At 62.0% G+C, this 56,399-nt stretch carries 54 protein-coding genes and 2 pseudogenes (1 of these 56 running past the window's edge); 25 read left to right on the top strand and 31 right to left on the bottom strand.

What is annotated here, in order from left to right:
• The 3 genes in view from VR71_RS07720 to VR71_RS07710 are tightly spaced (each overlapping or abutting the next) and all read left to right on the top strand, a layout consistent with a single transcriptional unit that may run on beyond the window.
• Positions 1-648, top strand: the final stretch of a protein-coding gene (locus tag VR71_RS07720) for a hypothetical protein (RefSeq protein WP_045682658.1). The gene continues 1,176 nt to the left of window position 1, outside the view; the window shows 648 of its 1,824 coding nt (coding positions 1,177-1,824); the start codon falls outside the window, past its left edge; it ends in the stop codon at positions 646-648.
• Positions 645-2,792 (top strand): hypothetical protein, encoded by a 2,148-nt coding sequence (locus tag VR71_RS07715; protein ID WP_296430064.1) that lies wholly within the window; start codon positions 645-647, stop codon positions 2,790-2,792. Before VR71_RS07720 ends, VR71_RS07715 begins: the two co-directional genes overlap by 4 nt.
• Entirely contained in the window at positions 2,789-3,226 is a 438-nt protein-coding gene (locus tag VR71_RS07710; protein WP_045682656.1) for a hypothetical protein, read from the top strand. Before VR71_RS07715 ends, VR71_RS07710 begins: the two co-directional genes overlap by 4 nt.
• A gap of 295 nt (positions 3,227-3,521) precedes the next feature.
• Here VR71_RS07710 and VR71_RS24790 read toward each other — a convergent pair whose 3' ends face one another.
• On the bottom strand, positions 3,522-5,564 hold the full coding sequence (locus tag VR71_RS24790) for a tyrosine-type recombinase/integrase (RefSeq protein WP_296430062.1): 2,043 nt from the start codon (positions 5,562-5,564) through the stop codon (positions 3,522-3,524).
• Entirely contained in the window at positions 5,564-6,706 is a 1,143-nt protein-coding gene (locus tag VR71_RS07700; RefSeq protein WP_045682654.1) for a tyrosine-type recombinase/integrase, read from the bottom strand. The genes VR71_RS24790 and VR71_RS07700 overlap by 1 nt, the downstream gene beginning before the upstream one ends.
• A 75-nt stretch (positions 6,707-6,781) precedes the next feature.
• On the opposite strand from VR71_RS07700, the pseudogene VR71_RS07695 reads away from it, so the two are divergent.
• The 5 genes and pseudogenes from VR71_RS07695 to VR71_RS07675 all read left to right on the top strand — a co-directional run.
• Positions 6,782-7,003: pseudogene (locus VR71_RS07695) on the top strand (hypothetical protein); the annotation flags it as partial.
• A gap of 1 nt (position 7,004) precedes the next feature.
• Complete coding sequence (locus VR71_RS07690; RefSeq protein WP_045682652.1) at positions 7,005-7,202, top strand: hypothetical protein; 198 nt, start codon at positions 7,005-7,007, stop codon at positions 7,200-7,202.
• Positions 7,203-7,276: 74 nt separating this feature from the next.
• Positions 7,277-7,696: a hypothetical protein gene (locus VR71_RS07685; RefSeq protein ID WP_045682649.1), complete on the top strand. Its 420-nt coding sequence runs from the start codon at positions 7,277-7,279 to the stop codon at positions 7,694-7,696.
• Positions 7,689-8,333, top strand: a complete 645-nt coding sequence (locus VR71_RS07680) for a hypothetical protein (RefSeq protein ID WP_045682647.1) — start codon at positions 7,689-7,691, stop codon at positions 8,331-8,333. Before VR71_RS07685 ends, VR71_RS07680 begins: the two co-directional genes overlap by 8 nt.
• Before the next feature lie 57 nt (positions 8,334-8,390).
• Positions 8,391-8,984 carry a DUF6088 family protein gene (locus VR71_RS07675; RefSeq protein ID WP_045682645.1) on the top strand — a complete coding sequence of 198 codons (594 nt, stop codon included), beginning with the start codon at positions 8,391-8,393 and terminating at the stop codon, positions 8,982-8,984.
• Positions 8,985-9,068: 84 nt separating this feature from the next.
• On the opposite strand, the gene VR71_RS07670 is transcribed toward VR71_RS07675, so the two are convergent.
• The 4 genes from VR71_RS07670 to VR71_RS07655 form a co-directional block, all read right to left on the bottom strand.
• Positions 9,069-9,746 (bottom strand): nucleotidyl transferase AbiEii/AbiGii toxin family protein, encoded by a 678-nt coding sequence (locus VR71_RS07670; protein ID WP_045682644.1) that lies wholly within the window; start codon positions 9,744-9,746, stop codon positions 9,069-9,071.
• A complete protein-coding gene (locus tag VR71_RS07665) occupies positions 9,747-10,010 on the bottom strand; it encodes a hypothetical protein (protein ID WP_045682642.1) in 264 nt (87 codons plus the stop codon).
• 92 nt (positions 10,011-10,102) lie between these two features.
• Positions 10,103-10,924: a type IV toxin-antitoxin system AbiEi family antitoxin gene (locus VR71_RS07660; RefSeq protein WP_045682640.1), complete on the bottom strand. Its 822-nt coding sequence runs from the start codon at positions 10,922-10,924 to the stop codon at positions 10,103-10,105.
• Between the two features lie 365 nt (positions 10,925-11,289).
• Positions 11,290-11,586, bottom strand: a complete 297-nt coding sequence (locus VR71_RS07655; protein WP_045682638.1) for a hypothetical protein — start codon at positions 11,584-11,586, stop codon at positions 11,290-11,292.
• Between the two features lie 177 nt (positions 11,587-11,763).
• Between VR71_RS07655 and VR71_RS07650 the strand changes: the two genes are divergently transcribed.
• From VR71_RS07650 to VR71_RS07630, 5 genes are all read left to right on the top strand, one after another.
• On the top strand, positions 11,764-16,125 hold the full coding sequence (locus tag VR71_RS07650) for a strawberry notch family protein (RefSeq protein ID WP_045682636.1): 4,362 nt from the start codon (positions 11,764-11,766) through the stop codon (positions 16,123-16,125).
• 3 nt (positions 16,126-16,128) lie between these two features.
• Complete coding sequence (locus VR71_RS07645; RefSeq protein WP_045682634.1) at positions 16,129-17,157, top strand: toprim domain-containing protein; 1,029 nt, start codon at positions 16,129-16,131, stop codon at positions 17,155-17,157.
• Between the two features lie 365 nt (positions 17,158-17,522).
• Positions 17,523-18,455 carry a DUF2493 domain-containing protein gene (locus VR71_RS07640; protein ID WP_045682632.1) on the top strand — a complete coding sequence of 311 codons (933 nt, stop codon included), beginning with the start codon at positions 17,523-17,525 and terminating at the stop codon, positions 18,453-18,455.
• An 84-nt stretch (positions 18,456-18,539) separates the two neighbouring features.
• Complete coding sequence (locus VR71_RS07635) at positions 18,540-18,800, top strand: WGR domain-containing protein (protein ID WP_018065922.1); 261 nt, start codon at positions 18,540-18,542, stop codon at positions 18,798-18,800.
• A gap of 92 nt (positions 18,801-18,892) precedes the next feature.
• Positions 18,893-23,020: a restriction endonuclease gene (locus tag VR71_RS07630; protein ID WP_045682627.1), complete on the top strand. Its 4,128-nt coding sequence runs from the start codon at positions 18,893-18,895 to the stop codon at positions 23,018-23,020.
• A gap of 92 nt (positions 23,021-23,112) precedes the next feature.
• Here the strand turns inward: VR71_RS07630 and VR71_RS25540 are convergent, their stop codons facing one another.
• Genes VR71_RS25540 through VR71_RS24785 form a run of 4 tightly spaced genes read right to left on the bottom strand, consistent with a single transcriptional unit; the run spans position 23,113 to position 25,166 of the window.
• A complete protein-coding gene (locus VR71_RS25540; protein WP_367118643.1) occupies positions 23,113-23,481 on the bottom strand; it encodes a DUF6527 family protein in 369 nt (122 codons plus the stop codon).
• Positions 23,482-23,509: 28 nt separating this feature from the next.
• Positions 23,510-24,700 (bottom strand): ThiF family adenylyltransferase, encoded by a 1,191-nt coding sequence (locus VR71_RS07625; protein WP_045682626.1) that lies wholly within the window; start codon positions 24,698-24,700, stop codon positions 23,510-23,512.
• Positions 24,675-24,935 carry a multiubiquitin domain-containing protein gene (locus tag VR71_RS07620; RefSeq protein WP_045682624.1) on the bottom strand — a complete coding sequence of 87 codons (261 nt, stop codon included), beginning with the start codon at positions 24,933-24,935 and terminating at the stop codon, positions 24,675-24,677. Before VR71_RS07620 ends, VR71_RS07625 begins: the two co-directional genes overlap by 26 nt.
• A 9-nt stretch (positions 24,936-24,944) precedes the next feature.
• On the bottom strand, positions 24,945-25,166 hold the full coding sequence (locus VR71_RS24785; protein WP_296430058.1) for a DUF2188 domain-containing protein: 222 nt from the start codon (positions 25,164-25,166) through the stop codon (positions 24,945-24,947).
• Between the two features lie 127 nt (positions 25,167-25,293).
• Here VR71_RS24785 and VR71_RS07615 point away from each other — a divergent pair, with 127 nt between their 5' ends.
• Positions 25,294-26,235, top strand: a complete 942-nt coding sequence (locus tag VR71_RS07615; protein ID WP_045682622.1) for an ImmA/IrrE family metallo-endopeptidase — start codon at positions 25,294-25,296, stop codon at positions 26,233-26,235.
• 141 nt (positions 26,236-26,376) lie between these two features.
• Here the strand turns inward: VR71_RS07615 and VR71_RS24780 are convergent, their stop codons facing one another.
• The 5 genes from VR71_RS24780 to VR71_RS07595 form a co-directional block, all read right to left on the bottom strand.
• The gene (locus tag VR71_RS24780) at positions 26,377-27,135 is read right to left on the bottom strand and encodes a hypothetical protein (protein ID WP_296430056.1); all 759 of its coding nucleotides are present in this window, start codon (positions 27,133-27,135) and stop codon (positions 26,377-26,379) included.
• Positions 27,132-28,280, bottom strand: coding sequence for a Fic family protein (locus VR71_RS07605; protein WP_045682617.1), 1,149 nt, complete (start codon positions 28,278-28,280; stop codon positions 27,132-27,134). Before VR71_RS07605 ends, VR71_RS24780 begins: the two co-directional genes overlap by 4 nt.
• Positions 28,281-28,394: 114 nt before the next feature.
• Positions 28,395-28,565 (bottom strand): hypothetical protein, encoded by a 171-nt coding sequence (locus tag VR71_RS24775; RefSeq protein WP_018065929.1) that lies wholly within the window; start codon positions 28,563-28,565, stop codon positions 28,395-28,397.
• A gap of 157 nt (positions 28,566-28,722) precedes the next feature.
• A complete protein-coding gene (locus VR71_RS24770; protein ID WP_296430055.1) occupies positions 28,723-29,133 on the bottom strand; it encodes a hypothetical protein in 411 nt (136 codons plus the stop codon).
• A gap of 247 nt (positions 29,134-29,380) precedes the next feature.
• Positions 29,381-30,100, bottom strand: coding sequence for a ParA family protein (locus VR71_RS07595; protein ID WP_045682613.1), 720 nt, complete (start codon positions 30,098-30,100; stop codon positions 29,381-29,383).
• A 561-nt stretch (positions 30,101-30,661) separates the two neighbouring features.
• Here VR71_RS07595 and VR71_RS07585 point away from each other — a divergent pair.
• The 6 genes from VR71_RS07585 to VR71_RS07560 all read left to right on the top strand — a co-directional run bounded on the left by VR71_RS07585 (position 30,662) and on the right by VR71_RS07560 (position 39,169).
• Complete coding sequence (locus VR71_RS07585) at positions 30,662-31,252, top strand: helix-turn-helix domain-containing protein (protein WP_045682610.1); 591 nt, start codon at positions 30,662-30,664, stop codon at positions 31,250-31,252.
• Positions 31,239-33,590, top strand: a complete 2,352-nt coding sequence (locus tag VR71_RS07580) for a relaxase/mobilization nuclease domain-containing protein (protein ID WP_045682608.1) — start codon at positions 31,239-31,241, stop codon at positions 33,588-33,590. The genes VR71_RS07585 and VR71_RS07580 overlap by 14 nt, the downstream gene beginning before the upstream one ends.
• Entirely contained in the window at positions 33,583-35,559 is a 1,977-nt protein-coding gene (locus VR71_RS07575; RefSeq protein WP_045682606.1) for a type IV secretory system conjugative DNA transfer family protein, read from the top strand. The genes VR71_RS07580 and VR71_RS07575 overlap by 8 nt, the downstream gene beginning before the upstream one ends.
• Before the next feature lie 165 nt (positions 35,560-35,724).
• Positions 35,725-36,180, top strand: coding sequence for a MerR family transcriptional regulator (locus VR71_RS07570; RefSeq protein ID WP_045682603.1), 456 nt, complete (start codon positions 35,725-35,727; stop codon positions 36,178-36,180).
• On the top strand, positions 36,177-38,672 hold the full coding sequence (locus VR71_RS07565) for a DNA methyltransferase (protein ID WP_045682600.1): 2,496 nt from the start codon (positions 36,177-36,179) through the stop codon (positions 38,670-38,672). The genes VR71_RS07570 and VR71_RS07565 overlap by 4 nt, the downstream gene beginning before the upstream one ends.
• Positions 38,672-39,169, top strand: coding sequence for a PIN domain-containing protein (locus VR71_RS07560; RefSeq protein ID WP_045682597.1), 498 nt, complete (start codon positions 38,672-38,674; stop codon positions 39,167-39,169). The genes VR71_RS07565 and VR71_RS07560 overlap by 1 nt, the downstream gene beginning before the upstream one ends.
• 33 nt (positions 39,170-39,202) lie before the next feature.
• Here the strand turns inward: VR71_RS07560 and VR71_RS07555 are convergent, their stop codons facing one another.
• Genes VR71_RS07555 through VR71_RS07490 form a run of 14 tightly spaced genes read right to left on the bottom strand, consistent with a single transcriptional unit; the run spans position 39,203 to position 50,610 of the window.
• Positions 39,203-40,228 carry a type IV secretion system protein gene (locus tag VR71_RS07555; protein WP_045682595.1) on the bottom strand — a complete coding sequence of 342 codons (1,026 nt, stop codon included), beginning with the start codon at positions 40,226-40,228 and terminating at the stop codon, positions 39,203-39,205.
• Positions 40,228-40,647, bottom strand: a complete 420-nt coding sequence (locus tag VR71_RS07550; protein WP_045682593.1) for a hypothetical protein — start codon at positions 40,645-40,647, stop codon at positions 40,228-40,230. The genes VR71_RS07555 and VR71_RS07550 overlap by 1 nt, the downstream gene beginning before the upstream one ends.
• 17 nt (positions 40,648-40,664) lie before the next feature.
• Complete coding sequence (locus tag VR71_RS07545) at positions 40,665-41,699, bottom strand: ATPase, T2SS/T4P/T4SS family (protein WP_045682590.1); 1,035 nt, start codon at positions 41,697-41,699, stop codon at positions 40,665-40,667.
• 1 nt (position 41,700) lies between these two features.
• Positions 41,701-43,023: a TrbI/VirB10 family protein gene (locus VR71_RS07540; protein WP_045682588.1), complete on the bottom strand. Its 1,323-nt coding sequence runs from the start codon at positions 43,021-43,023 to the stop codon at positions 41,701-41,703.
• Complete coding sequence (locus VR71_RS07535) at positions 43,020-43,706, bottom strand: TrbG/VirB9 family P-type conjugative transfer protein (protein ID WP_296430086.1); 687 nt, start codon at positions 43,704-43,706, stop codon at positions 43,020-43,022. Before VR71_RS07535 ends, VR71_RS07540 begins: the two co-directional genes overlap by 4 nt.
• 23 nt (positions 43,707-43,729) lie before the next feature.
• Positions 43,730-44,377, bottom strand: coding sequence for a virB8 family protein (locus VR71_RS07530; RefSeq protein ID WP_045682734.1), 648 nt, complete (start codon positions 44,375-44,377; stop codon positions 43,730-43,732).
• A gap of 26 nt (positions 44,378-44,403) precedes the next feature.
• Positions 44,404-45,201, bottom strand: coding sequence for a type IV secretion system protein (locus VR71_RS07525; RefSeq protein WP_045682585.1), 798 nt, complete (start codon positions 45,199-45,201; stop codon positions 44,404-44,406).
• The gene (locus VR71_RS07520; RefSeq protein WP_045682583.1) at positions 45,198-46,364 is read right to left on the bottom strand and encodes a lytic transglycosylase domain-containing protein; all 1,167 of its coding nucleotides are present in this window, start codon (positions 46,362-46,364) and stop codon (positions 45,198-45,200) included. The genes VR71_RS07525 and VR71_RS07520 overlap by 4 nt, the downstream gene beginning before the upstream one ends.
• A 4-nt stretch (positions 46,365-46,368) precedes the next feature.
• Positions 46,369-46,584 carry a hypothetical protein gene (locus VR71_RS07515; RefSeq protein ID WP_045682581.1) on the bottom strand — a complete coding sequence of 72 codons (216 nt, stop codon included), beginning with the start codon at positions 46,582-46,584 and terminating at the stop codon, positions 46,369-46,371.
• Complete coding sequence (locus VR71_RS07510; RefSeq protein ID WP_045682579.1) at positions 46,581-48,977, bottom strand: type IV secretion system protein B4; 2,397 nt, start codon at positions 48,975-48,977, stop codon at positions 46,581-46,583. Before VR71_RS07510 ends, VR71_RS07515 begins: the two co-directional genes overlap by 4 nt.
• Positions 48,967-49,245 carry a VirB3 family type IV secretion system protein gene (locus VR71_RS07505; protein ID WP_045682577.1) on the bottom strand — a complete coding sequence of 93 codons (279 nt, stop codon included), beginning with the start codon at positions 49,243-49,245 and terminating at the stop codon, positions 48,967-48,969. Before VR71_RS07505 ends, VR71_RS07510 begins: the two co-directional genes overlap by 11 nt.
• Positions 49,246-49,254: 9 nt before the next feature.
• Positions 49,255-49,545: a TrbC/VirB2 family protein gene (locus tag VR71_RS07500; RefSeq protein WP_045682572.1), complete on the bottom strand. Its 291-nt coding sequence runs from the start codon at positions 49,543-49,545 to the stop codon at positions 49,255-49,257.
• The gene (locus VR71_RS07495; RefSeq protein ID WP_045682732.1) at positions 49,542-50,303 is read right to left on the bottom strand and encodes a lytic transglycosylase domain-containing protein; all 762 of its coding nucleotides are present in this window, start codon (positions 50,301-50,303) and stop codon (positions 49,542-49,544) included. Before VR71_RS07495 ends, VR71_RS07500 begins: the two co-directional genes overlap by 4 nt.
• On the bottom strand, positions 50,251-50,610 hold the full coding sequence (locus VR71_RS07490) for a hypothetical protein (RefSeq protein ID WP_045682569.1): 360 nt from the start codon (positions 50,608-50,610) through the stop codon (positions 50,251-50,253). Before VR71_RS07490 ends, VR71_RS07495 begins: the two co-directional genes overlap by 53 nt.
• Before the next feature lie 195 nt (positions 50,611-50,805).
• On the opposite strand from VR71_RS07490, the gene VR71_RS07485 reads away from it, so the two are divergent.
• Entirely contained in the window at positions 50,806-51,081 is a 276-nt protein-coding gene (locus VR71_RS07485) for a hypothetical protein (protein WP_045682567.1), read from the top strand.
• A gap of 67 nt (positions 51,082-51,148) precedes the next feature.
• Here VR71_RS07485 and VR71_RS07480 read toward each other — a convergent pair whose 3' ends face one another.
• Entirely contained in the window at positions 51,149-52,345 is a 1,197-nt protein-coding gene (locus VR71_RS07480; RefSeq protein WP_045682564.1) for a Fic family protein, read from the bottom strand.
• Positions 52,346-52,646: 301 nt separating this feature from the next.
• Between VR71_RS07480 and VR71_RS07470 the strand changes: the two genes are divergently transcribed.
• Positions 52,647-53,303, top strand: coding sequence for a hypothetical protein (locus VR71_RS07470; protein WP_045682560.1), 657 nt, complete (start codon positions 52,647-52,649; stop codon positions 53,301-53,303).
• A 237-nt stretch (positions 53,304-53,540) separates the two neighbouring features.
• Positions 53,541-54,383 carry a hypothetical protein gene (locus VR71_RS07465; protein WP_045682730.1) on the top strand — a complete coding sequence of 281 codons (843 nt, stop codon included), beginning with the start codon at positions 53,541-53,543 and terminating at the stop codon, positions 54,381-54,383.
• 180 nt (positions 54,384-54,563) lie between these two features.
• On the opposite strand, the gene VR71_RS24765 is transcribed toward VR71_RS07465, so the two are convergent.
• Positions 54,564-54,740: a potassium-transporting ATPase subunit F gene (locus tag VR71_RS24765; RefSeq protein ID WP_243837639.1), complete on the bottom strand. Its 177-nt coding sequence runs from the start codon at positions 54,738-54,740 to the stop codon at positions 54,564-54,566.
• Positions 54,741-54,855: 115 nt separating this feature from the next.
• On the opposite strand from VR71_RS24765, the gene VR71_RS24760 reads away from it, so the two are divergent.
• Positions 54,856-55,613 (top strand): IS5 family transposase gene (locus tag VR71_RS24760; protein WP_095641552.1). Its coding sequence is split into 2 segments (ribosomal slippage): positions 54,856-55,180 and positions 55,180-55,613, totalling 759 coding nucleotides; the frame shifts between segments, so codons are not numbered across the junction.
• A gap of 189 nt (positions 55,614-55,802) precedes the next feature.
• Positions 55,803-56,399: pseudogene (locus VR71_RS07445) on the top strand (ISKra4 family transposase); the annotation flags it as partial.

The following is a 56,399-nucleotide window of genomic DNA, read 5'->3' as shown; positions in this document are numbered from 1 at the left end:
AAGCTCTGCCTCTCGCGTTTGCGCAAGACGCACAAGGCTGCGTGGTATCGTAAGACCGGCGGTCAACTGCGCCGGTTCGCGGTCGGTCATACTGTCGAGGTCGCGGCGAACCACTATGCGGACATTCCGACCCTGCGACCGATCCACGAGGCGACCATCGCCGAGGCGATGATGGACGCCGTCGAAGATGCGTTGCGGCCCACCGTGCTGACGCCGGAAGCCGAGGCGGCAGTCCTGGCCGCTCCTCCGGCACAGACAGGTTTGCCGGAGAGCATGGCAACCGATGTTCCGGCCTTGCTGTCCGGCAAACAGGACGTGTGGCTGGCAAGCTGTTCCGGCTTCTACAGCAGCCCGTTTGCCGCTGCGGGCGAGGCTTGCCCTGTATCGTTTTGGGGCTGCCTCGAATGCCGCAACGGCGTCATCACCACCCGCAAGCTGCCCGCCCTGATGGCGTTTCTGGATTTCGTTGTGGACCAGCGCAAGGTTCTGTCGAAAGCAGAGTGGCAGTTGAAGTTCGGACGGGCCCACCACAGGATCGCCGCGCAGATATTGCCGCAATTCTCAGAGGCAGATATCGAGACTGCGCGTTCGCTCGTCGCCGGTCAGCCGCCACAGATCTATCTTCCTCCGGAGGCGGGTCTGGCATGAGAGCAAAACCGGTCATCACGACCGCAAGGCCATCGCTGCCATCGGCAATTCATGCCGACGACGCCGACATTCTCGCGGGCAGATCGCTCAGACCCGGAACGGACCGCTCAACGCTGCCCCGCTTCGGGGACGATCTCTGGGACCTCGGTCCAGCGATGTTTCGAACGAATGCGCGCCCCTCCTGTTTTCGGCTGAATTTCGGCACCTTCGAGGATACCGCGCTTCGGCGATTGGCAAAAGAGTATGTGCTCGCCCGCCTTTCCGCCCCGCTTCGGAGCTACCGGGCTCCATGCAGCCCCTCCACCGCCATAGGCACCTTGTCATTCGTACGTCATTTCGGGGAGTTCTTGCGCGAACGCACTGGCTCAGTAGAACTGGGACGCGTCGATCAGCGATTTCTGGACGCTTATTTGGCGCATGTGCGGGCAGACCCGTCGCGCTCATCGCAACAGGTCCGCCTCTATATCGATGTTCCCATTGACCTCCATCATTTCGGGCCCTGGGTGACTGGGGGCGGCATTCCCTTCCTGCCTTGGCGTGGGCGCACGGCAAGCAATGTCAGCGGCCGGAGCCGGACGAGTGCTGAGAATACGACACCCCGTATCCCTGAGCCGGTCATCGGCGCGCTGCTCCATTGGTCGATGCGGTACGTCGATGTCTACGCCCCCGATATTCTTGCGGCGCGAGAAGAGTTGGACAGCCTTGAAGCGCGTTGCGCCCGAATTGTCGCCGACGATGGCAGTCAGGGCCGCCACGAGCGGTATCGCTACCGCCTGCGCGCTTGGCTCGAGGCGCGCAGGGCGAAAGGGCGGGGTGTGCCGCTTTGGGACCGTCGCCCAAACACCACTCGTGGCATTCCCGATACCGCCGAAGGCAAAGCTTATAATTTCAGGCTGATGTGCCTGCAGATCGGCTGCCCTCGAACCGGGAATCTCAGCAGATCCAGCGCGACTGTCGGGATGCTGGAACAGATGGTGGGCGAGTTGGGAACCGAGGTCGGCGGCATGGATACCCCTATCAGCCTCGACCCCGATACCGGTTTGCCGTGGCGGGAGCGTTTTGACACGGACAGCTTGCCGCATGAAGAACAAATGCTGCAGGCGGCTTGCTACATCGTCTGCGCATATCTGACGGGGATGCGCGACAGCGAGTTGCAGGACATGGAGCCGGGCTGCGTTTCGGTTGAACGCAGTGCCGATAACCTGATCGAGCGTTATCGGGTACGCAGCACCGTCTATAAGCACCGCGAGGCGGCGGGTGTTTCCGCCGATTGGATCACTATCGCGCCGGTCGCCCGAGCGGTCGATGCTTTGGAAGTCCTGTCACGGCGCGCACGCGGCGATCGCGACCTGCGATCTCTTTGGGTCTCGTTGAAGCCTTGGGACTGGACGGCGGACTATCTGGCCTCGCAGGCGGCGCCGATCATCAAGATGTTTCGCGACGGTCTGGATACGCGCGTCCCAAACCCGCCTGCCATTCCACATGTCGACGGACACCCCTGGCATTTCACCACCCGACAGTTCCGGCGCACCATCGCATGGTACATCGCGAACCGCCCCTTCGGAGTGATCGCCGGAAAGATCCAGTACAAGCATGCCTCCGTGGCGATGTTCGAGGGCTATGCCGGCGCGCCGCACGGCGATTTTCGCCGGGCGGTCGAGCAGGAACGGGCGCTTGGCCAACTGGACGATGTCGTCGCCTATTATGATGCCTACCTGCAGGGCGACGAGCCCGGTGGGCCAGCATCGTCCCGTCTCAAGCAGGAGTTCGACCACGTCCGGGATACCCTCGGTGATCTGCCCGGGAGCGTCCTCGACCAGAAACGCCTGCGAACGATGCTAGCGCATCTTGGAAAGCCGCTGCATGTCGGATTTCTGAACGATTGCTTCTTTGATCCCGCCAGCGCCCTCTGCCTGCGGCCCGACGACAAGCCGGTGGCTCCGGTAATTTCGCGTTGCAGCCCGGACCGCTGCCCCAATTCCTGTCTGACTACGCGTCATGTTGCACCTTGGCGGGCCTCGATCGACGAGGGGGAGCGCCTGCTTCAGGGCAACACCCTGTCTGCGTTTCAGAAGGTGGCCATCACTCAGGACAATGATCGAAAACGCCGACTGATCGCGCACTTGGAGGACCCAAAGGTATGACACAGCCCGTCAGTCAGAAGACCGAAGACGCTTTGCGCGTCGCTATGAAGCGCCTGCTCGATGGAACCTCCGTCCATACCGACGGGCGCCTCAACGTCGCCAATCTCGCGCGCGAGGCCGGTGTCAGCCGGGCTACGGCCAACCGGGCCACAGCCGTTCTCGCGGAATTCCGTGTGGCTGAGGCAAGGTTTCGGTCGGGTTCGGTCGCGGGATTGAAGTCCCGCATCCGCGAACTCGAAGCTGAGCTGCGGGCCGCACGCGGTGGTGAGTTGGCCGAGTTGCGCGCGACCGTGCGGACATTGGCACAACAAATCCAGATCCTCGCGCTACAGGGCGAAGAGCAACGCCGCCTGATTGCGGTTCTGGAAGAGCAGATCGCGCGGGCTGACCCGAAAGTCCTGCCGTTCAGGCCGCCCTCCCAGGGCGGTGCTTGAGGCGTCGAAACCGAAGAGGAAGAGGAAAGTGAGGTGGGGGTGAAACAGGGATAAGAAGAGAGGGAGCCCCCAATGAACTGTCTCACCGATGCCACTCAAGAAAACCCCAATGACGGCAAGAGGTTTTCCAGAAGAGACGGATTGACTGTCCAGATAACATGCCGAGGGCATCTTCATGGCCGTTACATGGACAGACAAGTGTAAAGGTGCAGGGATCTTAGGTAGGAACAGGCCGACCGCCGCGCTCCCCAAAAAGCTAGCGGTGGTCGGCCTGTTCCGTGTCCGGGACTGTATTTCATTCCAATTCCTCGCCGAGGTCGGTCAGGAGTTGTTCAACTCTTCTTGCGACGGCGCAGTGACGTTCGACTTCGCGCGACCAAGAACGAGCACGCGCGTCGTCAGCCAGAGACAGTTCCAATCGACGTCGTTCGCGCAACCGTGGCGCATAGCACGGCGTCGTTACGAAACGAGAACAGCTCAGGTAAAGGTCGCATTCGCACGGGCCCTCCGAGGGCAACCTCAGACAATGCCCGAGTTCCAGCGCAGTTTTGAGGAAGTTGCTGCGCAGCCAGTCGACCGCGCTTTCGCCAAGATTTCCGGATCGAATTACTTCCGCTCCTGCACCCGCAATCATGACGCCTGGTTCCAGAACGGACTGGTAGTCGCGCAGCACCTCCGCGTCGCTGATCCGTGCATATACCATCGTCATCTGAGGGCTTTCGTGGCCGAGGACGCTCATGATCGTGTGAAGCTTTGCACCGCGTTCTGCGAGTTCGGTTCCGAGCGTGTGGCGGAACCGGTGCATGGTCACGGTTGGCCTGTCTCGGGCGTCGACCAAGCCAGTGGCAGCACACACCCGCTTCAATGGCGCACCAAAGAGATGGCGTCCGCTCATCAGTTTTCCGCGCCAGACGAACACGAACCGGACGAGATCGCCTGTCCGTTCGTCGGGCAGCATTCGGTCTGCGACCTTAGCGCGGAGACCCAGCACAACCCGAAGGGCCTCTGCGGCCTCATCATGCAGTGGGATTTGGCGCTCACGGGCGGTCTTACCGACGGGCAGCCGAAGGCGCGCGGTGCCATCGGCGTATTGGTCGAGGCAGTCCACAGATAGGCGCTGAATTTCGCTGCGGCGCGCACCTGACCACCTAGCGAGGAGCATAGCTGCGCGCTGGAACGGATCGGAAAGCGCCCGGATTTCATCCATCAGCCGTTCGAGCTCAGCACGAGGGATGTATCGGGGAATTCGGTCGGGTACGCGTGGCAGATCGCGCTTTGCCACGAGCGGCCATCGCGGCACTTCAGTCCACGCCCAGTCCTCGGCATCCTTGAAGAATTGCGCCAGCCGGACAACGCGTCCCCTCTGAGAATTCGCAGTGAGTGGCCGCCCGGTCTTTGGCGACAACTCGGTTTTCATCGCGTTCATCCAACTGACGATGTGCTGATGCTTTACCTGCCCAAAGGTGCGCACTTCTGGTGCCGTTTTGGCCAAATGCTGCAGAAATCGGCGGGCAGTAAGCGCGTGATGGTACAGGGTAACCGGTCGCAGAGCTGGAGCACGGCGCACAAGCCATTCATCGATCAATGCGCCCATTTCAGGTTGTGCCGCCTTCAAATCCGCCGATGGCATGATCTTTCGCGGCGGGTCGTCGACTTGCCCGCGGTGATAGAGTGCCAAGCGCAGCTGGCCGATCATCGTAATCCAAGCTTTGGAGACCAGACGATACCGGTCGCTCGAGGTCCAGTAGGCACCAAGATCTGATCTATCGCCGAACATCCGAACGGCGACGAGGAGCTCATTGATGTCGTTCTGACGCAAAGCGCTGACCAGTTGGGGTCCCTGGTGAAGGGCGAGACGCCCGAGCGTCCACCGCATTGCTCGATCAGCACCCGCATAGACGAGACCTAGGTCTTTCGCCTCGCGCGCAAGTCTCTCGACACCGAGATCGATATCCAACAGCCGTGCCACGTCGTGAACGCAAAGGTCGCCGACGGCGAGCAGCCACGGATAATCCAAGCGAAGATGCCCTTGCAGCGCCAGATAGTACAGATATGCGCGTGCGAAATAGGAGGGTCGATCCTGAAGGGTAGCTCTGGTTTGCCCGTTGATCCGACCGACACGAACTGCGAGCGGCGCGGCCAGCCATTCTTCAATGTCTGGCCAGGCCTCGACGAATTGCTTGCGTTGACTTCGGCGTTGTTGGACGAACTGCTTCGTCGGATAGCAGCGTTGTAGAAAAGCGTCGTATTCATCGGCCGAACAGTGGCTGCTGCGAAAAAGAGATGGGGCATCGATCGAACGTGCCTGCATCGCTGCCGCGGAGACTGGGCCCCGCATCACTTTGCGCCTTCCGCAGGGTCCTGCACCTTCTCGTCTGGAAGGCCGAGGGCACGGCGATATTCGGCGACAACAATCGGATCGGAAACCCGGGTGTAAACGCGGGTTGCTTCTGGCGATGCATGACCAAGCCTTCGCTGAAGCGTCAGCTCGCGCATCCCGGCCTCCCACATCTTTGTTGCATGTGTATGGCGCAGGGCATGTGGGGTCACCCATGGTTTACGTATGTTCGCACGATCGCACGCCCTCGCAAAAAGCTTGGCCAGCGCGGCGTAGGAAAGTGGCTCATGCCTGCGTGGGCCACTGCCACCGACCAGAAACAGGAAGGGACTGTCTGTGTCCTGTGGTCGTTCGGTCATGACATATCCGCTGACTGACTGCAGCGTTGCCGTTTCATGCAAATCGACGACGCGCTCAGATCGTGACTTGCTCCGAACGCCGCGCGGGTGATCGAAACGCACCCTGACGGTCACCCGTCGCCTGCCATATGCGATGTCGGCGAGGTGCAAGCCAAGCACCTCACCTGGTCGCAGACCGCCGTCGAGCATCAAGCGAATGATTGCCAGATCGCGGCGCGTTCGCAGCTGCGCGATCAGCGCGTCGACCTGCTCATCCGCCATCGGGCGGGGCAAACGATGGATCTGCCGCAACCGCACCGGGCTCCGTAAGGCCGACTGCGAGGTGACGCCAGTCAGGAACGGTCGATGGCGTTCAGCGACATGTGCGGCAGCGCGATCATGAATTCGGGTGATCGGGTTTGGGCCAGCAAAACGATCAGTGAACCGCGCCCATTCGAAGAATGAAGAAACCGCTGCAAGCACCCGGTTGATCGTCGCCGTGCTGAGCCGAGCAGATCGTTCTCCATCGGTCGCGGCCAACGACGGGTACGGCCCGGTGCCGCGGCGACGGCTCGGCTTGCTGCGCAGATGGATCAGCAAGTCAACCGCGCGCGCCGGTGTCAGCGCACGCCAATCCCACCCCTGTTCATCAAGAAAGGAAAGAAGATGCGAAAGATCGTGCTGATAAGCGCGCGCGGTGTTGGGAGAACATCCCGACCCATTCAGGTACGTCACGAACGCGGCGATGGTTGCGGCGAACGAAGATGGATCAGGGCCTGCGCCTTCAAGCTTTGCATCCACCATGGCGCATCTCCGACTGAGTCTAAATCGCCTGCCACGATACGCCCGAAGTCGGTTTTGACCGACTCTGTCTATATAATGGCCGAGACGATTTTTGGGGCGACCCTCACCCTCTCGACCGGGCGCATCATTCCGACCCGATGGGTCGGCGAGCAGCATGTGAAGGAAGACCTCGGCTTCATCCCGAGCTTCGCCGATTGGGTGAAGGCCATCCGGCCCGAGCCTTGGATGGGCCGGGCCGAGCGTATCGAAGCGCTGGTCGATCCGCATCTTGCCTCGCCCGTGGTCGAGGTCGCCTGACATGACTGACCCGGCCTATCAGCGGCTCGGCTTGCCAGTGACGGCCTCGCCCTATGCCGTCCTGCGGGCGGCAGTCCGGGCGCTCCACCCCGACACGCGCGCCGTTCGCGGCTTCCGGGCCGCGCGCAAGCGTTTCTACAGGCAGATGCTCTGCGCGCATGCCGCGCGACAGGCGGCGGGCGACAGTTCCATAGGCTGATCGCCCCGAACCACCCTTCATCCCAGTCGAGTGCCCGGCCTCTCGGCCGGGTCTTCCCCATTCAGGAGGTCCCCATGGCGGATTACTTCACCCATTTCTCGTGCCTGCTCGATGTCGGCACCCCCGACAAGGCGGCCCGCGCGCTCGCCCTGTTCCAGAGCTTGCACGAAGCCGATCAGGCTGCCGAGGACCCGGAGGTCGCAGGTTTCGACCTCGTGCGCCAAGACGCGCCCGAGGGCAGCACCCTCTGGATCCATGACGACGAGCACGGCGATGTCGAGGCCGTCATCCGCTTCGTGCTGCGCCTGGCAGACGAACTCGACCTCACCGGCCTCTGGGGCTTCCAGTATGCCCTGACCTGCTCCCGGCCTCGCCTCGACGCCTTCGGCGGCGGCGCGCATGTCGTCGATCTTGGCGCGCGGAAATCCGTCGGCTGGACCAGCAGCCAGGAATGGCTCGCCGACGCGCTGAACGGGGAGGACGTCGATGCCTGAGGTCATCTGCACCACCGTCTACCAGTTCTCCGAGCTTTCGGAAGCGGCCAAGGAAAAAGCGCGTAGCTGGTATCGCGAGCTCGGCCCCCACGACGATTGGTGGGACGCGGTCTACGAGGATTTCGAAAGGGTCTGCGAGATCCTCGGCGTCCGCTTTAAGACCACGCCCGTCCGCCTGATGGGCGGTGGGACGCGGGCCAAGCCCTGCATCTGGTTCTCCGGCTTCTGCAGCCAGGGCGACGGAGCGTCGTTCGAAGGGTATCTCAGCCACGCCAAGGGCGCGGCCGCGCGCATCCGGGACTACGCCCCGACCGATGCGACGCTGCACGGCATCGCCGACCGGCTGCAGGCCATCCAGCGGCGTAACTTCTACCAGCTCGCTGCCGAGGTCAGCCACCGCGGCCGCTACTACCACGAATACACCATGGCCGTTGACGTCACGCGGGACAGCCCGACCTGGCAGCCGCCCACTGAGGACGCCGAGGAGATCGTGACCGAGGCGCTGCGTGATCTGGCCCGCTGGCTCTACCGCCAGCTTGAGGCTGAATACGACCACCTCACCTCGGACGAGGCCATCGAGGAGGGGATCATCGTGAACGAGTACACCTTCACCGAAGGAGGTCGCCGCTTCGGGTGAGACCGCACGGTTGAAAACTGTCAGAAACTAGCGCATTTTTCTGACAAAGGAGCGATTATGGAGCGCTTAACCGAGAGCATTATGAAGGTCGCGATGACGTTGCCGGAGGGGGTGCCCTTGGCAGCGAAGGGGCTCCTGCACCTCAGCTCGCGCGCGGCGGTCGATCAGACGCTGTCGCGTCTGGCCGCGCGCGGCGAGTTGATCCGGGCGGGACGCGGCATCTACATGCGCCCGGTCCAGACACGCTTTGGGCCGCGCAGTCCGTCCACTGAACAGGCGATTGAAGCGCTCGCTGTGCAGCGGGGCGAGACGATCGTGCCGAGCGGTGCTGCCGCAGCAAACGCTTTGGGCCTGACCACGCAGGTGCCGGTTAAGTCGATTTACCTCACCTCGGGACGAAGCCGTGTGCTCAACCTTGGCCGGCAGGCAGTTGAACTGCGTCATGCGCCGCGCTGGCAGTTGGCCCTTGGGAGCAAGACCTCGGGCCAGGCCGTCCGTGCGCTGGCATGGCTCGGGCCGGATGAGGCTCCCAAGGCCCTGCAAATCCTGCGATCCAAGCTCACGGAAGCGGCCAAGACAGAACTGGTGTTTGCTGCGCCGCAGTTCCCGACTTGGCTGGCACGATTGGTTGGAGAGATGGTCCATGGCTGAGGCATTCCTGCGCCTCAGCGGCAAGGACCGGCTGGATGCTCTTGGCGTCGCAGCCGACCGGCTTGGCCGGCCGTCTGCGACCGGTCAGCCTGCTCGCGCGATCGCTTCGACCAGGACTGCCTTCGTTGCTCCCTGTGCATTGCCCTGAAGAATCTGAAATCCCTCTGACACCAACAACTTGCCTGTGATGGCATCAACCAGCGCAGGATTCATTTTCTCGGTTACCGCGAGCGCTTCCCGGCAAGCATCAGGAAATCTGGAGCAGGCTTCAACGACGTAGTCGGTGCCCATCGCCTGGGCGACGGCGGCGATGTCGAACATATCCCGGGGCTGGAGGTGTGAACCGCGGAAGACTACCTTCTTGGCCAGGATTTCGGCTGGCGTCTCGAGTTTGACGCGTCGTCCGCGGATTTCGGAAATGACATACGGTTCTTGGGTGACTGGGGCGCAGCAGATGAAGTCGATCTCCCCGACGCCATTGAACACGATCTTCAAGGCGCGCGTGCCATCGGTCTCATAGTCGCTCGGTTCGAGTGCGAGATTGTATCCTTGCGTCTCAGGGTTCAAATACGGGAGGTACTGGGCATCGTCGATGAAGAGGTCGATGTCGTGGCTTTCGCGATGCTTGATTTGGAGCATGAGAGCCGTTCCGCCCCCAAAGCTCCAGTTCGTCATGCCGATACCCTGACCGTTGGCTTGGTCAACGATCGCTACAGCCGCGTCAAAAAGCTCGGGCCAGCGGCTTGGCTGCGGGACGTTCATTCAGATCGCGAGCGGGAGCTTGTATCCGGCGAGCTCGGAGAATTTTTTGGCGACCACGATGACTGCGTCCTTGCTGACACCCATCTCGTCGATAAACGACTGCTGCAGTTTGGGCGACACTTCGGACAGGAAGGTGAACACGCTGCAATCGAAGGCATCGACGCTCTTGCTGTCGGCGATCTTTTCGGCCAGCTGGGTAGCCGTCACCAGCACGCCGTAGGGCGCGCTGACTGTCGACATCACTTTCGCTGCGACCGAGGCCATTGCATCATCTCTGTGAGGTAACTCCTCACGTAATGTAGTCGATGGGCCTCAACAAAGCAATAAAGCCCCGCTTCACCCGGGCCTCATAGGTCTCACGCGCCACTGTCGGCCTCCGGTTTCACGAAATTTTCCGGCACCATGATCCGATAGCGCGGGTGGATCTTGCCGCCTTGAACCAAGGCTCGGTCGCCGCTGCCGAGATCAAATGTCTGCGGGTCGATCCTTTTGCGCCAAGGATGATCGTGACGGTCGGCGAAGACGAAGAACAGGCGCTTGACCTTGATCTTGCGGCAGGCCTGCAGGAGGTCGGAAAGCAGTTTCGGGCGTAGAGTTGTCAGGCTCTGGAAAACCATGTCGAGCGTGTGGAAGCTTTCATGGTCGGGCAACTCGTCCATGGCCTCCAGGATCGCGCGTTCCGGCGTCGACATCGTGAGACCCCAGTCCCATGGCTGGCCGGTCGTTTTGCCCTCGATCAAGCCCAGTTTCGGCTCGGCAAACAGGGATCGGGAGCGGGTTGTGATCGTGGCGTCCGTCGGCAGTTTCGCCAGCCAGTTCGGGATGTTTTCCCCATAGACCCAGACCGGACCGCTTTCGCCGAGGCGCAGATAGTGGGCATGCCCCTGTTCGCCGAGCGCCGTGGTGCCGCCGACATGCAGGTCATGACCCATGATATGCTGCGTGGAAAGGATGCAGGTCTTCCAGTCGATGCTGTTCGATGTCGGCGTGGCTGCGGTGCCGGGGAGCGGACGGCGGAAGACGCCTCGGGTGATGCGGTCCAGCCAGCCGCGCTTCACATAGTCACGGAAACTCTCATAGGCGATGCCTTGGGAGACGAGCCATGCGGCATCGACCAGATACCCGGCGGGCACGGCATCGAGCAGTTTCTTCAGATTCTGTGATCTTGCGGCGTCCATGATGCCTAAATTGACAGATTTGCAATGGGGCGGCTACAGGTTTCTTTGATGAGGATACTTTTCCAGCGTTATGGACGCTCCAACATCACCATTTCCAAAGAACTGAGGGGCTAGCCCCAAGTGGAGGAAGATCTGAAGACGCTGGGTCAAGAGACGACTACGACTTGCGGTGGTTGCCGAAGGTCGCAGCGGTGTACCTCCCGGCGTTCCGTCGGGACCAGGCCTTGGTCCTTCGGACAGGAGTTTGACCGAGGCTGATGTCCCGAAGGGCTAATCTGCCAACCTATAGGTTGGCAACGACGCTCGGTTTGCCAAGCCACGGTATGGCGAAAGCTCCGGAAGGCCGGAGCCAGCCGGTGCCGTGCTCACTTGTTGCCGTCGATCCATTTCGACATCAGCCCCTTGTCGCGGAAGCATTCGTCCGGGACGGCGCGGCGCTTGATCCGGGCGAGTTTTTCCGCGAAGGCCACCTGCTTCGAGGTCGGCAGCCTGTCCATGTCAGATACCGGTTTCAGCTGGGCCTGCGCATCAATCCAGGCGCTCAGGGACCGGCGGTCCTGCTGAACCTCCCATGGCAGGAGGGTCTGGTTGCGCAGGGCGAGCGAGCGCGCATAGGCGATCTGCTTGGGCGTTGCGGGCAAGGCGTATGTGGTGCTGTCCATCGGGAAACTCCCTTTCTGGCTTGGTCCCCAATATAGAACATAACGGGAACAAAATCAAGCCAAGCAACCGGAATGCCTCGGTTCGAGAGGGAAAGGAGGGTCGGGGAAGATCAGGCCTGAGGGTGCCCGAGAGAGGGCGTCCGGGCTTGATCCTGTCCCTCATTCCGGAGTTTCCCGATGGCCTATCTCGCGCCCGTTGCGCCTCCTGTTTCTGTCCCGTCTCGTGATCCCGCTCCCGCGATCCTCGCTGTCGCCGAAGCGCTGCAGCCCGATCTCTCCCAAGGCTTCCAGATCGATGCGCTGCGTCTGCGGCTTGAGATGGAGCGTGCCTTCGGAGGCTCTGACGCCGATGGCGCCTGGGACTGGAAGCTTGTCTATGAGGCGGGCGAGGTGGCACTCGTCCTCTTCCTGCGGAAATTCGGCCGTGCGCTGCTCGCCCGGGCGGGCTCGCCTGCCGCGCTGCTGCCGATCCTTGCCAAGGTGGCGGGCCTCTTGCCCACGCATACCCGGCGCTCGGAGGAGATGGAGCGCTTCCAGCAATTCTCGACGCCGCTGCCCATGGGGCTCGCGGCCTTGGCGGCTGCGCAGATCGCCCCGCGTGACCTGGTCCTCGAGCCTTCGGCCGGGACCGGCCTTCTGGCGATCCTCGCGGAAATCGCTGGCGGAAGTCTCGCGCTGAACGAGTTGGCCGACACGCGCGCCGACCTTCTGCGCCTTCTCTTTCCGGGTCATCCCGTCACCACATTCGACGCCGCCCAGATCGACGATCATCTGGACGCGGGCGTCCGCCCGAGCGTCATCTTGATGAACCCGCCGTTTTCGGTTGTGGCGAATGTCGATGGGCGGACGACCGAGGCGACGGCGCGGCACTTGCACTCGGCGCTTTCCCGGTTGGCCCCCGGCGGGCGTCTGGTCGCAATCACCGGGGCCGGTTTCGCTCCCGATGCGCCTGCCTGGGCGGAGACATTCGGCCGCCTGACTGAGAGTGCCCATCTGGTCTTCACCGGCGCTGTGTCGGGCGCTGCTTTCGCCAAGCACGGCACCAGCTTCGAGACGCGGATTTCCGTCTTCGACAAATGTCGTGGTGGCGAGGCGGGTGGCATCACAGCCGATCTGGCGCGCCCGATTTCACCTGATGTCGCCAGCCTGCTCTCGCTGATCACTGCCCATGTCCCCCCGCGCCTTGCGCTGGCGCAGGTCGCACCCGCCGGGCAGCGCCCTTCTTCCCCCTTTCCCGGAAATCTTGCCCGCACCACGCGCGCAGCCATCAGCACATCGCGCGCCACGCCAGCAACACCCGCCACCAATACTGCCGCGCAGATTGAGGCCGCAGACCTCGCCTATACCCTGCGTGATGCAACCGAGGACGGGGCCAGCGCGCGCCTGTCGGATTCCATTTATGAGACGTTCCGCCTGCAGGCCTTCGACATCCCCGGCGCTGCACTGCACCCGACCAAGCTGGTGCAATCGGCGGCCATGGCGTCCGTTGCGCCCCCGAAACCCTCCTACCGCCCGAAACTCCCGGCGGCCGTCCTGCGCGACGGCCTGCTGTCCGATGCGCAGCTTGAGACCGTGATCTACGCGGGCGAGGCGCATTCCGCGTATCTCGCGGGGTCTTGGATTGTCGATGAAACCGGCGACACGGTCTCTGCCGCGCCCGACGATGCTGGGGACGCGGTGCGCTTCAGGCGCGGCTTCTTCCTCGGAGACGGCACCGGCGCGGGGAAGGGCCGCCAGTCGGCCGGGATCCTGCTCGACAACTGGGCCCAAGGCCGTCGCAAGGCGCTCTGGATCTCGAAGAGCGACAAGCTCCTCGAGGATGCGCAGCGCGACTGGTCCGCACTCGGGCAGGAACGCTTGCTGGTGACGCCGCTCTCGCGCTTCGCCCAAGGCCGCGACATCCCACTGACCGAGGGCATCCTCTTCACCACCTATGCCACCCTGCGCTCCGAAGAACGCGGCACCAAGAAATCCCGCGTCGACCAGATCGTCGACTGGCTGGGGGCGGATTTCGACGGGGTGATCATCTTCGACGAAAGCCACGCGATGGCGAATGCCGCCGGATCGAAAGGCGAGCGCGGTGATACCGAGGCGTCGCAGCAGGGCAGAGCGGGCCTGCGTCTGCAGCACAAACTGCCCAATGCCCGCGTGGTCTACGTTTCGGCCACCGGCGCGACGACGGTCCACAACCTCGCCTATGCGCAGCGGCTCGGGCTCTGGGGCGGGGAGGACTTCCCGTTCGCCACGCGCGGGGAGTTCGTCGAAGCCATCGAGGCCGGCGGCGTCGCCGCGATGGAAGTTCTGGCCCGCGACCTGCGGTCGCTCGGCCTCTACACTGCCCGGTCGCTTTCTTACGATGGCGTCGAATACGAGATGCTCGAGCATGCACTGACGCCTGAGCAACGCGGCATCTACGACGCATATGCCGGTGCCTTCGCCATCATCCACAACAACCTCGCAGCTGCGATGGAGGCGGCAAACATCACGGGTGAGAACGGCACTCTCAACCGCCAGGCCAAGTCCGCTGCGCGCTCGGCCTTCGAGTCCGCCAAGCAGCGCTTCTTCGGCCATCTGCTGACTAGCATGAAAACCCCCACGCTGATCGCTTCCATCGAAGCCGATCTGGCCGCAGGCCATGCGGCCGTCATCCAGATCGTCTCGACCGGCGAGGCGTTGATGGAACGCCGTCTGTCGGAGATCCCGACTGACGAATGGAACGATATCCGCTGTGACATCACTCCTCGGGAATATGTCCTCGACTACCTCGCGCATTCCTTCCCGGTGCAGCTCTACGAGCCATTCACTGACAGCGAGGGCAATCTGTCGTCCCGGCCCGTCGTGCGCGATGGCCAGCCGGTTGAATGTCGCGAGGCTGCCCGCAGGCGCGACGCGCTGATCGAAAAGCTAGCCTCGCTTCCTCCGGTGCCGGGGGCGCTCGACCAGATCGTCCAGCGCTTCGGCACCGATCTCGTGGCCGAAGTCACGGGCCGGTCGCGCCGCATCGTGCGGAAGGGCGAGGGTCCTGTTGCGCGCCTCGTCGTCGAAAGCCGTGCCGGCTCTGCCAACCTGTCTGAGACCGCCGCCTTCATGGATGACCAGAAGCGCATCCTGATCTTCTCCGATGCCGGGGGCACGGGGCGCAGTTATCACGCTGATCTTGGTGCCAGGAACCAGCGTCTGCGGGTTCACTACCTCCTAGAACCGGGCTGGAAGGCCGATGCGGCGATCCAAGGTCTCGGCCGCACCAATCGGACCAACCAGGCGCAGCCGCCGCTGTTCCGTCCGGTGGCCACCGATGTTAAGGCAGAAAAGCGGTTCCTCTCTACCATCGCCCGCCGCCTCGACACTCTTGGCGCCATCACGCGCGGGCAGCGCCAGACTGGCGGGCAGGGGCTGTTCCGCCCCGAGGACAACCTCGAGTCGCCCTATGCCCGCGACGCCCTGCGCCAGCTTTATCGCCGCATCTATCGCGGCGATGTGGCTGGCTGCTCGCTCGGGGCTTTCGAGGACGCGACCGGTCTCAGCCTGACCGATGACAACGGTCTGAAGGACGACCTGCCGCCGATCACGACCTTCCTCAATCGCCTGCTCGCGCTGACGATCGACATGCAGGCGGTCCTGTTCTCGGCCTTCGAGGAACTCCTCGACCAGCGGATCGAGGGCGCCATCGCCGCCGGTGTCTACGACCTCGGGCTCGAGACGCTGCGCGCAGAAAGCTTCCGCGTCACGGATGCGCGGGTGATCTACATCCATCCCGGCTCCGGCGCGGAAACCCAGCTTCTGACCATCGCAGAAAAGCGTCGCAACACGCCGACCTCGCTGGCGGACGCGCTCGACTGGCTCGACGATCCGAAGGCACGCCTTTTGGTGAACAGTCGCTCAGGGCGTGCCGCCGTGCAGGTGCCCGCTACCAGCCTGATGCTGGACGACGGTACGATTGAAACCCGCCTGCGTCTGATCCGCCCGACGGAGGCGAGCACAGTTCCGGCCAGGATGATGGAGGACACACACTGGCTAGAAGCCGACCGCGCGGCGTTCGCCGCCGCCTGGACCGCGGAACTGGCTGAGGTGCCGGAGTTCTCGGAAGCCACGCTGCACATCGTCGCGGGGCTTCTGTTGCCAATCTGGAAGCAGCTGCCTCAGGACGAAACCCGCGTCTACCGGCTACAGACCGATGACGGCCAACGCATCATCGGCCGCCGTGTCTCGCCGGCCTGGGTCGCGACCACGCTAGCCGAGGACGCGCCGAAGCTCACGTCGGCGCAGGTCCATGCGCTCGTTCTGGAGGGCAAGACCGTGGTGCGGCTGGCTGAAGGAATTGAGTTGCACCGCTCGCGCGTCATGGGCGTCAACCGGATCGAGCTGTCGGGTTTCACCGAAGCCGCAAAGGACCGGCTCAAGGCCGATGGCTTCTTCTCGGAGATCATCAGTTGGAAGCTGCGGCTGTTCTGTCCGGCAGGCGGGAGCGGTATAGCCGTGCTGGATCGTCTGCTTGAACGTTGTCCTGTGACGGGACTACATGCACGCGGAGGTTGTTGAGCCATGTATTCCGAGACCGAAGATTTGATCCGCACTCTGGCGGAAAATGCAGAGAGCGTGTGTCGATCCTACCTTCCCGCCGGTCGGCGGGAAGGGGCCTACTGGATCGTGGGCGATCTACAAAACAATCCCGGCCGATCGCTCTTCGTGCGGCTGACCGGGCCTGCCTCGGGGCCGGGTGCTGCCGGCAAGTTCACCGATGGCGCCACGGGCGAGCATGGCGATCTTCTCGACATCATCCGCGAGAGAACCGGGATCTACCGCTTTCCGGATCTTCTCGCCGAGGCCTGGGCGCATCTGGGCCGTCCGCAGCCGGTCCTCCCGAATGCGCCACGCCCTCGGAAAGCCGCGGCCTCCGGTGGCATACCAGTGGCGGCGCGGCTCATCGCAGCCTCGGTGCCGGTCGCAGGCACGCTTGCCGACACCTACCTCCGGTCCCGGGGCCTGACCCAAGGCGGCACGATGAGCGCCCTGCGCTTCCACCCGAAGTGCTGGCATCGGGATGAAGGCCAGTCCCGGAGCCTCCCCAGACCCGCGCTGATCGCCGCGGTCACCGATGGGGCAGGGGTGTTGCAGGGCGTGCATCGCACCTGGCTGGCGCCTGATGGACAGGGGAAAGCAGCTGTCGAGACACAGCGCAGGGCTATGGGCCACCTCTTGAGCAATGCCGTCCGGCTGACCCCGCATGACGACATCCTCGTCGTCGGCGAAGGCATCGAGACCATGCTGTCCCTTTTCGAGGCTGTCCCCGGCCTTCCCGTCTGGGCCGCGCTCTCGTCTGGTCACCTCGGGGCGGTCCTGCTGCCAGAGAGGCTGCAACGCCTCTACATCGCCATCGACCGCGATCCGGCGGGGTGCGGCGCGGCAGAGAGACTGAGCGCCAGAGCAAAAGATGCCGGGATTTCCGTTCGGGTGCTGGAACCGCTGCTCGGGGATTTCAACGATGATCTCCGCGCGAACGGCAAGGAGGCGCTGCGCCAGCATCTGGCAGGTCAGTTCGGGCCAGAGGATTGGCATCGCCTGACAGGCTGAGCAGCGTCGCGCAGGGGGCGGTCGGGGATATCGGGGCAGGGGTCACGGGTCCCTGTCGTGGCTCTGGACCGTCGCCTTGCCTCTTCCCGGGCAATCTCATCCACCCGTCACCCACACGGCCTTCAAGAGATGGGCAGGCGGCCGTCAAAGGGGCCGCCCCTTCAAGGACGGGGGGCAACTGATTTCCGCCGGCGGGGACGAGCCCCGCCTTTGCATCGCGAAGCAAATCAGCCGCCCCCCGTCCTCCTCCACATGCGTTCCGGCCCCGAAAGGGGGTGAAGGGGCGTCCCCTCCCACGGCTTTCGCAGCCCATGAAGGCCGCGCGGGATGACGCGCGGACGAGACAGGCCCGGAGGCAAGAACCGATGACGATCCACACCCACGACGACGCGTATGAACCCGCCCACACCGCATCCCAGACCGCCCATGCGCTCAACGAGCTGCAGCTCTATGGCTACCGCCCCTTTGACGAGCCCGATCCGCGCCCGATGCCCGATGGGCAGCGCCTCGCGGTCGCCGTAGCCGACATCTTCGATGCCCTCGTCGCGACCCTGGAAGACACCCGTATGGAACCCGACCTCGAAGAGGTGCTCTGGGGCCAGGTCAACCTCTTCCACCGCGCCACTGCCCGGATCGAGCGGTCGCTCGATGAGAACGAGCAGGCGCAGCGCCGCCTCCAGCGCGAGCAGGACGGCTCCGAGGTGAAATCTACCGAACTCGAGCGCCTGACAGCCGAAGGCCTGACGCTCATCGAACGGCGCAACTGCATGGACATGATGCGCGATCACGCCGCGACCGAGTTTGTCCACCACACGGGATCCACTTGGCGCCCCCGCACCGGCTCGATGGTGAACCGCCAGCACATGACCGCAGCGCTGATCGACAGCCGTGACTTCCTGGCCGCCAAGCGCCGCGCCGAGACCGAAGTAATGTTGCCCGCAGGCCCCAAGGTCGCCCTCACCGGCGGGACCGACTTCAACGATCACCGCTTGATCTGGGGCAAGCTCGACCAGGTCCGGACCAAGCATCCCGACATGGTCCTTCTGCACGGGGGAAGCCCCAAGGGCGCAGAACTCATCGCCGCCAAATGGGCTGAGGCACGAGGCGTGACGCAGGTGGCCTTCAAGCCCGACTGGACCAAGCACGCCAAGGCCGCGCCCTTCAAGCGCAACGACGCCATGCTGGACGTGCTGCCGGTGGGTGTCCTCGTCTTCCCGGGCAATGGCATCCAGGAAAACCTCGCCGACAAGGCCAAGAAGCTGGGTATCCCGGTCATGAAGTTCGAGAAGGGGGCGTGAGCCCCCGTTCCCCTCGCGGGGAAATCGAGGTGGAAGCGCAAGCTTCCACCTGATATTGTCGAGAGAACCTCAGTCGATCACTACATGTACCACAGCCCGATCCAGCTCGATGTCTTCCCAACCGACGTGCAGATGCGCCGGATCGATCCGGCGCGCAACATGCGTCGCTACTATCGGCTGAGTGTGCAACGCGACCTCTTCGGTCGCGCCAGCCTCGTGCGCGAATGGGGCCGGATCGGCTTTCGGGGGCAGATGATGGTCGAGACGCACCCTGATGAGGGCAAGGCCATCACGGCTTTGATGAAGCTCGCAGGGGCGAAGAAGCGGCGCGGGTACGTCGACTGACCTCTGTGGAGCTTCGCGTTGCTGTCAGTTCGATTTGGGATGCCTTCCTTGGTTACGGCTGCTACCAAGGGGGAAAAGCCGGAGGCGCAGCGTTGACCATTGAGATTACAGGACAGGGGAGTCTCTTTTCGTCAGATTTCTTGACGGAAACCATTCAACAGACACAAGAGTGGCAAAAGTTCTCGTCCAGCGCGTCTTCGAGCTTAGAAGTGAAACTCCGCTCCGCGTTTGACAAGTTTCCGATCAACCAAAACACAAATGAAAGTCAGACTGAGGATGATCTTATCTGGCCGGTCCTTTCTCTTCTCGGTTGGACTGATGCTCTTCGCCAGCAGAATCTGTCTGCTAAGGGTCGTGATGACGTTCCTGATGGACTCTTGTTTCAAGACGGTTCGGCCAAAGAGAAAGCCAATAATCACGGACAGGAGTGGAAGCGCTATTCATTTGGCTCGGCCATCGTAGAATCCAAGAGGTGGTTGCGTCCGCTTGATCGGCGATCAGGTAAGCGCGGCGAGGAAACTGCTCCTTCAACGCAAATGCTTCGTTATCTGCGCCGCATCGACGACGTCACCTCCGGGTCTCTTCGTTGGGGAATCCTTACAAACGGCGCAAAGTGGCGTCTCTACTTTTCCGGCGCTCGCTCAGTGTCGGAGCAGTTTCTTGAGCTGGACCTCGCACAAATTCTGAATCTTCCAGGCCATAACGACGGATTATTCAGGCTATCAGACGATGACCGCGTGCACTGGTTGCGTGTCTTCATTCTTATGTTTGGTAGAGAGGCCTTTGCCGCAGTTGGCGCCGAGTCGAAAACCTTCCACGAGCGGGCCATCGCAGAGGGTAAATTTTACGAAGAGCGAGTGTCTGAAGACCTTTCGAAAAAGGTCTTTGAGGAAGTGTTTCCCGATCTTGCGCAAGCGATTGCGAAAGCAGCTCCCGATGCCGCTCTACAAGATGTCAGGCAAGGAGCTTTAATCCTTCTCTACCGGCTTCTATTCATTCTCTATGCGGAGGATCGCGACCTTCTGCCGGTGAAGGACCATAGATACGACGATTATGGTCTTAGAAATCGAGTGCGGCTCGATGTCCGTGATAGGAAGGATCGTGGGGATGTCTTTTCGGACGCAGCCGCACGCTACTGGTCGGCTATGTCGGACCTGTTTCTGGCTATCGACAAGGGCGATGCTTCAATTGGGTTACCACCATATAATGGTGGTCTTTTCGATCAAGATCGGACGCCAATACTGACGCGGGTACGGCTTCCGGATGATGTGATGGCCCGAGTGATTGATGCGCTCTCCTTCGAGCGGACCAAAGACGGCCGAAAGTACATCAATTATCGTAACCTCTCTGTTCAGCAGCTTGGCTCCATCTACGAACGCCTTCTGGAATTCGATATTGTGCGGGATGGAGGCAAGCTGATTGTCCGTCCAAACATCTTCGCGCGAAAAGGATCTGGTAGCTATTACACGCCTGATGACCTCGTGCAGCTTATTCTCACTGAAACACTTGAGCCTCTAATTTCATCCCGCAAAGAGGCTTTTCGTGCCCGCATAGCAGAGCTTGCGACTTCTGACTTGCCGCCACATCGAAAGATCGGCTCTCTCAAGGTTATTGATCCGGCGACTTCGCTTCTAGACCTGAAGGTGGTCGATCCGGCGATGGGATCCGGGCATTTTCTCGTAAGCCTCGTTGACTTCATGGCGGACCAGGTCATTGCCGCGATGGCCGAAGCTGAGGCAGAGGTGCCCGAGGACTGGGGCGACTACGCCTCGCCTTTGGGCGAGCGGATCGACACGATCCGCAACACGATCTTGGCCAACGCCGAGGCGCGTAAGTGGACGATCGACGAGCAGCAGCTCGATGATCGACACGTTATTCGCCGCATGGTTCTCAAACGCTGCATCTACGGCGTCGATAAGAACTTCATGGCAGTCGAACTCGCCAAGGTGGCGTTGTGGTTGCACACATTTACTGTCGGCGCCCCATTGTCGTTCCTCGATCACCATCTGCGCTGCGGAGACAGTCTCTTCGGTTCGTGGGTTCGGGCAGGGATCGACAAGGCAGGAAAATGGGGTAGCCCGCTCTTGCTGCATGATCCAATTCAGCGTGCATTGCGTGCTGCATCCAAGATGCAGATCGTCGAAGGACTGACTGATGCCGAGATCGCGGAGGCGCATCGCTCTGCAGACGTCTTCGCCGAGGTGAAAGACATGACAGCGCCGCTGGACGCGTTGTTGTCCTTCATCCACGCGCTCGACTGGCTGAACCTCAAAGGCAAACCCGTAAGTATGGCGTTGTCGGCCTTCTTCGACGGCGAGTTCGGGGACCCGATTGAAATTGTTATGGGCAAGCGAAGCCTGAAGCGGCCCAAGGAACTTGGAGCCGGCACGAAAAAGCAGATGAGCGCTGCCGAGAAGTTCGATCTGTTTGCTGGCATCTTTTCGCAAGCACAGGAGCTTGTAGCTGAAGAGAACTTCCTGAATTGGCAGGTTGCGTTCCCTGGCATCTGGTCGAACTGGGACGCCGAAGGTTTGACCGGTGGCTTCGATGCGGTCATCGGCAACCCGCCTTGGGACCGTATGAAACTTCAGCAGGTGGAATGGTTTGCTGCACGGCGGCCCGAAATCGCGATGGTGCAACGCGCCGCCGACCGGGCCCGGATGATCAAGGCGCTCGAGGCGGCGGGCGATCCACTAGCTGCAGATTTCGCCAAGGCCAACGCGAGGGCAGAGGCCGCCAGTCAGATGGCTCGCAAAGGTAGCGACTATCCCTTGCTGTCGGGCGGTGACACCAACCTGAACTCGCTTTTTGTCGAGCGCGCTGCCCGGATTGTCTCATCAGGTGGTGTTGTGGGGCTCTTGATTCCGTCCGGCATCGCGACCGAGCAGACCTCTCAAGTCTTCTTCTCGCGCTTGATCGAGGGGCAGGCAGCGTCTTGTTACTTCGACTTTTTCAACAAGCGCGCGAGCGGCCCACTGTTCTTCCCGGATGTCTACTATCGCTTCAAGTTCAGCGTTCTGGTGTTTTCGGGCGGCGAGCGGCAGTTTCCGGAATGTCGTTTCGCGACCTTCGTAAGGGACCTGGACGAACTGAACGATCCGGCCAAGGTCTTCACGATGGGTCTGGATCACTTCCGGCTCGTGAACCCCAACAGCATGACGGCACCAGTCTACAAGGCCAGCCGCGACCGCCAGATTGCAACAGCGCTCTATGAGCGTCTGCCCGTGCTTGTGAACCGCTCAGACGGCAATGAGGTGAAGACCTGGCCGGTGAAGTACGTTCGTATGTACGACATGGCCAACGACTCCAACCAGTTCCGGACGGTCGAGGAGCTTCAGGAAAATGAAGGGGCCTGGCCCGAAGGCGGAGGCAGATGGCGCAGCGCTGCCGGGGTCTGGGTGCCGCTTTTCGAGGGGAAGATGGTCCAGGCGTTCGATCATCGTGCATCAGGCATCACCACGGTGGCCGAGAACCTCTATCGCAGCGGGCAAGCTGCAGTCACGTCTGACGAACAGCGTCACGATCCCGACCATGTTGCGGCCTCGCGCTACTTTGTGCTGGACAAAGGCGATCTGAACATTGAGGTGGCGATCAAGGATGTCACGTCCACAACAAACAGCCGATCGCTGATTGCCTGTTTGATTCCGCCGGTCGGCGCGGGGCACACCTTACCCGTCCTGCGGCTTGAGATTCCTGACGCCTCGGGGCGCGCCACGGCACAGGCCATTCTCGCGGCGACCCTGAACAGCACCGTGGTCGATTTCGTCGCGCGCACCAAAATCCTGAGCAACCACGCAAGTTGGTATGTGCTTGAGCAGTTGCCTATCGCGCCACCAGAGGTTTTTCGGAACACAAGGTTTGGAAACCGAACTGCTGCCGACATCATTCGCGATGCCGTGCTAGAGTTGACTTATACAGCTCGCGATATGGCACCTTTCGCAAAGGACTTGGGCTATGTCGACAAAAGCGGCGACGTACTTTCACCCTTCGTCTGGGATGATACCCGCCGCCAGATGTTGAGGGCGAAACTGGATGCCGTCTTCTTCCATCTTTATGGGATCACTGATCGTGACGACATCCGCTACATCTTCTCGACCTTCCCAATCGTTGAGCGTGAAGAGACCGAGGCCTTTAATGGACAATATCGCACGCGCGAACTTTGCATGGCTTGGATGAATGCCTTGACCGCAGCGAACCCGGATGCGGATATTCGATTGTAGCAGATATTCTAGCCCGAACTTTGCGCTCGATGGTGCGAGAGAGCGGCTAGATCAGTCTCAGCTTGCTCTAGGATTTGGATTAGCTACGGCCTTCACAGACCGAGTTTTTGGCGAACCAGATCCAGCAACTGACGCCACCAAGACACCTGCGGCTTTCGTGCCTCATAGTATTCAGTACGCCGAGCATGTTCCTTCTGTCGTCCAGCACAAATTTGCTGCTCGGTCCATTGATTTGACCATTGAACGTTCCCATTCGTAATCAGATAATGGGACTTACAGGGCAATTGCCAGTTTCCAACAGAAGGGCGAAGGGTCGGCCCCCGCGTATCGTTCCTGACGGTCCACTCAGTTGGGCCAAGGGGAGTTCGAACCTTCTGACCGCATCCACAGGCGCAAATATGGGCGGCGGTATGGAAATCCTCCGACACGTAGAGAATGCCTGCTTCCAGCAATTTGGGCATGTAATGCACGGATTGCAGCGCAAAGTGTTCAGTCTTCACGGGTCGATACCCCAACACACTTCAAGTCGGTCGTGTCGCACAGAAGATTTTCCCAGTCGGACACGTCCTTATAGAAGCCGCGCAGTTGCTTGTAGCGCGTTACGGCAAGCGCAGCATTCAATGCATTCAGCTCGCCAATCTGAACTTTCGCACGGTACAGGTCTTCCGGATCATCTTGCAGCGGCGCATGAGACTTGCGCATCACTTCTTCGCTGTGTTCGGATGGAAAATAGGTGACACGGACCATGCCGCCCAAACCTTGATCCTTCCGCTTCAGCCCCATTCCGACGTCAATGAACGGAATCTTCCGTTCCATTAGTGCACGGAATATCTCCGCACGAGCCGCGCCCTTGTCGACGCAAACGAAGGCGAATGTGACACCTCGTAGTTCGTCTTCCGATGAAGCGTCAATGTAGGTCGCTTCGGCTGAGAGCCCGTGGCGAAAGTTGCTGTATCGGGCGACGTAGACTTCGGCCTTCGACTTGTCAAACTCCGATGGGTCGACATGTCCTGGTGATCGAAAGGCGTTGTGAACGTGAAATCGATCAGCATCGAATGCACGAACCTCAGCAACGGGGGTCTTAACCATGAAGTCCAAAACGTAGCTGCCTGTTCCGCCTAGACCGATCACAGCAATAACTTCTCCGTGGAAGCAATTGGACAGGTCGGTAATTTCCGCTCGACTTGTCAAAGTGTCGCGAAACTTGAAAATCGGATCCGTGGCAACGTCGTCTGCTATTCGAAAAGTAAAGGGCGATGCGCCGTACCGCTCCATGGCAGGTCCCGCGATGATATTGGTGTAACTCTCGATCTTTTCAAAGAAGTCGGCAAACCGTTGGGCCACCAATGGCTTGTTGGAAAATCGGCGCTCCACAACGACATCCGAAGCTGCCGGGCTGAGATGGAGAGAGCAGGGGCCGCCCCCAAGATTGGGGATCGGTTTGCCATCAAGTCCGTGAGGAACTCCGCCAGCGAACCAGACCTGGTGATCATCCTGCTGAACCCTGTGTTCGTCGATGGCGACGAGTGTCGCAACGAACGCACCGGTCGCCAACTCGAGACTTGCGTTTAGGTAAGGGATGTCGCGGACCACGAGATAGTTGCTGTCCTCACTGACCGCGAACCCCGCCTCAACAAGGCGTCCAATGTCGTCGTTATGACTGGCCAGTTGCCGACACATTGAAAATCATCCCTTCCTTGACTTTCACAGAGCCGCCGGCGACCAGAACGCCCTCCGGCTTGTTTCTTTGCCCCTTGGTGTACTTGATCGAGTAGGTCGCTTCGGGATGCTGTGCGAAATCGGGGAACTCCAGCGCGACAAGCTGGCTGTAGGTAATTTCGCTGTTCTTCGGCCACTCATGAGGAATGCCTTCAACGATGATGGTGACAGCCTTCGTGTCTTTCATGATATTCATTTTTTACTCCTAACCTTTGGGGGGATACGGATCATTCCCGTAGGAATTGGCATCCCGGATTTGCCCGTTGGGGCGATGTATGATCACCTCACCGCGTTCGCGGATGGCGGTGGTGCGAGCCTGCTGCGTTGCAGCGGTCTGCGTCGGGTGGACAGAACTGACACGCGTTGCACCCTCGCGCCTGGTGGCCCAGCCTTCATTGTGGGGGACGACGTGGATTCTCTTCGACATGTGGACTCCTCTGGGAACGTGGACCGGATCTTCAGGCCGACTTCTCATCTGTGCGAGCCTGTGTTAGAAGCACGATAGGGGAGGATCGTGCGCCGTGTCAAGGTGTGCGAAACGCACAGATGAAGATATGAAGACTGACAAAGCAGCGCTGATCGCCGCACTGAAGAAAAAACGGGAAACAGAAGGGCTTAGCATTCGAGCGCTCGCTGAGCGGATCGGCGTAAGTTTTTCATCTCTCGCGCGGATCGAGCGCGGCGAGGGGGAGCCAGACAATAATTCATCGATTCGAATCATCGAGTGGTTGGGTGACGATGCCCGCGAGGCCGGTCTGACCTTTGAGAATGTCGCCCTTGTGCATTTTCGCGCTGGCAAGAACGTTCGGGCGAAGACAATCCATTGTCTGCTTACCGCCGCGAGCAGCATCAAAGCCAGCCACCGGCCAACCGCTTCGGAATTGCTAACCAGCCCGCCGTCTGACGCGGAGCTGGCGCCGTCGATTGCTCTTTCGAAAGCTGAAATGGAAGAGATGGCCCAGCAGTTGCGAAAGGACTTGGGAGTTCAGCCAAGCGAGAGAATTGAGGCGCTCGATATCAGCATCGCCGGTGTCGATGTCTTCCGGGTCTCTGACGTTGAACGGCTCAGCAAGGAATGCGCCGAGTTTCTCCTAGGCGAAGGTGCCCAAGAGTGGTCAGCGATGAGTGTCCCGTTGGATCTGTCAGAGGACACGTGGGCCATTCTTCGCAACGATAAACACACGATGGAGCGCCAGCGTGTGACGTACCTTGAAGAGTGCTGGCACATTCTGCTCGGGCATCGCCTGACCCGCATCGCCAAGATCGCCGACGCATATGGCCGAACCTACGATAGTTCCGAAGAACATGATGCCTTCTATCTCGCTGCGGCAACACTCCTTCCAGAAGCTGCCGTTCGAACGGCAGTTGAAGCAGGTGAAAGTGCAACTCTGATCGCAAACCGTTTTGGGGCGTCGGTCGAGTTGGTGGAGTATCGCATCAAACGTCTTGGCCTTTGGCGTTCCTACAAGGACAGAACGGTGAGTCTTAACGGCTGAAAGCAGCTGTTCTTTGGGGCAGACCACGCAATCAGAGCTTGCCGCATTTTAGCGATCAGCGATTTCGATTTGCTCCGTCGCCCTTTGGAAGCAGCTTCAGATCAACACCAGTCGTTTTCGCGATGCCACCCACATTGACTGTCATAATGGTAAGGGCACCGGTCGCCATACTTCCTCGGGGTTTTCCCTGATGACGCGGATCCGCAGGACGTGGCTGATCTGGAAATTCGTCATCACTTCGTCAAGGATCGGTGAGCTTTCCATTCCTGATAGGGCCGGATCGCCAGTCCAACCTGATGCGAGGTCTTGGCAGAATGGGTCGAGGCGACGGCCGCGAACCGGAGCAGGGGGCAGCCGCTGCCCTGCGATGCTATGTGCATCAGACGCGATTATGGGGTTCTTGTCCCAGTACCCGCTACCGTACCAGTCGAAGTCCCGATCCTTCGCAACGAGCACCACTCTGGCACAAGGCGTTGCCAGCGTGACCTTCCGGCAAACATCCTGCAGCTCGGACCACATCAGGTCCGGCATGCGACCGGAGTTCGGGATCGTCCGGAAGATCAAGGGAACGCCGTAGCCGCAGAACATCTCTTCGGTGTCGAACCAGACCTGTAGGAGGACGTCGATCGTCGAACCGCCTCGCATACCGCTCCGGGCGGCAACGAATACGTCTGTCGCGATCCGATGAGTCTGCACGAACTTCAGCGGAGGACTGTCAGCGTCAATGGCAGGTGTTGCCGTCAGGCGAACGTCTTGTAGGGCGGATGCAAGCATGTCGACCCAAGCCCGTGCGAAATCGTCGATTCCCGACTCGCGGTCGCGCTCGACGACCCAGGTGAATGCGGTGCTGAACGCCTTCTGCAGGTTGTCGATCGAAAGGTCAGTTCGCTGGGTGTTCATTCGCCGAACCTCTCCCCGGCGCGTTGTTCTGCCGTGTCGGCCCACCTTAGGTGCAGCCAGTACCGTGTATGCCGCCGCTCACCGGTGCGGTCGAGCGCGCCCATCTCCACCAGGTCCTGCAGATCCCGAGTTGTGGTCGCGCGCGATGTGCTGGTCATGGAGATGTAGTTTTCTGCGCTGAGGCCACCTTTGAACCCGTCCGGCCCCTCGCGGAACATGCGCTCGATAACCTTGGCCTGTCGTTCGTTCAGGCGATCACGGAATTGGTCGTAGAACTTTGCCTTGGCTATGAAGGAGGCGACCCGCGTCAGCGTCACCTGCTGCGCCTTCAGAACGATCTCGGCGAACCAGATCAGCCAGCCAGTGACGTCCAGCGTTTTCTGGTGGGTCTCGAGCTGGTCGTAATAGGCCTTCCGTTCCTGCTCGATCGTGTAGGCCAGCGCGATCAGGCTCGGCTGGCCGATGCTCTGAGCAAGGGACTTTTCGGCGAGGGCGCGGCCGAGGCGACCATTGCCATCCTCGAAGGGATGGATGCTTTCGAACCAAAGATGCCCAAGCGCAGCGCGAGCCAGTGCTGACAGGGGCGTTGTGCCGTCTGGCGCCGTTCGGTTGAACCAGTCGACGAACACGTCCATCTCGTCTTGGACCTGCGCCGAGGGGGGGGCTTCGAAATGCACCGTCGGCCGGTCGATGCGGCCAGAGACGATCTGCATCGCGTCGCTATGCTGCCGGTAGGCGCCGATGGTCTCGAGCCCGCGGTCGTGCGACAGCAGCATCCCGTGCCAGCGACAAAGGGTTTCGTGGGTCAAAGGTGCCGCGTAAGTCGAATAGACGTCGACCATCATCTCGGCGACGCCCTGCTCGCGCGGTTTGGATGGCGCGCCGTCGGCGGTCAATCCAAACTGCCGACGCAGGGAAGATTGAACGCTGGCCCTGTCCAGCACCTCGCCTTCGATGGCGCTCGTCCGCATCGCCTCTTCGCTCAGAAGTTCGATGCGTAACCGGTCGCGTTCATCGCCGGTCACATGGCGGACGGCGCCGAGAACCTCGCCAGATGATAGCAAGAACCGCCGCTCGAGAGGTTCTATGGCAGCGCTGTCATAGCGGAAATTCGGCCAGTCGGGTTGCTTCCAGTTCCAGCGCATGAGCTATAGTATCCATTTCTATAACTCACAATACTGGCAATTGATGATGCATGAAAGTGAATTCTATGCATCATCCCGAGCGCTGGCGTTTAACCAGGTGGGCGTCTCCCCGCTTCAAGCGGCCTGTACCATGGGCTCGTAGCGGACCTCGGCCATGGCCTCGTTGATCCATGCCGGTTGGAGATCGCCGTTGTTCCACTGGTATAGATAGCCCACGAGGGCGTCGGTCTTCTTGCAGAGGATGCGCATGATGGGTTCGCCTGTCAGGCGGGCTGTGTTGGACATAATCTGCTCCTCTACCTGGACCTCTGCACCGGGAACAAGGAGGCCACTCTATCCGTGGCAGGGTTGTTAATGACTGGTTTCTGCAACTGCAAGATGAACGGGTGCATTCGAGGAAATTGTGATCGGACGTTTGGCGGAAACACGCCTAAACAATGGGTTAAGCTTCGGCATCTCCTTGCGGCACCGCAGCATTCTCGGCGATCTCGTCTAGGATGGCGTCGATTTCGGCCCAGACACGGGGCTCCAACTGCCCGCGGATCAGGGTCCACTTGCTCAGCACGTCCAGCGGGTCGTGGGCGCGCAGGAGGGCGGTCACTGCGCCCGCATCGACTGCCAGCGAGGTGCGTGCGCGCCATTCGGTGATCCGCGTGCGCTGCTCCTCGGCGGGAGGGATGAAGTTGGGCCCGAGCTCCCAGTTCTTCACTGCACGGCGTAGGGCGGCGCGGATGACATGGGCCGGATCGACGCCGCAGTCGATCAGGGCTTCCTCCTGCCGTTCCAGCGCGTTCACCCGGATGTCGATCTTGCGCGTCGTCGGACTGCGGCGCGGGCGGGTGGAAGATACCATGGCCCCGGCTGCTGGACGCCCGGCCGTCTCCGGTTCGGGCTGAGGTGCGGGCGCAAGCTGCGTACTTGGCGGCGAAACAGCGTGACTGTCCAAGACCACAGGCTCGACGTTTGCAGCTTCTGGCATCATCTCAGCTCGCAGAACTTCTTCCCTTCCCGGGTCTTCTCCCACCTTTGGCCGCAGGGATGCAGCATAAGCCGGGTCGGGCCGCGTGATTGTTGGGATCTTCTTCCTCACCGCCCCGTCCTCACGCGGCCAGGATGTTGTTGAGGATGTCGGTCGCCTCTTCGAGGGCCTCGACCACATGGCGCACATGCGGGCGCATGAGGGGGTTCGGATCAGCCTGCTTTTGCAACGCCACAGCGTGCAGGAGGCCCTTCTCGTCCATTTCCTTATAGACATTCCGGCGCATCATCACGGTCTCGACCACCGGGAACCGTGCGATCGCCGCCTCGATGAGAGCGGCATCGGCGCGCGTCGTCTTGGGGTCGACCATGTTCAGGACCACGTGGTGGCGGGGCAGGCTGTCGGGGTCATCGACGCGGGCGCGGAGCTTTTCGAACCAGTCGGCGGTCTGTGCGCCGACATCGAGATCCGAGGCCGAGAGCATGACCGGTGTCACAATGTGATCGGCCAGAACGGCGATCCCGTCCGACCATTCGGCCCCGACGCCTGCGGTATCGATGAAGATGAAATCCGCCGAGTCCGCCGCATAGACCTGCTCGATCCGACGATCCACGGCCCCTACGCTTTCGACGGTCGCAGATCGCAGGAGCGGTGATCCCAGCCCCGCGGCTTCAGCCCGCTTGTGCCAGGTGCCGAGCACGCCTGTGCTGTCAGTATCGATCAGAAGGACGCGACGCCCGGCGGCAACGGCAGCACTGATCAAGGCGCGCGAGAGCGTGGTCTTGCCACTCCCCCCTTTCCGGGCCATCGCGGCGATCACCACGAGATTGTCGTTCGGCATGGGGGCGGACCTCTCACAAAAATGGTGAAACGCAGCAAAGATGTTTCATCGTCGCTAACCCCCGCGTGCGACGGCGTCAAGCAGAAGACGGGATGCGGGCTGCCTCAGGCGGAATGCGGGGTCCATGGTGCATCGCGCAGGGAGCGAAAAGCACCACGCTCGCGACGCCTGACGTTCTCCCGTCCGCGCGATGCATTCCCCAGATGACGCGCGACATGCGACATCGGCCATAGTGCGCGACGCAGGAGGCGCGACGCATACCGCACGGGACGTGGACCATCGGGCACCACGCGCGATGCGGGCAGCACGGGCCATCTGACACTCGCCAGAGGACGTGATGCGGTGCGCGCAAAACGCAGTCCAAAGGACGCGATGCGCGGTGCCAGGAGCGCGGGACGCGTTGCATTGAGCGCCGTGCGCGCTGCATTTGCCAAAGGACGTCAAATCGGCCCCTGAGGCCGATTTTCTACATTGAGTACAAGCCCTTGGTGCCTTCTCCGCTTGTGCTGGGAGAAGGCGGGCTTGTACGAAGTTGGCAAGAAATAGGAACGTATACTTCACATGGGCAGCAGTCGCAGACTGACCGATCAGGAGCGCCGTCAGATCGTCCGGGAGCGGGAGAAAGGCGTCTCAGTCAGTGCGATCAGTGCAGCGCTGAAGGTCACCCCCAAGACCGTCTACAACGTGCTGAGCCGGGGTCGTTCCACCGTCTCGGCCAATGACAGCCGCACCCGCGTGCTCACCATGCGGGTCACCGAGCGCGACCTTCGCGGCTTAGATGCTGCCCTCGCGCGGCGCGGGATCGCGCATCGATCAGATGCCATGCGCTGCCTGATGCTCGCGGCCAACGATCTCCTGCGACCGGACGACGGCATGACAGATGAACTGAAAGTGCTGAGCGCGGCGCTGAACCGGGTCGGCAACAACGTGAACCAGGTCGCGCGCCGCCTGAACGAGGCAAAGCTCAAGGGCGAGCGCCTGCCCTATACCCCCGCCAGCCATGCTGAGATCCGTGACCTTGCGGTATTCGTCTTCGACATGGCTGACCAGATCCATGAGATGTTCCGCGCGCGCCGCCGCGAGCTGGACCTCGAAGTCACCAAAGCCCTCGCTGGCCTGGCTCGACCGGGAGCGGAGCATGGCACGGAGTGAGGCGCGCGGTGTCGGGCCCGCCCTCTTCGACCGCGACTGGAGCCGCGTCTCAGGCAGTTGGCAGGGGCTGTCGAAGAAGGCGCAGATGGTCCGGGCTGCGCGGGGCTATTCGCCGGCCATCTTCAAGCCGATCTCGAAAGGCGGCTGCCACACGGGCGCGCAGCTGAAGGCCCAGCTGACCTACCTCACTACCAAGTCGAGCCACATCCTCGACAGCCGCGGCACCCATGATGGCAAGAAGACCCTGACCGAGGCCGAGATCGACCGGGTTGTGCGCCGCTTCGAGAACCAGTGGGGCGAGCGGCACAGTCCGAAACTCGGCCACACCTCGCATCTTCTGATGGCCTTTCCCGTCGGCACCAGCGGCGAAGAGGTGCGCGCGATCACGGAATCCGTCTGTGAGAAGTTCTTTCAAGGTGAGGGGTCGCAATTCGACTATATTGCTGCAATACACCAAGATCGCGCGCATCCACATGCGCATATCGTTCTGAACCGCCGCAGTAAGGATGGCGAAATGTTCTTTCTCGGGAAGGATCACCACTTCAACTACGACGCCTTTCGGGTGGCGATGGTCGAGGCGGCGCAGATCCACGGGATCCGGCTCGAGGCCACACGGCGTCTTGACCGGGGGGTCACGACCTACCGTGCTGAGATAGACGAGGTCTACAAGGCCCGTGACGAAGGCCGACCGCCTGTCGAGCGCCAGCGCACAGGCGCTGATCTCGCCGCTGCCCTGGAGACGGTGGCGCGCAATGCGCTGTCCTATCGGGGGCTGGCGGTCGAGGCGTCCCGGTCGAACTTCGATGACGTGGCCGAGGCACTCGAGCGGGCCAGCAGCATCCTTGCCAGTGGCGGTCAGATTCAATCTGACGGAGCCATCTACATGTCCCAAGACGAAACAGCGTTCGACACGCTGATCAGCGAGTTTTCTCAGAACATCCGTCAGATCGAAGCGGCGATCGACCGGGCGCCGGCGGCCGAGAGGCCGGAGATCGAGCGCAAGCTCACCGATGTGCTGGCCTCCGTCGCGCATCTGAACCCGCTCGGGGATCGTTCGGCTGCACTTCTCGACGCACCATCCCGGGATGGGGTCTATGCGCGGGCCAACATGCGCGAGAGCCAGATGGGGCGTCTCGACGACGACGCGGTGAAAGCGCGCCTCAGCGAGGCGCTGCAAGGTACGGGCATTGATCCCGAAGCTGTAGCCGCCCGCATGCGCGAAGGGGCCGGCAATGCCGCGCTCGAACGGCAATGGCTTGCGCAGGATCTGCGCGCCATCGCCAAGGCGGGCGATCTCGATCTGGAGAAGGGCGGTGACCGCGAGGAAGCACTGGACCGGCTGGAAGCAGTTCATGTCCGTCTGGGCGACACCCTGACCGATGCGCGTATCCTTCGGGCTGTCGATGAGGTGGATGACACCAAAGATGACCGAGTTGCCCTGGCCGAAGGTGTGACGCTGCCGGAGCGCGAGCGCGCGACAGGCGAACCCGACATCTTTGCCCCGTCCGAGCGCAGGGATTTCCAGGAGCTCGTCGCCCAATTCCGTCGGACGGATTTCGACCATCCCTTCTCGGACGATCCGTCCGTGCGCCGAGCCGGTGCCGTCGAGGTCGAAGAAGCGCGCGCCGCCTTCAACGCCTTCGCGCAGCGGTCGTCCGATCATGCCGAACTAGCCTCGATGGCCTGGGACAAGATCACCGATAGCCGCAAGCCACAGGAGCTCGCTGTCGAGGAAAAGGACCGCACCCTTCATGCCGGCGACATGGATCTCGCGCTGCGCGATCCCATGCAGCATCTCGGCACGATCACAGAAGACGACCGCACCCTCGCGCGCTACCGTGCCGAGATGCCGGATGAGGAGTTCGGGGCGGCCGTGCAGGAGGAAATCAATCGCTTGCGCGCCATGGGGGCGTCGCGCGCCTATATCAGCGAGCGGAGCTTCGACATCGAGGATAAGGCCCGGCAGGATTATGCCGAACGGCGCTTCATGACCGAGACTGCCCCGGATGTGCTGACCTACTTGCAGCGGGCCGAAGCCGAGAATGTGAAGCCGCTCACCGACACCGATGGGCAGCGCCTCGCCGCCCAGATCGACCGCAACCTCACGCCGGATGCGGTGACCGCTCTTCGCGCAGGACACGCGGATGTGCTGGAGAAGTTCACCGAGCACCCGTTGCGGCAGCTGGAACTCGCCAAAGCCTATCTGGAAAGCAGCGAGGTGACCGCCCACGGCCCCGCCATGGAGCAGGTGCTGGATGCCCTGGCCGAGGAACAGATCGAGGCGCAGCGCGCACGTCACGCAGCAGCGCATGGCGAGAAGGGGATCACCCATGGATAAGGGGAAGATCGCGGGCGGGATCCTGAGCCTGACGCTGGTTGGCCTCGCCATCGGCTATGTCGTGGCCACCGGTTACTTGACCATCCGTTATGGCCTGTCGACGCAAGCCTTCGACGTCACCCTGCTTGCGCGCGAGTACCGCGCACTTGGTGTCAGCTCCCCGCGAGATTTCCTCTGGGTGAACCTGATCCTCGCAGGCTTCGGCGTTGCCGCGCTCATGTTGAGTGTCACGCTTCTCGGCGATGCCCTGACGCGCTTCGGCACGACGCATTGGCAGACCAGGGCCGAAATGAAGCGCAACGGCTTCTTCGCCAAGCCGGGTGGCGGCTTCCTTCTCGGCAAGCTCGGCCCCCCGAAATCGAAGCGCCCCTTCCTCGTTTCGAAGACCTTCCCGCATGCGCTAATCGTGGCGCCCACGGGCCGGGGCAAGGGCGTGGGTTTCGTGATCCCGAACCTGCTCACCTACAAGGGCTCGGCCGTGGTGCTGGATGTGAAGGGCGAGAACTTTCGCGAGACATCACGCTTCCGCGCCAGCATGGGCGACAAGGTCTTTCGGTTCGCGCCGACCGACTGGGACCGGCCCACCCATCGCTACAACCCGCTGGCGCGCATCGCGGCGATGACCAATCCCGATCGGCAACAGATGGAGCTGAAGCTCACCGCCAAGCTCTTCCTGCAGACCGACAATGAAAAACTGAGTGGGCTTCTGGCAGGCGGCATCGACCTCTTCGTGGCGGCTGGTCTTCTGGCCTTCGAGCGCGGCGTGCCGACCATTGGCGAGATTTACCGTATCACCGCCTCGGGTGGCGACAAGCAGAAGGAATACCTCAAGCGCGCGCTGGAGGTGAAGAACACCTCGGCCAAGCTGATCTTCGAGCGCATGGCCTCGACCAACAACGACACCCTGACCTCGTACCTATCGCTCCTGATGACCTCGGGTCTCGACACCTGGGACAACCGTGCGATCGACGCGGCCACCGCGACCTCGGATTTCTCCTTCCGGGACATCCGGCGTCGGCCACACGCGATCTATCTTGTGGTCGAGTCCGAGATGATCCGCCCGCTGGCCCCGCTGATCAGGCTCTTCTTCTCGGACCTGATCGCCTCTCTGCAGGCGCATGAGCCAGGCGATTACGAGCCTTGGCCCGTAATGATCATGCTCGACGAATTCGACCGGCTCGGGAAGATGCCGATCGTCGCCGAGAGCATCAAGACGCTGCGCTCCTTCGGCGGAAACCTGGCCATTGTCACCCAGACCATACCGGCGCTGGACGAGATCTATGGCGAGAACACCCGTCGGTCGCTGCAGGGCGGCGCGGGCGTGAAGCTCTACCTCACCCCATCCGAGCAGAAGACCATCGAGGAGCTGAGCCAGGCCGTGGGGAAGACGACAAAGCGCGTCGTAACCCGATCCCGCGCGGTCGGACGCAACCCCTTCGAGGGGCGCAGCGTCTCTGAGCGGACAGAGGACACGCCGCTCCTTACAGAAGACCAGGCCCGGCGCATGGACCTCGACGAGGTGATCCTCGTGATCGACGCGCATATGCCGATCCGGGCGCGGCGGATCAAGTATTTCGAGGATCCGGCGCTGAAGGCGCTGCATGCCGGTCAGGCGGGGAGTTTCCCTTATCCGGATGAGGACGGGCTGCGGCGGGATCGGCAGATGACCGAGACGCGGGAGACCGTGGAAAAGCTGAAGCAAGAGTTGCAGGAGGTTCGGGCAGCGACAGGGGCTCAGGGGTCTAGCACAGCGACAGCAGCGTCCGTCATACCGGCAACGGATATGCAGGTTTCAAAGCCCGTACTGTCAGGTCGCGCACGAGGCCGAGCGGCCCGCGCCGCGGCGGGCGGTGGTGGGTCAAGACAGTTGTCGTTCGACCCGGCGGAACTGGGGCTCGAGAAGGCGGATAGGTCCGAACTGGCGGCGGTTGTTCAAAGGACAAGGGACATCATCGCGGAACATGCGTGAACGTTCCCAGCTGCACATCACTGTTTGATCTGACCTCGGTCCCTCGCATTGACAGGAGAAGGAACTTGAAACGGGTATGATAACCGTTTAGTGTTCGCAAAGCGGGTATGATACCCGCTTTGTCGCAGCAAGAGGGCATCATACCCATTCAGGAGCTTGGAGATCATGATCCCTGCGGGGCGGGTACAGACATTGACAGGACTGACCGCCAATCAATTACGGGAGTGGTCTCATCGGCGCGACCTCGTTCCACCCGATATCGAGGCCGGCGGTCCGGGTCGGCCCGCGCTCTATAGCTGGCAAACAGTCTTACTGCTGCGCATTGCCGTGGTTCTGCGCGAGCGGTTCAGAATTGAGTTGCAGGCGCACAAGGATCTGCTGCACGCGCTGCACGACCTTCTTTCGGGTGTGCCCTTTCCAGCTTTGCGCGGCTGCGTGTTGGCACTGCGTGCCATGGAACATGGCGAGCTCCTTTCTGAAGGCATAGTCCGTGTCGGGGTAAATGAGCCCGATACCTTGTTTCTGCATCTTGACCCACATCTGGACGTGCTCGAAGTGGAGTTCGCACCCCAAGATCAGAGCGGGCAGCTTCCACTGTTTCGCGCGGTGCGGATCCGATGAGCGTGCTTGTCTCGATCGAGCGGGAGCTCTTGGGCTTGGGCTATAGTGCCGACGCGCTGCACCGCGCCTATAGCTTCGCGGACGTCCTCGATTCCGCTGCGCATACGCGCACCGTTGCGCTGGCCGCTTTTACCCAGACGCCGGAATCCTTCCGGTCCGCCGCCTTCGGAGTCGTCGAAGGCGAGCCTGACAGTGCTGCCGCAGTAATGGCTAATCGAGCCTTGGGCGCCCCGATCTTCTTTTCGATCGACAGTAGCGATGTCGGCGTTTGGGCAGTTGGCGCCCAGGCGCCACGCCTGCTTGAGCGAGTTCCTGTCGATCAGCTTTCCGACCTGTTTGGCCGTTACCGCGATAGCTGGACTCCGCAGGCACTCCACCGCGCCAAGTCGCTCGATCTGCCGCGTGGTCCGATCCAAGTTGATTTCATCGATCTGGGGCTGTTGCCGGCGATCGAGCAGGAGGTCCAGCACAAGCTCCATCGGACCATGGCGGAAGTGCTCGATCTGCTTCTGCCGTCTGACGCCGGGCAAGAACGGCAGAAGGATGCTTTCCGCCTGACCTTCCGCTTGCTCGCTGCCAAAATCTTGATTGATCGAGAGCATCCGGCCGCTGCTGACTGGGCGCACGACGATGCCAGTGCCGTCCTTAGCGGAATTCAAGGCTATTATAGCCTTGGCCTCCTCGCCAACGACGTTGCCGCGGTATCTGCCGACGATATAGTCGCTGCGTGGGCGCGCCTTCGGTCGTCGATCACGCTAAGGAATATTTCATCTGACAGCTTGGCATTCGTTTACGAAAATACGCTCGTCACGGCCGATACCCGCAAGCTCTTCGGGACACATAGCACGCCCCGCCCCTTAGCTGAGTATGTGCTGAGTCAGATCGATCTTTCGCGCTGCAACCCGGAAACAGTGCGGATTGCTGAACCTTTCGCTGGCGCGGGAATTTTCCTGGTCGCTGCGCTTCGCGAACTGCGCGACCTGCTGCCGCCGGATTGGCCGGCCGAACGACGTCATCAATTCCTGGTTGAGCGCCTGGTGGGGGCGGAACTCGACGCATTCGCATGCGAGGTGGCGACGCTCTCGCTGATCCTGGCCGATTATCCCAATGCGAATGGCTGGCACATCCGCTCAACCGATCTTTTCAAAGTCGGCGCCCTCAGCACTTTCCTCGAAGGTGCGACGCTCATCTTATGCAATCCACCGTTCGAGGATTTCACGGTGGAGGAGCGGCAGGACTATCCGGAGGCCTTCGCCGTTTCGCCGTCAAAGGCGATGGTCGCGCTTCATGCTGCGATCGATGCCTGTCCAGAGGCACTGGGGTTTGTGCTGCCACGGGGTGTCCTGCAACAGGCCAAATATCGAAAGCTTCGTAGCCGTCTTGCCGCCGCCTACGCCAGAGTCGAATTGGTTTCGCTCCCGGATCGCATCTTCGAAAAGGCAACATATCCTTGCGCGCTTGTGATCGCATCTGATCGCCGACCGGTAGCAACTGTTGCCAAACCGGTCCGACTTATTGCCAAGACGGTGACGGACGCTGGTAGAGCGCAATTTCTTATGGACGGTGTTGTTACATCTCGGCGCGAGGCAATCCGTCCAACCTCGGAGGGCGATTTGTGGATCGGAGAACTAGACGCGATCTGGTCTTACCTCGCCGAGGTTCCGCGACTGGGCGATCATGTGGAGATTTTTCGTGGACTCCAGTGGCGGTCGCAGCGCACGGGCGTGCATGATGAGCCGGGGCCGAAGCGTGAGCGAGGACTCTACAGGCCCGCTGACAGCCTGATCCCGTTCCATTTGATGAGTTCGGTGTGGCTCAGCACCGATCCTGGACTCAATCTGTATCCAGGACCGCTGACCCGCGCATGGGACAAACCCAAGGTTCTGATCAACAACCAGCGCTCGTCGCGAGGCCCATGGCGGCTCGCGGCGGCGGCGGATGACAGTGGACTGTGGGCGTCGCAGCAATTCACTGGGCTCTGGCCTACTGGTGACTATGACATCCGAGCGCTAGCTGCGATCCTAAACGGGCCGCTCGCTAATGCTTTCGTCACTGAACATTCGACCGATCATGATTTCACTAACGTCATGCTCGGCAGTATGCCGCTTCCACGCAAATTGGATATGATTACGCTCGGTGCGGCCGTGCGGGAATATGAAGCTCTTATTAATGAGAAGAGCCATGCCGTGCTCGTCGGCAATGAGTATGATTCGCGTCTTGATCGCTTGCTCGTCTTGATCGATGCACTCGTGCTTGACGGTTATGATCTGCCGCCACGTCTTGAACGCCAGCTATTTTCCTATTTCGAAGGTCGTAAGCGACCGGTGCAGCATACCTTCTCTGGCTGGCTGCCGGTGAACCTGAAGGGATATGTGCCCCTTTACGAATGGCTGACCCGAGATCATGCATCCAACTATGGCGCTTGGGTGCTCGATGTGTTCAAGCCCGCGCCAGATGAAGAGAATGATGCTCTCGCCAGGTTCCTTGCCTGATGGAGCAGATCCTTCTCGATACCAATTTTGTGTCCGTTCTGTTTGACCCGCGCCGACCCAACTTTGCGGCGGTCCACGGGCGGGCGCAGGCCTTTGCCCAAAGCGACCTCGTCTATCTCTCAGCCGTCGTTCTTGCCGAACTGCGCTTTGGGATGGAAGCAGCCCAGCGTGCCGGCCAGGACGTCTCCCATATCCGTCACACGCTCACTCAGGCAGCAGCGTATCCACTCGCAGAAGTCGGTCGCCATACCGCCGAAGCATATGGCGACGTCAAGGCGCGCCTGGCTGAGCATTACCTCGACCTGTCCCGTCGCACTCCTCGATGGCTGGAGAACTGGCAAGATCGGGCCTCTGGGCAAATGCTGCAGGTTGATGAGAATGACCTATGGATTGTCGCCCAGTCCGTCGAACGTGATTACCTTCTTGTGACTAGCGATCAACGACTTGCAGATCGATTTCTCCCCGCAATCCCAGAGCTCAGATTGTCAGTCGTTTGAGTTTGCTGGAACACGGAGTAGTAACGTAAGCCGTTATCGCCCCAAACGCTTCGACCTCTCAGCCATCCGTACCACCTGCGCGCTTGCCGTCGCTGCCGCACTCCGCACAGCGGCGGGTGCCTGCACCGCTCCCCGCCCGATCGCCTCACCCGTGGTCAGTGCACCGATCCGCGCCCTGCCCTGCACCCCAGAGGTGTTCACGAGCCCCCGCATCACCCCCGCAGACCCGCTGACGATCGCCGGTGCTGCTGCCACCATCAGGTTCCCCGAGATCCCCCGCACGATGAGGGGTGTTGCTGCGACGAAGCCCTTGGCCAGAAAGACCATGACGAAGAACGGCACCAGCGAGCCGATGTTGGTCGCGGAGTTAGGGTCGCCGAGCTGGGCCAAAAGCGAATTCGCCATGCCGACGACGGTCGAGAACATGGCGGCGATGACGATGGGGTAGAAGGCGTAGCTGATCGTCGTCGAGACCCATCTGTGGAAGAAATCCTTGGTCGCATCGAAGAGCGACAACGCGATCATGATCGGTGCGAGGCCGAGCATCAGGGTCAGCATCATCTTGGCGAAGATGAGGACAATGCCGGTCATGAAGCCAAGGAGGCTGAGGAGTACCAAGCCGATGCCGCCGAGGATCGCGCCAGTCATCCAGTTCAGGTTGTTGCCGATCGCGTTCAGGTACTGACTGAACTCCGTGATGAGATCATCGAACTCAGCCGCAAAGTACGTGGCCCCTGCCCCGCCGCCGCCAACCGAGGAAATCAGGGCCCCGGCGACGTAGTCGAGCCCGCCGATGACGGCATTGGCGACCGCGTTGAAGTTGGCCCAGTTGAAGGCGAATAGCCCTATCAACAGCAACTTGATCAGGTACCAGAAGAAGCTGGCCCCATCCATGCTGCGGAACTGGAAGGCCATGTTGATGCAGACGCCGATCAGCGAGAGCGTGACCATCAGCAGGACGATCGTGCCGGTATTGCTCGCCACTGCCCCGAACTGGGACTCGGCCGCGTCGGCAAGGAAGCCGTCGGCAGTTCCGACCATCCAGCTGACAATGCTCATTACCAGTTGCCTTGCGCTTCGCAGAGGTCCTGGACGTCGCGGGCGATCTGGTTTTGCTCATTCCGAATGGCCAAGCGCGCTTGAGTATGCTCCGCCTGCGTGCTTGTCGCGAACCGTTCCTCGTACTCGGCGGCGGCAGCATCCCATGACGGGAAGCGGACATCACAGCCGCAGTCGCCAGTTGCCTTGATCGCCTCCCAGGACCGCAACTCGTAGAGCCGCATCAACGTCAAAGCCTTGTAGGCCTCACGTGGATGAACCTCGTCCATCCAGGTTGGGCGTGCGGGCCGGTTGTTGCAGATCCGGTACTGTTGGGGCGTGATGGTCACCGTCAGATCGTTCGTGACCTGAGGCGAGGTCTGAGCCGCTAGGGGCGCGGCCAGCAGGCTGGCAGCCACGGCGAGGGTGATCTTGAGCATGGGGGTTTCCTTTCGGGTCATTCGGCGGCGACCGCGGAGCGCTTAGTGCCCCCGGTTCCGGCAGTGTTCTGATCAGGATGTCTCGCCTGCCCCGGCAGGAAGAACTCGGTGATGCCGCGCGCGCCATCGTGGCGCCCAGCCTGGATGATCACGTCGATGGAACCCTCGATGTAATCGACCATGTCGGCATAAGTCATCGGCACATCAGTCTTGAGGGCCGCGATGGCGAGCCGACGAACGGCCAGTTGCGGGGTCTCGGCATGGAGCGTGGTGAGCGAGCCGCCATGGCCGGTGTTGATCGCTTCGAGGAAGGTCATCGCTTCGCGGCCGCGGACCTCGCCGAGCACGATCCGGTCGGGTCGCATCCGCAGGGTCGAGGCCAGAAGCACATCAGCGCTGCGGGCGTCCGCGTCCCGGTCGGCGATCAGCGTCACGGCATTCGGCTGCTCGGGACGCAGCTCAGCCGCCTCCTCGATGGTGATGATCCGCTCCTCAGGTGGGATCAGCGAGAGGATCTTGCGCGCCGCCACCGTCTTGCCGGTCGAGGTGCCCCCCGAGACGATCATGTTGAGCTTGTTCTCGACGCAGAACCGCAGCGCGGCATCGATGTCGCCGGAGGCCACCACATCGCGCAACGCGGCATTCCGTTCGCGGCGGAGACCTTCGAGACTGCGTTCCTTGCCATAGAGGAAGCCGAGCCGGATTGCCTCCAGTGGCAGGGAGGAGAAGAACCGCAACGAGATTGAGAACCCGCCTTCGACGGCCGGGGGCTGGATGACTTGCGCCCGGATAGGACGATCCCGGTAGAGGATCGAGACCGAGACGATGGGCTTCTTGGTGCTGAGCGTGGTCGAGGCGGCCGAGGCGATCTGGTTGCCGAGGTCCTTGATCTCGGTCTGGGTGAGCGGCGTGCCGAGGCCCCGCATGAAATGATCGCCCTGGAACTCGCCCCAGACCTGCCCGTCGGGGTTGATGCAGATCTCGATCGTGTCGTCCCGCTGCACGGGCGCGCCCAGCCGGTCGAGAGAGGCTTCGAGATAGCTCGCTGCCATGTCAGAAAATCTCCAGATCGCGGTCGACCATGACGGTGATCCGCGTGCCCTGATCGACATGAATTACGGGCCGGATTGCCAGATAGTCCTGCATGACGCTTTGGGTGCTGTCGCGCAGGTCCGTGCCCACGTCACTTGCGATGTCGGCTGCTGCCTCATCCTCGATCTGTCCAGCGGCCGCTGCGGGCAAGGCTCCGATCAGCGAGATCAGCGCGGCCGAGCCGAACCGCTGCGCGAAGCGGGTGTCGACAAAGCCGGTTGTGCCGGTGCGGCCGAGCTCATCCCCACCGAAGGCGCTGATTTTCACGGTCTGGTTGTCGGGCAGGATGATGCGGTCCCAGGCCACCATGACCCGTGACTGCGCGAGCGCCACATCGGAGCGGTAACGCCCCACGAGACGCGCCCCGCGCGGGATCAGGACGCGGGTTCCGTCGAAAGAGTGGACATCCTCGGAGACGATGGCCCGGATCGCGCCGGGCAGTGTGCTGTCGAGCGCCGTCTCGGTCACGGCCTGGATCATCGTACCCTGCACGACGGTGTTGCCGGGGTTCACGATCACTTCGGCCCGCGTCACGGGTGCGGGCCGCGCACCTGCGCGCACGAAGGCTTCGTCCTCATTCAGGCGTGCCGCCTCAAGGCTGTTCTCCCGGTCGGTCCCTGCCCCCATCCCGGAAAACGCGATCATGGGCGAGGCGATGCGTTCGGCGCGCGCTTCGGCTTCCGCGATGCGGCGGCGTTCGAGTTCGGCAAGCCGCAGCTCCTCCTCGTTCGGGCCGAGGTCCGTGGGCGCAGGTGGGGCCAAGCGTGCGACTTCGAGATCCATGCGCAGCTGGTCGAGCTCGCGGTCGCGCTCGGTCAATTGCCGCTCGAGCGCGCGCTGCGCCTCGGTCGACGCGGTCTGCAGTGCCGCGATTTGCGCTGTCAGGTCGGCGATGGCTTGTTCTGCCCCGCTGTCCGATGCCTCGACCGGCCGCGCGCGCAGGTCTTCGAGTTCCGCGCGCAGCGTCGCGAGGCTTTCCATCAACGCAAGTTCCGACGCGGAGGGGCCGGTCTCGGCCGGTGGCGGTGCAGACTCTACTGCGGGCATGGGTGCGAGGTCACCGAAGCCTGATCCTGCGGTCTGGAACTCTTCCGGGGCTGCGGTCGGCAATGGGGCTTCCGGCGACGGTTGCAGGGCGGCCCAGGCCAGGCCGCCCACGGCCACGATCCCGGCAACGCCAAGGATGGCGGTAAGCGGGGAGGGACGTGCTGCGCCGCGCTTCTTGTCGCCCGTTGCTTCAAGCGCCGCGAGGCGCGCGGCGAGGTCTTCGGTGTCCTGGCTCATGATGTGGGCCCACCCATATCCTGAACACAGACCTCGTCTTCGCCGAGGCGCAGGACCCATTGGCGATTGACGCCCGAGACGCGGATGACACCATCCTCGAGTGCCGTGCTGTTCACCGCCCGCTCGCCGCCGTTCGCATAGCGGAAGATCGCCGGGACCGGCGCGTTCTGCGCGAAGCGGAAATAGGTGAAGGTCCCGTCGTCCCAGATGGCCGTGGGTGTGAACTCCTCACTGGCGCTGACGGCATAGTTCGCGTTTGGCGCATCAGCGGCGACCGCGCGGGTCGGCTGTACGCGGCTCTCGGGATAGCGGAACTGCACGACATAATGCGGGGTCTCGCGTGCCTCGACGACGTGGAAGTAGTAGGAGCGGCGGTTCGTATAGACCGTGATGTTGGTGGCGACACCGGAGGCGGCTGGCTTGATCGCGAAGGCGCGCCCGCCTGGCACACCGTCGAATTGGAAGCCTACGGTGTCGCCCGCGATGATTGAGCGGATGGTCTCGCCCTCGCCGAATTCGACGGTGGTGACCCGGGTCAGGGTGGTGACGATCCGGTAGACCTGCCCCTCGGTCCAGTTCGCGATCCGGACGCGGTTGTCATGGGGGCCAGCGCGCGGCGTGGTCTCGGCCAGGGCTGCGAGTGAAGTGAGCGCCAGGGCACTTGCGACCAGCAGGGCGTGCATGGAGGTACGGACGAAAACAGAGGTCATTCGGAACGGTCCGATCGGATGGCATATTGGGTGACGGTGAAGCCGAAGGGGTTTTGCCAGACGTCGTCGATCGTGCGGGTCCGTTCGGGTTGGAAGGCAAACATCAGTGTGGCGGTGAAGGATCCGTCCTGCGCCCCTTGAGGACTGGTCAGGCGCTTTCTGAGGCGCACCTGCGCGCGGTTGTCGCCGATGAGCGTGATCGAGGCGATCTCGACGGCCATCTCTGCGGCTGCGCCGTAGCGGGTCGGCGGGTAGCTCTCCTGCCCCGAGGTCCACATGGCGCGCATGCTGGCCTCGGCAGCACCGCCGGATTGCGCCAACACACGGCGCACGCGCAGATCGTTGTCGAGCTGGTTGTACGCCTCGCGATCCAGAATGTAGCGATAGATCTGCGCCTCGATGATGGCCGGGCGCTCGGCAAGCGATACCGTCTCAACCGTTGCATTCGGCAGGGCCAGACCCGTGGCGGGATCATAGGGTACGACGACCGGTGGGGGCGTCTCGACCATCAGGGCGACAGCAGCGGCCGCAAGGCAGCCGAAAACGCCGAAGCCTGCCCCGCCAAGGCCGATCATCCGCCAGAGCTGCTCCCTGCGCAGCGCGCCGTGGATCAACTCCTCCTCGACCAGTTCGCGCGCGCTCATGCCTGCGGTCATGTCCGGTGCCTTGGTCATGGCGCGAGGCTCGGCAGGGTGAAGTCCATGTAGCGGCGCTCTTCGGCGACCGTGGCCGCATCCACCACGCCCGCGTTGCCCGCGCCGAGGGTCTGGATGGCTTCAAGTTCCCACATCCGCGTCATCGCGATGGCCAGTTCCGCCGTAACACGGGTGTTGTGGTCCATCGATGCCTTCAGGTCTTCCATCTCCGGGATCATCGCGACGAGCTGTTCGACACGTTCGAGCGATTGGGCCGCCTCGGCATGGCTGTTCTGGGCCGCCGCCGACATCACGGCACCGGTCGTGGCTCGCGTGGCGACACCTTCGGCACCTGGATTGCCGCTGGTGGCGATCTCTCGCAGCGAGTCCTCGTCGAAGCCCGCACTAGCCAGAGCCTGTTCCATCTGCGTGCGCAGGGGCCCCGCGTTGGGTCCGATCAGGCTCGACCAGTCGCCCGCCTGGATGCCCCGGATCAGACCGGGGAGATCTTCGAAATTGGCCTGCAGGAGGCCGTCGAGATCGCCGCCCATGGCGAGACCAAGGATGCTGCGCGGCCCGGTCAGCGAGGCATACATCTCCTCAAGCTGGTCGAACTGCTGCTGCAGAAGGTCGAGCTGTGCCAGCGCATTGTCCAGAAGATCCGTCTGGATCCCGAAATCCTGCAGCATCTGCTGAAGCTGGCGGATTTCCTGGGCGATGTTCTGGGTATCGACCGTGGGCACGCCCTGTGCTGCGACAGGACCCGCAAGGACGGTGGCCAGCGCGACGGTCGCGGCGGTGGTGGTGAGGGAAATGCGCAAGCGAAGGATCATCGCAAACTCTCCAAGGTGAAATCCATGAACTGCCGCTCGGCGGCTTGGGCGGCGGCCATGGCGAGTTGTTCCTCGCTCAGCGGCTGGGTGTGGGCGGCCTTGATCCGGGTCCGGATTGCGACCAGTCGGGCCAGCTCGGCGCGCGCATAGGTGTTGAGCGCGATGGCCTCGTGAAGGTCTTCGGTCTCACCAATGCGGGTGATGATATCCTGCACGCGCAGGGCGGCCGCGCGGACCGAGACCAGCGAGTAGTCGCCATAAACGCCTGCGCCATGGGCCGAGAGGCTGAAACTCGCATTCGCCAAAAGGACAGGGTCGATGGTGCCGAGCGCATCGATGCCACCCACGGCGGCGAGATAGCTGTTGTACTGCTGCGGTATCACCACCACGTAGTGCTGGGTTTCCGCGAAGGGCGGCACGCCACCGTAGTCCTGCACGTTGCCCGGGCCTGCGTTATAAGCGGCAAGCGCATAGATGATGTTGCCATCGAACATGTTCAGCATCATCGCGAGGTATCGCGCGCCGCCGGTGACCTGCAGGTACGGGTCGTCGTAATAGGCGGGGTTGATGCCGAGATCGCTTGCGGTGGCGGGCATGATCTGCGTGAGCCCGAAGGCCCCCACAGGGGAACGCGCCCCGATCTGGAACCGGCTCTCCTGCCAGATCAGCGCTTGCAGCAGGCAGCGCCACTGGACCAGCGACAGCCCCGCGCGGCTTACACCCTGTAGTCTATGCGTGTCGCGCGCGGCCCGGATGATCAGCTCCTCGATCCCTTCGCGAGCATCGCCGAACATCCGGGCCGCGGCCGGGTTGTTGTCCTCGGGCGGATAGAGGCTCGCGGCTGCGTTTTCGACGCCGCCAACCGCCCCCCGCCCCGCCTCGAGCCCGGTCACTGTGCCTGCGACATCGCCCGACCCGAGGGACATGGCATCCATCAGCCCTTCGAGGGAGGCGAGTTGCTGGCGTTCGACCTCGGCCAGCTCCTCCTCGCGCGTCAGCCGGTCCTGTTGCAGCGCAAGATCCTGATCGGTCTGATCGAGGATTGCCTGCCGCTCTGCGAAGAGGCGCAGGTCGAAAGTTGGCACGCCTTGAGCGCTGGCTGGCCCGGCAGCGGGACCAGCCAGTGCAAGGCTGACCATCGAGAGGGGAAGCCAGGTCCGCATGCGTTCAGCCGCCCGCCCCTAGCATCAGGAAATCGCAGGCCGTGTCGCGGTGCGTAACCTCCGCCCCCATGGTCGAGATCGTGGCTGTTGCGGTTGCCGCCTGCGCGGGCGCATCGCGGAAGTTGAAGCAGTTGGCCTCTGCGGGATTATGCTGCGCGCAGGCTGTCAGTGTCAGGCCGATGCCAAGCAGAACGGCGCTGCGGGTGAGGATACGGGTCATGTCACTCTCCAGAAGTCAGGGCGGTCGCGGTAGTCGAGGCCGACAAGGGCCTCGCCCTTCTCCATGCCGCCGAGGATGGTCACGAGGGGGCCAAGGGCGCTGAGATCGGCGTCGATCACCACCGCGCCCCGGTCATCGCGGACGAGGGCCAACCGCGAGGCGGAGCCGACGCCCAAAAGCACGTCGAGTTCTTTCTCGCTGAGGCCGAGCATCGCGTAATCCGCAGCCGAGGCGCGGATATTGGGCAGAAGCACCTGCGTCGGGACGGCTTCGACGATGGTCTTGCCGGTCCGGGTGCGCTCGAGCTGGCTGGCATACTGGGTCATCATGACGACGACGGCGTTCTGCTTGCGGGCAGTCACCAGCCAATTTGAGAGCCGCTCCGCGAAATACGCGTTGTCGAGCGCCTTCCAGGCCTCGTCGATGACGATGATCGTGGGCTTGCGGTCCTCAATCACGCGCTCGATCCGGCGGAAGAGGTATGAGAGGACCGCCATGCGTTCCCGCTCGCTCTCGGAATCGAGGATGCCGGTCAGGTCGAAGCCCGTGACGTCAGCATCAGTGCTGCCCCCGATCTGGAACGTGTCGTGTGCATTCGCCCCAAAGATCCAGCCGTAGCGGCCGTCGGCCGTCCATTCCTGCATCCGCTCGAAGAGATCGCCCTCGTCATCGGTTGAAACCAGAAGCGAGGCGAAGTCCGACCAGTTCCGCAGGCCCGCGTTCCCGGCACTCGCATTCTGGCGAACCACCTCTTGCAGGCGGTTGGTCTGCACCGGAGTCAGAGGCCGGTCCCGGCGCTCGAGGAGGCTTGCGAGCCAGTCGGCAAGCCAGGCCTGACCGCGCGCATCGATCTCGGTCTGCAGCGGATTGAGCCCCGTGGGTCGCCCTGCCCGCACCGTCGAATAGCTGCCGCCAAGCGCGCGGACGGCCATTTCCATGCCGGCGCGGTAGTCGAAGACGAATAGCCGGGCACCTGCCCGCCGTGCCATGGTCATCAGAAAAGCCGCCAGCACGGATTTGCCCGACCCGGGGCGGCCGAGGATCAGCGTGTGCCCGCCGGTGGGCTCGCGGTCCGGCGCGCCTTGTTCGTGGAAGTTGAAGCGAAAGCCACTGCGCTCAGGCGTCGGGAAGAGCGTGATCGGCACACCCCAGGGCACTTCCATGCCAGTCTTGCCAAGCGGTGTGCGGTGAAAGGTGGCGAGATCGGCGAAGTTGTGGTTCGTGATTGCGGCCTTGCGACTGCGCGCCCCGGTATTGCCGGGATGCTGCGCCATGAAATGCGCCCGCGCGCCGAAGGCTTCCGAGATCAGGTTGATCCCGGAAGTGGCAGAGATGTTGCGAATTTCGGCCGCGATATCGTCGAGGGAAGCCTGGGTGCGGGCATAGACCGCCACGGTCATGTGGTGCTCGCCGAAGATCAGGCGTTTGGATTCCAGATCGTCCTGGGCGAGTTCCAGTTCCTGCGCGAGGCTGACCGCCCCGTCATTGGCGGCCTGCATGAGGCGCAGCTGCCGCTTGATCCGTCCTGCCATGATGTTGGCGTTGATCGGCACGAAAGAGTGGGTGACCACCATATCGACGGGCAGGTTCAGCTCGTCGAGCATCAGGCTGTCCGTCTTGGCGGGGTAGTTCTTCACCGCGAAGATCGTGCCGAGCTTGTCGCCGACGGCACCGTCGGACAGTGCGATGGTCGTGCCGCGGAAAGTGACGCGGGTATTGGCGACATCCTCGGCAATCACGCCGAGGGGCGACCGCGGGAAGAGTGGATGCTCTTCGCCTGTGTTGAGCGAGCCGAGGAAGCCCAGAAGCTCGCCGGTGCTGGCCGCAAGGAGGCGAGGCTTCAACTCATCGAAGGACGACAGCAGAAATCCCACGACCTCGTCGAGCTTGCGCAGACGCCGCGTCGTATCCGCCGCATGTCGGGTGCGCGACGCCCCAAGACCGAAGGGCAAACGGCTCCCCGCCTCGGGGCGTTTCAGGACCGTCAGGGTCAATGTCTTGTCGCGCAGGCTCGACCGGCCCAGATGCGCGCGCCAGCGCTGATCGACAGCCGCAGCGAATCCCTCGCCCGGGATGGGCGGCAGGGTCACATCGACCGCTTTCGAGACCTTGTGCAGGTAGAAGGAGAACTCGGTCCCCAACTGCGCGACGATACCTGCCAGGAGCCCGCCGATCCGGTCGAGATGCGCATCCTCGCTCGTGGTGCTGTTCACCCCTTCGAGCCGGATGCATTGCATCAGCTCGTTGCCCCGCGTCCGGATCGTCCGGTCGGTGACAAGGCTGACGTAAGGCAGCATGGACGAGAGCCGCTTCTCGCCCTTGACCCATGCAGGCAGCGCGGTCACCGGATCGAGGGCGTTCTCAACCTCATCGGCAATTCCATCACGGGGCATAGCTGTCGCCCCCATGGAGCTTGCGGTTCGCCGTGGGTGGGGTTTCCTGCAAGGTGATCACCAGGACATCGAGAAAGTTCGGATCCCAGTCTGCGGCCTTCCAGAGCGCCGGCCAGGCCAGCCCCGCAAAGACGGCCACCACCCAGCTCTGCACCCAGAGGAACAGGAGCGTCGATCCGAAGAGCCAGACCATGGCGTACATGATCGGCAGGCCCATCAGCTTGGGTGGCCTGAGAAGGCCGATGAACACGCGGGACTGGTCAGACATCAGTTTTGCTCAAGTCGTCCAGATGGCGGCGACGATAGTGGGCGCTGCGGCGATGCCCGCGATTGCGACCACGACCCATAGCGCCTGACGGAAATCGAGGATGCCGAAGAGCCAGGAGAGGAACACGCCGATCAGCGCCAGCGTGCCGATCACGATGCCCAAGGGACCGGTGATCGCATCGACGATGCCTTGCAGCAGGGTCTGCACCGGCGACAGGTCAATGCTTTGGGCCAGTGCCGGTCCCGCCAGCACGATCAGGGCCACCGCGCCAAGCGCGACAAGGGAAGATTTGGACGTCACGAAAGGTCTCCTCTCAGCCGCTGGAACACGGCTGTCACACGGGCCACATGGCCCTGGGTTTCTCGAAAGGGCGGAATGCCGCCATGGCGGGTGACCGCATGGGGACCGGCATTGTAGGCCGCGAGCGCCAGCGCGGGATCGCCGAACTGCTCGAGCATCATCAGCAGGTAACGGGCCGAGCCGTCGAGGTTCTGGACGATGTCATGGGGATCAACACCCAGATCGCGCGCAGTGTCGGGCATCAGCTGGCCAAGCCCGATGGCACCGACCGGGCTCAAGGCGCCGGGATTATAGGCGCTCTCGACCTCGATATTGGCGCGGTAGAACAGCGCCCAATCGCTGACCGACAGACCCGCCTGACGCAGGGCGCCATGGCTGCCGTAGCGCAGCGCCGTGGTCTCGATAGCGTGGAGGATTTCAGGTGAGGCGCGGACGGCGCGCGGGGCGATCGCTGCGGCAGCTGTCACATCGCTCAGGGGAGCATCATCCCCACGCGACTGCGGTGCTGCAAAGAGAAAGAGACGATCTGGAAGGAGCCCAATCTGGGCATCTTCTTCGCCAGTGAACGAGCGCAAGGTGCTCGCAGTCTCGGCGGTGTCGATCAGTCGGCCATCAGGGCTGACCTGGAAGATGAAACCGTCGGCAAGGGCCGGGGGCGCGGAACAAACGCCTGTACCCAATGCAACGACGAGCGCAAACGCGCGGTCAGTTGTCCTTGACCAAAACCGGGCCGGTCCTCGGTTCGGACGTGCGCCCAGGTGCTGCGTGACGTTCGCGGGCGCCTTCCACGAGAGGGATGCTGGCGGTGGTGCAGCCCATGTCGGCAAGGAAGCTGACAAGGCCGACGATGGTCTTGAAATCGCGCAGCTTGAGGACGCTACGGCTGGTGACGAGCATCTTGTCGTCGCGCCCGTCCGGGGCAACGGCCCGGATGACCCAGGCGCCGTACCAACTGTTGTGGCGCTTCTCGGCCCCTTCCTTGCAGACCACCTCGATGAGGTAGCCTTCGGCAAGGAGGCCGCGCAGTCCATCTTCTGTAACCACATTCGGGGCTTCTTCTATCATGGCCTTCCCTTGGGTCCTTCTTCTGCCTGAGGTGCAGTCTCGGGCCCACGGGGTCGCAACACCGTGGGCGATACAATACAACATGAACGATAGCAAGACAATTAAAACGACTTGACAAAGATCACCTTGCACCGATAACGGTGATAGCTGACAAAATCGTGATCTTAAAGGCGGCAAAGGAGTTTTGCCCTGCACATGACCTGTGCGTGCAACATCCCTCTGGTGCTGCTGATCACGTTTAGTGTGGCGGTGGGGCCGGCCCATGCCTGCACTCCGCCCGAGCGGCCGTTCCTGCCTACGTCACGAGAGGACATGCGCGCCTACGCGGATCTGATCCGGGGGGATTTCGAAGCCTACATCACCGAGGTGCAGGATTACTTCCGCTGCCTCGATGATGAACGCGCGCGGGCTTTTGTTGAGGCCAGGGAGGTGAGCGAGGAATACGGGCGGTTCGTGGACGCCTTGGAATAGTGGACTTCCCTTCTACCGGACCACCACGAAGATGGGCCGCGCTACGCCTGTTGCGCTCCTGCGAACCTCAGCCCTTGCGGTCGGGAAACAGCCCCGGCATCCACCGCCCAGCATACTTTGCAGGGAAAGCCAGCTTCAGCGGCGCACGGGTCGATATCGACGACAGAGCACCCGCCTCCAGAAGCGCGGATGTTACCCGTCGCGCAGTGCGGTCGCTGGTGCCAAGGATGGTCTCGACCTCTCCGCGCTCGATTTGCCCCTGATAGAGCACAGCCTTCAGCACGGTATCGGCTTTTGGTGGCAGCGCTCCGGCACGCATCCCTTCTTCTGCCCAGATCAGGATGCGGTCGCGCAGCAGGTCCGGTCGCATCAGGCTTTCCATGAACTCTACCTGGTCAACGCAGGTGCGCAGGAAGAACTGCGCGAAGGAGGCAAGCGCGGCCTCGCTGAGCGTGCCCCGTCCGTCACGATCGCCACGGCGGGGGCCGTCACACGCGGCGAGGTGTTCCTTGTAGGCTGCCTCTTGTCGCGCAAGCCCGCGCGCCACGGACCACAGTCCCCGCGTGTCCAGGGTTTTTCGCAGCATTGCGTAGGACATCAGGCGGGCAACGCGACCATTCCCATCAAGGAAGGGGTGCACCCAGAGAAGCCTGTGATGGGCGCAAGCCGCAGCAAGGATCGGCTCGATCCTGCCGGGAAGGCTGTAGGCTTTGTGCATCCGCTCCAGAAAGCGGGGAACAGCACCAGGGCTGATGGCGACATGGCGCCCGACTTCAACGTATCGGGTGCGCAGTTCGCCAGGTACTATCGGGAATTTTTCACCTGTCTTTGGGCTTGCGACGAAGAGAAGCTCGGGCGGCAAGAGTTCACAAAACCGGCGATGCAGTTCGATGATTGACGCAGGCGCGGTCGGTGGTTCCACCATGCCATCTTCGTCGATCCATTTCTGAACGGCGACATGCGCCTTGGCTTCAAGCTGAAGGTTTCGTTTTTTCGGATCGGCGCTGTAATCGTTCCGCATCGCGCGTTCGATGTCGATGGGATGGGTGTCATGGCCCTCGATGAGGTTGCTGTAGTAGCAGTTCATCGCCCGCACGAGATCGGCAAGCGCCTCCGCTATCGAGGCGGGCAAGCTGCTGCGGAATGCTGCGGACTTCTCCGCCAGCTCAAGCACAAGATCATTTAACCCCGCGCGGGCAGGAGAGCCCTCCGAGACCATGAGGGGCTCGAACAAGCCTATCGTCTCGCCGTCATCACGGACCATCACATGACCTTCCCTCTGGCCGCTTTCTTGGCCGTACGCATTCTCCACAAAATGGATATTTATCATAGTAGTGAGTTACAGGCTACGGAGATCACGTCCGGTGATTTGGCCGGTTTGCTGTCCACTTTCGCTTGGCTTAGGGATCCCATGGCGCAATCGGTGCCCTGCAGCCACGTCACGCGTCAGACCGTCATCTGCGACCAGCACTTGGGGGGTCACACCGCAACTCCCGCGATGAAATATCCTTGCTATCGGTAGTGTTGTTTCGTATCGGGGAACCATTATAGTGGGAGTCGGCGTCATGAAGCACAGGGTCCGAACTGCGGCGACTGCCGTAGCCATCACAGTATCGAGCCTCGTCGGCTCGGTCGAGCCGGCGCACGCCTATCAGGTCGACTGCGCCATCTTGCTCTGTCTGGCGGGCGGCTGGCCGGCATCGGCGCCTTGTGCCCATGCAAGGGCGGTCTTCATTCGCAGGATCACGCCCTGGCCGATTGAACCGCCCTTGCAGATCTGGCGGTGCCCAATGGGGGCGTCGTTCAGCGCCCCTGCCGTGGAGTCGCCAATGGAACGGTTGTACGACATCGCCTTCCGGGATGCGCATCAGATCAGCGTGCCGCAAGATCCCTTGCCCTTGGTCCAGGTCCAGTCTGACGAGCGCGCTGATATCGACATTTCGGGCGATGCTTTCGACTTCGTTCGGAGCATCCGCGTGTTTCACATCCAGTTCAGCCAGCGCCAGAATCGAGATGGCGATTGCATCCGATCCGACGGCACACGTCTTGGTTCCTACGGCACACAAGGTGATTACCACTGGCGAGGTTCGAGCGTAGCCGCCGTGCCTACAGCATCTGACCTTCCCCGCCCAAGCGGATGCGGACAAGTCAACTACCGCTCGGTCTTCGTCGATTGGCGGGATCATGAGGGCAACTACGGCTTCGAAGAGGTCCGCTACTGAATCCGGCCGGGCCTCCATCGGACAGGCCCGCCTCCGACCCACCTTGCACCGGAGACTGTGCACCAAACCAGAAAAGGGAAACGACGCCAGACCGAAAAGCCTGACGCCGTGCTAGAAGAACCCGTGAACAAGGATCTTCTAGCGCACTGTCCGAACCTCTGCAACCAGCAAAGTTGTTTTGCTGGCAAGAATGTTTTTGCTCTCGGCATGGGGTCGTCTCTCGAGGAGACACCGACCATGGAACCCACAACCGGCCTGATCCTTCGACGGATCACACAGACAGAGCTGTCCGTATCCGCCCACAAGCTGGCAACAGTCATCCTCGACGCCATCGCGTGGAAGGAGGGCTTCAACGGGCTATCGCGTGGGACGGCCGCTTTCACGCTCGCGGGCCTCGCGTCCAAGATGAACATCTCGCGCCAGTACCTGACCGAACTGCTGGCGGAACTCGAGGCGTCCGAACTGGAGCTGAGGCGAGAGAAGCCAAACGGCAAGTTCGCGCCCTGGCTTTTCCGTTTTTCGGCCTTTGATGAACAGGGGGATGATCAGGATGTTGAGTCAGGCACAGGCGACACATCACTATCTAGAGAGAAAGGTAACAAAACTGTATTCTCAGGACAGATCACTATTAGCGCTGGCTCGAACGTCTTCCAAACCTGTTGGGCGGACCTGATCAAGGCGGCGAAGAAGGCCCTGCCGTGCTGGAACGTCGACACGCAGGTGATCTGGGACCGCTTCCTGGCCTTCAACCGGTCGCGCGGGAACGACAAGGTTCCGGCTGGCTATCTACTCGGGTTCATGCGCAGATGGCGAACATCACCAGGCACGGTAAGCCGACCGGAGACAGCGGCCACGCCGGAGAGAGCGCCCAATCCATGGGCGCGCGAGCTACACAATCAGATAAAGGCTGCACCAAGCGGCAACCGGCAGTTTCACGCTTCAGACCTGTGCCGGCTCATCGGGCAAGCTGCTTACGACCTTCGCGTTCTCGAAATCATTCGACAATTCGGCTGTCCAAGGTTGACGGCGACACTCGCTGTTCATGGGAGAGCCGTGATTGCTGGCGAAATCGCGCGATGATGGCAGAGCAGACAACGCCCAAGATAGCCGGCGAAGTGGCGACCTGACTGGGACCAAAGAGCTGCGAGCCTGAGGTGCCCCTGGATTCTTTATAGACGCTTTGCCCCCTAACTTTTGGGCAAGGGGGCCGAGATGGGGACAAGAAACTACAGCGATGAGTTCAAGCGTGATGCGGCACCCCTAGCACAGGTCGGGCCGTAGCAGCGCCGCGCCGAGATAGACGAACAGGCCTGCTTCCACGGCGAGCCCAAGAATCAGATCGAACATGGCGCCGCCCTCACAGCCGATCGAAGGCGCGGATGCCGGCGGCGCAGGCTGCAAAAACTTCGAGGCCGAGGAAAATGTAGAGAAAGTCAAGCATCGACAGCTCCTTCAAGTGTGTCAGGAAAAGGCCGGCGAAGACTGCGTAGGCTCCAGACCCATTGATTTCAGGCGTTTGGCATGATTCAGGCTCCGCAAGGAGACCTGATCGATGAGCAATCTTTACTGGCTGAGCGATGCCCAGATGGAACGCCTGAAGCCGTTCTTTCCCAAGAGTCATGGCAAGCCCCGCGTCGATGATCGCCGCGTTCTCAGCGGCATAATCTTCATCAACCGCAATGGGTTGCGGTGGTGTGATGCGCCGAAGGAATACGGGCCCGCCAAGACCCTCTACAACCGTTGGAAGCGCTGGAGTGACAACGGGGTCTTCGCCCGGATCATGGTCGGCCTGGCCGCTGAGAGCGCCGAGCACAAGACGATCATGATCGATGCGACCTATCTCAAGGCACACCGCACGGCGTCGAGCCTGTGCGTGAAAAGGGGGGGCGCGCACGCCAGATCGGGCGGACAAAAGGCGGCATGAACACCAAACTGCACGCCGTTGCCGATGCCACGGGGCGGCCGATCGGGTTCTTCATGTCGGCCGGCCAGGTCAGCGACTACACAGGCGCCGCGGCTCTTCTGGGCAGTCTGCCGAAGGCGGGTTGGCTGCTGGCTGACAGGGGCTACGACGCTGATTGGTTCAGAGAAGCATTGAAAGACAAGGGGATAAAGGTCTGCATTCCCGGTCGAAAGTCCCGCAGGAAGGCCGTCAAATACGACAAGCGGCGCTACAAACGGCGCAACCGCATCGAGATCATGTTCGGCCGTCTGAAGGATTGGCGGCGCGTCGCCACCCGATACGACCGCTGCCCGGAAACCTTCTTCTCCGCGATCATGCTCGCCGCAACCGTCTTGTTCTGGCTGTGAAATTCAATGAGTCTGGACCCTAGAGACCCAGAACGGGAATTTGTCCTTAGCATCGATACTGCTCACATCCCGCAGATCCGCGGCCGTGAAACGCGAAGTTTCGAAGCAGTCATCTGCCACGCAAGCCGTGGCGGGGTCGGATCCGACCGAGGTGTTCTGTTCGCCTTTTCTGGTACATCGCGACGGAGAATGAGGGCAGAAGGGCTGCTTGCTCTCAAACGTCTCGGATACGAGGGCAAGGGCGATATCACCGTGATTTCTGACGGTGAGGACTGTTTGAAGCGCTTGAAATTAGCACTTCCGCAGCCGGCCAAGCACATCCTCGACTGGTTTCACATTGCCATGAAGCTGCATCCCATCGAGCAGACTGCCGAGTGTTGGGCGCGCCGACTGCCGCCGAACGAGCGGAAGGAGCTTCTGGAAGACATAGCAGCGGTGAGAAGGCGTCTCTGGAATGGTCAAACAGACAGGGCAATTGACCTTGTCGGTCGACTGTTTCACGACCTGAAGGCAGATGAACAGGGCAGCTCCGCGATCGTCTCGCTACGCGGCGGCCTGTTGAACTTGCGCATCTACATCGACCAAAACCGGGGCTCGATAACCAACTACGGCGCGAGATATCGCGAAAGGAAACGGATCGCCTCAACGGCCGCTGAAGCGAGCGTCAACAATTTGGTCGCAAGGCGAATGGTCAAAAAGCAGCAGATGCGTTGGTCGGAACGCGGGGCAAACCTGCTCCTTCAAGTTCGCGTGGCCCTTGCCAATGGCGATCTTGCCGAACGTCTC

Source organism: Roseovarius sp. BRH_c41 (assembly GCF_000961715.1).
Taxonomy (GTDB): domain Bacteria; phylum Pseudomonadota; class Alphaproteobacteria; order Rhodobacterales; family Rhodobacteraceae; genus Roseovarius.
Note: the sequence above shows the minus strand (reverse complement) of the source record. Positions and strands in the feature narration are given on the sequence as shown.

Coding starts and splice junctions, on each gene's coding strand:
- VR71_RS07595 (WP_045682613.1), bottom strand. CDS start 30,100: ATGCCGAACGACAATCTCGTGGTGATCGCCGCGATGGCCCGGAAAGGG.
- VR71_RS07605 (WP_045682617.1), bottom strand. CDS start 28,280: ATGCGCTGGAACTGGAAGCAACCCGACTGGCCGAATTTCCGCTATGAC.
- VR71_RS07490 (WP_045682569.1), bottom strand. CDS start 50,610: ATGATAGAAGAAGCCCCGAATGTGGTTACAGAAGATGGACTGCGCGGC.
- VR71_RS07550 (WP_045682593.1), bottom strand. CDS start 40,647: ATGCTCAAGATCACCCTCGCCGTGGCTGCCAGCCTGCTGGCCGCGCCC.
- VR71_RS07640 (WP_045682632.1), top strand. CDS start 17,523: ATGACGATCCACACCCACGACGACGCGTATGAACCCGCCCACACCGCA.
- VR71_RS07625 (WP_045682626.1), bottom strand. CDS start 24,700: ATGTGTCGGCAACTGGCCAGTCATAACGACGACATTGGACGCCTTGTT.
- VR71_RS07520 (WP_045682583.1), bottom strand. CDS start 46,364: ATGCGGACCTGGCTTCCCCTCTCGATGGTCAGCCTTGCACTGGCTGGT.
- VR71_RS07650 (WP_045682636.1), top strand. CDS start 11,764: ATGGCCTATCTCGCGCCCGTTGCGCCTCCTGTTTCTGTCCCGTCTCGT.
- VR71_RS07540 (WP_045682588.1), bottom strand. CDS start 43,023: ATGAGCCAGGACACCGAAGACCTCGCCGCGCGCCTCGCGGCGCTTGAA.
- VR71_RS07575 (WP_045682606.1), top strand. CDS start 33,583: ATGGATAAGGGGAAGATCGCGGGCGGGATCCTGAGCCTGACGCTGGTT.
- VR71_RS07560 (WP_045682597.1), top strand. CDS start 38,672: ATGGAGCAGATCCTTCTCGATACCAATTTTGTGTCCGTTCTGTTTGAC.
- VR71_RS07485 (WP_045682567.1), top strand. CDS start 50,806: ATGACCTGTGCGTGCAACATCCCTCTGGTGCTGCTGATCACGTTTAGT.
- VR71_RS24785 (WP_296430058.1), bottom strand. CDS start 25,166: ATGTCGAAGAGAATCCACGTCGTCCCCCACAATGAAGGCTGGGCCACC.
- VR71_RS07570 (WP_045682603.1), top strand. CDS start 35,725: ATGATCCCTGCGGGGCGGGTACAGACATTGACAGGACTGACCGCCAAT.
- VR71_RS07525 (WP_045682585.1), bottom strand. CDS start 45,201: ATGATCCTTCGCTTGCGCATTTCCCTCACCACCACCGCCGCGACCGTC.
- VR71_RS07580 (WP_045682608.1), top strand. CDS start 31,239: ATGGCACGGAGTGAGGCGCGCGGTGTCGGGCCCGCCCTCTTCGACCGC.
- VR71_RS25540 (WP_367118643.1), bottom strand. CDS start 23,481: ATGCCCAAATTGCTGGAAGCAGGCATTCTCTACGTGTCGGAGGATTTC.
- VR71_RS07515 (WP_045682581.1), bottom strand. CDS start 46,584: ATGACCCGTATCCTCACCCGCAGCGCCGTTCTGCTTGGCATCGGCCTG.
- VR71_RS07555 (WP_045682595.1), bottom strand. CDS start 40,228: ATGAGCATTGTCAGCTGGATGGTCGGAACTGCCGACGGCTTCCTTGCC.
- VR71_RS07510 (WP_045682579.1), bottom strand. CDS start 48,977: ATGCCCCGTGATGGAATTGCCGATGAGGTTGAGAACGCCCTCGATCCG.
- VR71_RS07535 (WP_296430086.1), bottom strand. CDS start 43,706: ATGCACGCCCTGCTGGTCGCAAGTGCCCTGGCGCTCACTTCACTCGCA.
- VR71_RS07670 (WP_045682644.1), bottom strand. CDS start 9,746: ATGAACGTCCCGCAGCCAAGCCGCTGGCCCGAGCTTTTTGACGCGGCT.
- VR71_RS24770 (WP_296430055.1), bottom strand. CDS start 29,133: ATGGTATCTTCCACCCGCCCGCGCCGCAGTCCGACGACGCGCAAGATC.
- VR71_RS07645 (WP_045682634.1), top strand. CDS start 16,129: ATGTATTCCGAGACCGAAGATTTGATCCGCACTCTGGCGGAAAATGCA.
- VR71_RS07660 (WP_045682640.1), bottom strand. CDS start 10,924: ATGGACGCCGCAAGATCACAGAATCTGAAGAAACTGCTCGATGCCGTG.
- VR71_RS07685 (WP_045682649.1), top strand. CDS start 7,277: ATGGCGGATTACTTCACCCATTTCTCGTGCCTGCTCGATGTCGGCACC.
- VR71_RS07565 (WP_045682600.1), top strand. CDS start 36,177: ATGAGCGTGCTTGTCTCGATCGAGCGGGAGCTCTTGGGCTTGGGCTAT.
- VR71_RS07470 (WP_045682560.1), top strand. CDS start 52,647: ATGAAGCACAGGGTCCGAACTGCGGCGACTGCCGTAGCCATCACAGTA.
- VR71_RS07585 (WP_045682610.1), top strand. CDS start 30,662: ATGGGCAGCAGTCGCAGACTGACCGATCAGGAGCGCCGTCAGATCGTC.
- VR71_RS07680 (WP_045682647.1), top strand. CDS start 7,689: ATGCCTGAGGTCATCTGCACCACCGTCTACCAGTTCTCCGAGCTTTCG.
- VR71_RS24780 (WP_296430056.1), bottom strand. CDS start 27,135: ATGAACACCCAGCGAACTGACCTTTCGATCGACAACCTGCAGAAGGCG.
- VR71_RS07545 (WP_045682590.1), bottom strand. CDS start 41,699: ATGGCAGCGAGCTATCTCGAAGCCTCTCTCGACCGGCTGGGCGCGCCC.
- VR71_RS24775 (WP_018065929.1), bottom strand. CDS start 28,565: ATGTCCAACACAGCCCGCCTGACAGGCGAACCCATCATGCGCATCCTC.
- VR71_RS07700 (WP_045682654.1), bottom strand. CDS start 6,706: ATGGTGGATGCAAAGCTTGAAGGCGCAGGCCCTGATCCATCTTCGTTC.
- VR71_RS07690 (WP_045682652.1), top strand. CDS start 7,005: ATGACTGACCCGGCCTATCAGCGGCTCGGCTTGCCAGTGACGGCCTCG.
- VR71_RS07665 (WP_045682642.1), bottom strand. CDS start 10,010: ATGGCCTCGGTCGCAGCGAAAGTGATGTCGACAGTCAGCGCGCCCTAC.
- VR71_RS07530 (WP_045682734.1), bottom strand. CDS start 44,377: ATGAGCGCGCGCGAACTGGTCGAGGAGGAGTTGATCCACGGCGCGCTG.
- VR71_RS07620 (WP_045682624.1), bottom strand. CDS start 24,935: ATGAATATCATGAAAGACACGAAGGCTGTCACCATCATCGTTGAAGGC.
- VR71_RS07675 (WP_045682645.1), top strand. CDS start 8,391: ATGGAGCGCTTAACCGAGAGCATTATGAAGGTCGCGATGACGTTGCCG.
- VR71_RS07710 (WP_045682656.1), top strand. CDS start 2,789: ATGACACAGCCCGTCAGTCAGAAGACCGAAGACGCTTTGCGCGTCGCT.
- VR71_RS24790 (WP_296430062.1), bottom strand. CDS start 5,564: ATGCGGGGCCCAGTCTCCGCGGCAGCGATGCAGGCACGTTCGATCGAT.
- VR71_RS07635 (WP_018065922.1), top strand. CDS start 18,540: ATGTACCACAGCCCGATCCAGCTCGATGTCTTCCCAACCGACGTGCAG.
- VR71_RS07655 (WP_045682638.1), bottom strand. CDS start 11,586: ATGGACAGCACCACATACGCCTTGCCCGCAACGCCCAAGCAGATCGCC.
- VR71_RS07480 (WP_045682564.1), bottom strand. CDS start 52,345: ATGGTCCGTGATGACGGCGAGACGATAGGCTTGTTCGAGCCCCTCATG.
- VR71_RS07505 (WP_045682577.1), bottom strand. CDS start 49,245: ATGTCTGACCAGTCCCGCGTGTTCATCGGCCTTCTCAGGCCACCCAAG.
- VR71_RS07465 (WP_045682730.1), top strand. CDS start 53,541: ATGGAACCCACAACCGGCCTGATCCTTCGACGGATCACACAGACAGAG.
- VR71_RS07715 (WP_296430064.1), top strand. CDS start 645: ATGAGAGCAAAACCGGTCATCACGACCGCAAGGCCATCGCTGCCATCG.
- VR71_RS07615 (WP_045682622.1), top strand. CDS start 25,294: ATGAAGACTGACAAAGCAGCGCTGATCGCCGCACTGAAGAAAAAACGG.